Raw genomic sequence first — 57,671 nt, forward strand, 5'->3', positions numbered from 1 at the left:
GTTTGGAATCCTCAATTCACCATTTGGCTCAACATCTCCTTCATCAGTAATTAAAAATCTTAAAACCGCACCCGCACCAGGGCCCGTGCTAGAGACTGCCTGCGAATCGGCAACGTACAAATAACGTGCGCCATCTCGCGTGTCTATTGCTACACTAACTGGATTAGCCAGCTTAGTCCTTGTCCCCTCGATCGTGCGACTAACTGAAATATTCGCATCGGTAGTATGAGTAGAGAAGTTTTCATAAAACAAGATTTTGCTATTGCCGCCTTGTACTAACTGAGTAGCAACCATCAAATCCAACTTGGGTGAATATGCCATGGAAAGTAAATTTGTAACGCCTGTAAGAGATAGCGTAAAATCTGGCTCAATATCTAAGCGCAAAGAATCTGGCCTGTTAGCCAATTGATCTGGAAGATTCAGGTAGCCCAGCACCTCTGTCGTCGCGGTTTCGCTGAATGTAGATATATAGGTTCTATTCTGCAAATCTTCCGTTCTCAAGCTAATATCGTATACAAAAATGGCACGAATCAATTTGTCAGAAAATGGAACTCTATATGTTGGCAAACTAGCACGATCTTTTGTTCTAACTCGACCATAGACAAACAGATCAGACTGCGTTTGGCCAGCGTTTGCCAACACAGAACCGACTAATGATGGAGGAATAGTGGGTTCAGAGGCACGCGTATTAGGCATAAACAATAGATCTCTATTGGGATGATAAGCCATATTGTGAATGGCCGTTAGCAATTCGGATGTCGGCTGACCTTGTCTTGCTAGCGTTCCGCGGAGGGTGTCAATCCGATAAATCTGAATAGCATGATCTTCCGCTGAAGGCGTGTTTTGAGAGGATTGAAATAGTAGTTGAACTTCTGGACTATAAGTAATCGCAGAACCACCAAAAGCTCCAGTTCGAAATGCGTTATTGAATGAAGTGAAAAGGGCATCATCCGCAGGATCGACCAGATACACGTTTTCTAACTGCTGCAATGCTGTATTTGGCTGAAAGTTAGAAGTCGAGATATACAATCGACTAATCGGACGAGTTGGTCGAATTGGCTCATCATCATCACGCAAACACCCTACCGTACTGCCTAGCAGCATTCCAAAAATTAGCAAGCGAATCCAACTCATCTTTTGTACTTTACATTTAACTTATACAAAGTTAAAAATAAAGTTTTACGAAATAGAAATCATTACAATTCTTAACATTAGCGCCATGTTCCTATGATCTATTAAATTCTAACTAAACCATTGGAAATGAATACTACATTTATGTACATTTGCGAACTATGCAAAAAGACGACTCCAAAATAATACGCAACCAAGTTCCCCGCTCAGCTAAAAGAGAACATTCGACGCCATTGTACTTGACATCTAGCTTTATCTTCGATAGTGCAGAGCAAGGCCGTGCAATCTTTGCCGAGGAGGAAGAAGGAATGGTTTATTCTAGGTATTCAAACCCTAATACCGAAGAGTTTATCAGCAAGGTGTGTATTATGGAAGGTGCAGAAGCCGGATTATCCTTTTCTTCTGGTATGGCCGCGGTCTTTGCATCTTTTGCCGCCTTCATCAAGAGTGGCGATCACATCGTGTCAAGTAGAGCGATATTTGGATCTACACATCAGTTGTTTACCCAACTTTTTCCACGTTGGGGAGTTACCACAACTTATGTGGACGGCGTCGAGCAACAACAATGGGAAGAAGCAATTCAGGAAAATACTAAAATCATCTTTTTAGAATCTCCTTCTAACCCCGGTTTAGAATTAGTAGACTTAGAATGGCTAGGAAAATTTAAGGAGAAATATCCGCATATTTTGTTAATCATCGACAATTGCTTTGCGACTCCGTATTTGCAAAAGCCACTGCAATATGGATTTGATTTATCCATTCATTCGGCTACCAAGTACATGGATGGACAAGGTCGTGTATTGGGCGGGGTTACCGTAGGAAAGAAAGAACTCATCGATACAATGATGTTTTTCATTCGGCACACAGGCCCATCTATGTCGCCATTCAATGCGTGGGTCATTTCCAAAAGTTTGGACACATTAGGTTTACGCATGGATCGCCATTGTTCTAACGCTCTGGCACTAGCCGAAGCCTTGCAAAATCACGCAGAAATTGAAGATGTAAAATATCCTTTCTTACCTTCACACCCGCAGTACGAGCTGGCAAAAAAGCAAATGAAGGCGGGCGGTGGCATCGTTACATTTGTGGTGAAGGGTGGTTTTGAACGTGCAAAAAACTTTATCGATCATCTGGAAATGATACTGTGTACGTCCAACTTGGGCGATAATCGGTCAATTGTTACACATCCTGCGTCTACCACGCATTCTAAATTGTCTGAACAAGAAAGATTAAACCTTGGTATCAAACCAGGGTCAATCCGTCTATCAGTGGGTTTAGAAGATAAAGACGATATCATTGCTGACGTAGTCGATGCGCTAAACAAAACTCGCTAAATGCACGTGTGCAACCTAATGGTTTGGGTTTTTGCATTTTATTTTTGACATTTGTATCAAATGAGCAGAATTTTCTCCATATTCCTATTGTTTATCTACTCGCTTACCAGCACGGGAGCTACGGTATATATACACAGCTGTGGACAAAACGCTCAGATTTCTATTTTTGAAAAACAAACTAATTCTGCTGACTGTACTTTTTGTACAGGAGATCACCATTCTTGCTGCATCGAGGCGCAAGACATGATGACCGAGGATATTCTCGCGTGTACTCACGAGCATTCTTGTTGTACGGATGTACGAGTCGAATTGAGTAATGGCGAAGAACAAGCGTTGACAAGTTTATTTAAAGATTTTGAAACGTTATCTCCCGCGGAATTCATTATTCCGTGGATTATTGTATTTCACCATGCATTGTTTGATGCATCAGCATCGGCGAAGCCGGCCGTAGCCACATTCGCAGCAACTACCACATTCCCCAATACTTATCTAGTAAATTGTAATTTTCGTATTTGATATTTGATGTAGTTCCATGATTCTACCATCCTGAATAGATGGTATCAAGTTCCCTACATTTAAAATACATCTATGAAAAATATATTTTTTTGGTATATCGCTATTTTTTTTGCGGCTATACCATCCACACAAGCGCAAAATGCGATCAAAGAAACATTTGACGTCGCTGGCAATTGTGGCATGTGCAAACAACGCATCGAAAAAGCAGGTAAAGATGCTGGAGCATCCCACATCATTTGGAATCCACAAACCGGCAAAGCTGAAGTAACATTTGATAACAACAATAGCAGCCTTTCGAAGATAAAAGAAGCTATTGCAGCAGCAGGACACGACACCGACGAATTTAAAGCTCCCGATGCCGTATACGATGCATTACATACCTGTTGTTTGTACGAACGAATGGATGAGGACGCAGACACGACAAAGAACCCATCCTCATCAAATGTAGATAAAACAGAGCACCACGATCATGACCACGAAGTGCGTGGTGTGGTGGTCAACGAAAGTGAGAATGGCGATCTTAAACCTATTCAAGGCGCTACGGTGTACTGGGTCGAAAATCCCGAGAAAAAGGTCCAATCCGACAAAGACGGTATTTTTAAAATCATGCATGAGCATGATTACAAGCGTCTGGTCGTATCTCACACAGCCATGCAAGCAGACACACTAGAAGTGACCAATCTGCATGAGGTGTTGGTTGTACAGTCGAAAAACAATGTATTAAAGGAAATCGTTGTTTCGCGCCGCCAAAAGTCCAATTACATCTCTCGGATGAATGCCACTCGAGTAGAAACCCTAACGGCTCGAGAATTATTTAAAGCCGCTTGTTGTGATCTTAGCGAGAGTTTTGAAACCAATGCTTCGGTAGACGTGGTGAGCAGCGATGCTGTTACAGGCAGCAAGCAGATCCAGATGTTGGGCCTTAGCGGCATCTATACTCAATTGACAGTAGAAGGATTACCGGGGCCAAGGGGATTTGCCATTCCTTTGGGATTAAATAGTATTTCGGGAAGCTGGATTGAATCAATCAACATCAGCAAAGGGATTGGTTCAGTGGTCAATGGTTTTGAAAATATGGCCGGACAGATCAACGTCGAACTCAAAAAACCTCACAACACTGATCGTCTTTATTTCAATGCGTACGCAAATAATATGGGACGTACCGATGTAAATCTGAATGTTTCGCAACAACTCAGTGATAATTGGTCGGTAGGTTTCCTTTTGCACGACAACTTTATGTATAACCGCCACATGAATTTTAGCAACAACGGCTTTCGCGATATTCCGGTTGGTAATTTATTTAGTGGTGTCAATCGGTGGCACTACCAAAATGATCACGGCGTTATAGTACAGTTTGGCGTAAAATATTTGAATGATAACCGCATAGGCGGTGAGATCGATTTTGATAAAAGTACCGATCAATTCACCACCAACCGATACGGCCTAGGCTTTGTGAACAAACGGATTGAAGGTTTTGCCAAAGTAGGCTATGTATTCCCGACTAATTTGCACCGCAGTATCGGTTTGCAATTATCTGCAAGTAACTACGATCAGGAGAGCTTTTTTGGCCTTACGGGCTACAATAATAACCATTCATCGGGCTACGCCAACTTAATTTTCCAGGATGTAATCGGGAGCGAGGCGCACAAATACAAAGTCGGTGCATCTTTGCAGTACGATAAATACCGAGAAGATCTCTTTTATACCTCGCCAAGCATCAATTATCAAATGGGCAGGCAGGAACGCGTAACCGGTGTCTTTGGAGAATACACGTACAGCCCAGCCGAAAAGCTAGATGTGGTTTTGGGCTTACGCCAAGATCACAACAATTTGTATGGTTGGTTTACCACGCCGCGCGGTGTGATTCGCTATCAACCAACAAGCACGACAACGCTGCGCTTGAGCTCAGGTCGAGGACAGCGGACTGCTAATATTTTTGCTGAGAACTTGGGAATCTTTGCATCAAGTAGAACTATAGCTAATCTCGATGGCATCGCCTATGGAACAGCAGCGTATGGCCTTCGACCAGAAGTATCTTGGAATACAGGATTCAGTGCAGATCAAGATTTTCAATTATTTGGCCGCGAAGCGGGCATATCTGTAGAGCTCTTTCACAACAACTTTCAAAACCAAGTAGTCATCGATTGGGAAAATCCGCGTGAAGTCGGTTTTTACAACTTAGAAGGGAAATCTTTTTCTAACAGCTTGCAGACAGAACTTCGATTTATGCCGATCCAGCATATGGAAGCACGTTTTGCGTATCGGTATCTCGACGTACAAACTGATTATCAAACGGGCCGATTGCAGAAACCATTGATTGCTAAACACCGCGGCTTCATGAATTTGGGTTACAATACGCACGCCGGATGGTCTTTTGATTATACATTGAATGTCGTTGGGCATAAACGCATCCCGCCAACCACTGGAAATCCTGCACAATACCAATTACAAGATCGTTCTCAGGCATACGTAACCATGAATGCGCAAGTATCCAAAACGTTTGGCAAGAACAAGAACTTCGATGTGTACGTAGGTGGAGAGAATTTAAGCAACTTCTTTCAGCAAGATCCAATTCTCGCATTCGATCAACCATTTGGAAGTAATTTTGACACCAACATGTTGTGGGGGCCACTAACCGGACGCATGTTTTATACCGGAATTCGCTATCATATCAAATAACTGAGTGGAGATAAAGAGCAAAAAACCTGCACAACAAGGACTGTTGTGCAGGTTTTTTTTTATGGAAAAGCAAGAAACTACTTATCAGTCTTGCGCCAGAAATTGCTTCATTTCATGGTACAATCGAGCAGTCGGTAACCCCATTACATTCTCATACGCGCCATCGATCCGCTCAACCGCAATACGGCCAATCCACTCTTGAATACCATAAGAACCCGCTTTATCCATCGGGTTATAATTTGCGATGTAATAATCGATTTCATCCTGCTCCAAATCTACAAACCAAACAGTTGTACGCTCCACAAACCGATGTATGCGCCCGCGCAACGCAAGGATAACGCCAGTATAAACAGCATGCTGACGACCGGATAATCGTGAAAGCACAGCTTTCGCCTCGTCGGCATCTGCCGGCTTGCCCAGCATGGTGCCATGCTCATCCGCGACTAAGGTATCGGCTACGATGACCAAATGATCATGATAAGAATTAGCAGAAAACGCCGTAAGTTTGGCTTCCGCAATGCTACAAACGATGTCTTCTGGCGTCAGCGATGTATCGATATGCTCATCAACTTCTGGAATTTCGACCGTAAAATCCAAATCCAACCGGCGTAATAGTTCTTGTCGCCTGGGAGATTGAGATCCTAATATAATTCGGGTGTCTTTTAATTTTTCATTTAATATCATGCCATTAAATACTTTTTGTTGTGTTAGAAGTTGGCCACTTATTTTGTGTTTTTAATACTTTTTCCAGCACATCGCGTACAGCACCTCGGCCACCTGCAAATGGAGATTGATAACGGCTTATGGTTTTAATCTCTTCTGCCGCATCTCGCGGACAGGCCGGCAAACCGACGATGGACATCGCATCCAAATCGGGTATATCATCGCCCATATACAATAATGATTGCCGATCGATAGAAAATTGTTCGCAGAGCTGCAGCAAAAGTGCTTTCTTGTTAGCAACTCCCAGATAGATATGCTCAACACCGAGACCGCGAAGGCGCTTTTCTACACCATTAGAACGGCCGCCACTGATAATAAACACACGAATACCAGCTTGTACAACAGCTTGGATGGCAAATCCATCTCGCACGTGAAAAGTTCGGAGTTGATGCCCCTCTTCGGTCACTAGAACGGTTCCGTCAGTCAGCACACCATCTACATCCAAAGCGACTGCCTGAATGTGTTGAAAATCCCTCAAAATCATATGGGCTCAAAAATAACGATAAATTCTGTATGCCACGAAATAGCACGGGTCGTAAACAAAAAAGGCTTCCTTGATGGAAGCCTTATGATTATTCATGCTTTTTTATTTCTTGTTCGATTCGCCGGGCTTTGATATAGAAGTACGCATATCGGTATCGGCTTGTATGTTCTGCATTTTATAATAATCCATAATACCGAGATTACCACTGCGAAATGCTTCGGCCATGGCCATAGGTACTTGCGCTTCCGCCTCGATCACCTTTGCTCGGGCTTCTTGTGCTTTAGCGCGCATCTCTTGCTCATTGGCTACAGCCATAGCACGGCGCTCTTCCGCACGCGCATTGGCTACTTTCAAATCGGCTTCTGCCTGATCCGTTTGTAGTTTTGCTCCGACGTTTTCGCCAATATCGATATCAGCGATATCTATGGATAAGATCTCAAATGCTGTACCCGAATCTAACCCTTTGGATAGCACGGTCTTAGAAATATTATCAGGATTTTCTAGTACGTGTTTATGATCGATAGATGATCCAATGGTTGTGACGATGCCCTCTCCTACTCGGGCAAGGATTGTCTCTTCACCTGCACCACCAACAAGCTGATTAATATTTGCACGAACGGTTACTCGTGCTTTGGCAATAAGCTGAATACCATCTTTTGCAACTGCTGCTACAGGAGGCGTATTAATGACATTCGGATTTACAGACAATTGTACCGCATCAAAGACATCTCTACCTGCCAGATCTATCGCTGTTGCCAATTTGAAATCGAGCGGTATATTTGCCTTATCGGCCGAGATAAGTGCCTTTATAACCTTATTTACATTACCACCTGCCAAATAATGGGTTTCGATTTCATTCGTGGTGATTCTCAAACCAGCCTTTGTCGAGATAATCATGGCATTGGAAATGAGCGCTGGTGGCACTTTTCGTAGACGCATCAGCACTAAGTTGAGTAGACTAATTTTTACATTAGATAATTGCGCTGTAAACCACAGGTTAACTGGCAAAAGGTACAATAATAGAAATAGGGCAACAACAGCCCCTACAATAATTAAAATGACTTGTACTTCGGATCCCATAATCAGATGTTTGTATTTTACCTAAAGATATAAAAACTATCCGCAAGTACATTGTCGCGAAGCCAATAGTTGCATTTATATCCTATGATTCATTAAATTAATTTCATCATCCAAAGCTTTTTATTCATATTTGACGCATCATATAGTAATTTCTACCCAATAATTTATGAGAAGGCACCACATATTAAAGTTGCAATTTTTCGCCGGTGTCATTGTTGCATACGCCATTTTGATTTATGCGTTTGTCTATTACACTAACAAACAAAATGACTACGCGACAAATACACTGCAATATGGCGAAACCTTTAGGCAGAAAGCGGATATATTAAGCAATTTTGAAAATCAATTGCTTAACATTAATCGGGTAAAATCTGATTATATCACTCGGGGTTCTAACAACACCATACTCCAGCTTAATCACTACATTCAAAAAGCGACTGGCCATTTGATCGAATTTGAGGAATCTAATGACCTTTATAGTGCTGATTTGCCGGAACTCGCACAGTTAAGAAATCTCTTGCGACATGTCAGTCAAATGGATTCTATTCAAGTAGCACTGAAGGACAAAACATTGGACGAAAAAGCTATTGCGATGGCAGTTGAGGAGCAACATATTCATAACACATGTGATTTGGTAATTGCAGCCGTTTTTGAGATCAATAAGGCCAAAATTAAAGACGAAACGCTAAAGTTAAAAGACGCGCTTTATGTCGTACTGCCGCTTAATATTGTCGCTTTGCTAGCCATACTGTACGTATTGTATAGTACTTATATGATAAGTGAAAAGTTGCGTCTTTCGACTGTTCAGGAGAAACAAATCAAATCGGAGCTAACCATTGCCAACCAACGATTCGAAAGTACTAACTGGATATTGGATCGCACGAATAAAATTTATGATGAATTGATTGGTATAGATAAGTTGTCTGACATTGCGGAGATTTCGCTTCGAAAGATCATGCGATCATTAGACAACGTTTTTTACGCAGGTGCGATCTACATTAAGGAAGATCATAATCAAACTTTCGAACGAATTGCGATGCTGGGCTTTGAAGATGATCAAATAGCGACAAGTTTTAAGATCGGACAGGGAATGCTGGGCATGGCTGTACAGCAGCATAAGCAGAAAACCTATGAAGCCTCAGAGGCCCAACACATTAAACTATATTCGACATTTATCGACCGGATAAATCCACAAATTATTTTAGTGCCAATAATACACGATTCGGAGCCTATAGGCTTACTTGAATTGGCTATTAAAGAAGATACCGATAATTCAAAAAGGATTGCAGAATACCTCGGCCGTGCCGCTCGCATCATTGCGGCAGCGATCAAATCGGGTCAAAATCACGCAGTGGTACAAAAACTGTTGCTCACGACGCAAAAGCAGACCGAAGAACTAAGCGCGCAGCAAGAAGAACTGCGGATGACTAATGATGAACTGGTTTATCAGACCAACCTTTTGGAGTCATCAGAAGAAGAACTGCGCGTACAGCAAGAAGAGCTCTCACAAACTAATATCGAACTCAATGCCAAGGCCAAAGAGCTCGAGAATCGTAACCTCGATCTTAAGGAAGCGCAAAAAGTAGTTGAGCTAAAAATTGCAGAAGTAGAACAAGCTAGTCTATACAAATCAGAATTTATGGCGAATATGAGTCACGAACTTCGCACGCCCCTAAATAGCATTCTGATTTTAGCGAAACTCCTAGAAGAAAATAAAGGCCGAAATCTCACAGAAGATCAGCGTAAACATGCTGCCGTAATATATAGCGCAGGATCTGATCTTTTGGAGCTGATCAATCAATTACTTGACCTTGCTAAAATAGAATCTGGCAAGGTAGAAGTACTTTCAGATTTGGTCAATACCGAAACACTGCTACAAAATCTCGAAAACCTATTTAAGCAGACGGCTAAACAAAAAAACATCCAATTCAATACTCAATCGGTTGAATTTCCGAAAACTTTTATTTCGGACGAATATCGATTAGAGCAAGTTTTGAAGAATTTTCTATCCAACGCCTTCAAATTTACCAGTGCTAATGGCCGTATCACGCTTGAATTAAAACGGCATGAAGAGCAGCTTCTGTTTTCCGTCAAGGACACTGGCAAAGGAATACCTCCTGAAAAGCGGCAACTAATATTCGAGGCATTCAGGCAGGAAGATGGTTCAACGAGTAGAAAATATGGAGGAACAGGACTTGGATTATCAATAAGCTTAGAAATCGCAGCATTATTGGGCGGCAAGATTCACCTCGAAAGCGAGCTGGACAAAGGCAGTATATTCACACTATCTATTCCATTGCAAACGGAAGTTTCGGATATAATGGAGCCCAGAGAAAAAGTACATTCCGTCATGGAAGTGCTACCTAAACTCGTAACTACTGATGCTCCCGAAACCATAGAAAAAGTCGCAAGTGGCCGCACGATACTAATTATTGAAGATGATATCAATTTTGCATACATTCTAAAGGATTTTGCCGAGCAATATAACTTCAACGTATTGCTGGCGCACGATGGCCCTCAAGGATTGGAAATGGTAAAAACCCATCTTCCAAATGCCATCATACTCGACGTGATGTTGCCAATTACTGATGGGTGGAACGTATTGCGTACGCTCAAGTCCGACCCGATTACACAACATATCCCAGTACATATGATGTCGGCTGCAAATATTCAGCAAAAAGACACGCTTGAAAAAGGTGCTATCGGATTTCTATCAAAACCCGTGACAGAGCAAAACATCAAAAAAGCATTCTCCAATATTATTTTCAATATCGATCAAGATGTCAAAAAAGTACTCTTGGTTGAAGACCAGGAAGTGATGAGTGACTTCATCAAGAATGCATTTGCCGAACAAAATATCAATATCATACAGGCATTCACGAAGAAGTCGGCATTGGACAAATTGCAGACAGAGGAAAATATAGATTGTATTATATTAGACATTAACCTACCAGATAGTAGCGGTTTAGGTCTTCTAGAACAGATCAAGAAAGACGCTGCTTTCAAAAGTATTCCGGTCATAATAAATACTGCTGAAGAGCTAACGACTGAGCAAACCGATCGTATTGCTCAGTATACAAAGTCCATGATTCACAAAGACGGCAAATCGACAGATAGATTGATTGATGAAGTTAACTTGTTTCTAAATAAGATCAATAACCCCGATTATGAGCCGATCCATAACAGCAAAAAAGTCGCCAAAGTAGCCCATTCGGATGTTGGCAATCTTAATGGAAAACGTGTGCTAGTAGTAGATGACGATATGCGAAATGTCTTCGCCCTCACAACCGCACTCAAGGAGCACAATTTACAGATCGAAATTGCCAATAACGGTCGAGAAGCGCTAACAATCATTAAAAATCAAAAAGAACCGTTCAATATCGTACTGATGGACGTAATGATGCCCGAAATGGACGGATACAACGCCATACAACACATTAGAAGCGAACCAAAACATGCTCGACTACCGATCATAGCAGTAACTGCTAAAGCTATGCATGGCGATCATGAAAAATTGATACAACTTGGCGCAAACGATTACATCAGTAAGCCGATAGACATTGACAAATTAATCGCATTAATGCAAGTATGGCTAAGCTAGAAGGAGAGTCAGCTTATATCTCTTTTGAAGAATTAGAGGAAATTATAGGATTATTAAGACAATTATCTGGTTTTGATCTAAGTGGATATACCCGATCATCACTCAAAAGGAGAGTTCAGCGGGTAATGGGACTAGATCGAATGGACTTTGTAGACCTGAAAAGTGCGCTGATCAATATTCCGGGTTTTCAGACCTACCTCATGTACGAGATCACTGTGAATGTGACGGAAATGTTTAGAGATCCCGATTTTTTTGAAGAACTCAACACATCAGCCATCCCGTACTTGCGAACATTTCCTCGAGTAAAAGTATGGAGTGCCGGTTGCTCCAGCGGCGAAGAGGTGTATTCCTTGGCCATACTGTTGGCTCAAAACAAACTGTACGAACGCTCTTTCATCTACGGAACGGACGTAAATTCTAATATTATCGAAGTGGCGAAGAAGGGCATATATCCATTACAAAAAATTAAAATATACACCGAAAACTTTAACCGATACACAACAGAAGACTCTTTCTCTAAGTACTATACCGTAAAATACGATATGGCAATAATATCAAATTACTTGCGCACCAATACATTATTTTCTACGCACAATTTGGCAACCGACTCCGTATTTAATGAATTTCAGCTTATCACCTGCCGCAACGTCATGATTTATTTTGATCAGCAGCTCCAAAGCAGAGTGATAGAGCTACTTTATAACTCTCTTGCCACCTTTGGATTTCTCTGTCTGGGTGCCAAAGAGAACCTAACCAATCATCCGATAATAGATAAGTTCAGAATCGTAAACCGACAGCATAATATTTACCAGAAAATAAAATAAGTAGAAATATTGCCACACAAATAGCTGAAAAACAACTAAATACAACCTTACTAGCATCTTTGGAAAAATAAATAGCTATTTTTGTTAGGTCAACCATTGAGAAGCATGAAAAAGATCAATTTACTTATTTTAGATGATCGGGAAGAAAATATCATTAGTCTTCGTGCTTTATTGGAAGAATTAGATGACCTACATATTATAGCGCACACAGATCCAAACGAAGCGCTAAAGGTGTGTTGGCACGAAGATATTACCATTGCGATGGTCGACGTACAGATGCCCGAGATGAATGGCTTTGAGTTTGTATCATTGCTCAAATCACATCCAAAGACCAATCACATTATGACCATCATGGTGACGGCCATCTCGAAGGAGGAACGCTACCTGCTGGAAGGCTTGCGCAGCGGCGCAATAGATTACTTATACAAACCGCTCAATCCCGAAATTACACGTGCCAAAGTAAAATCATTTGTACATCAAATACGTTTACAGGAAGAGATCAAACAAAAAAATCTAGCGCTGGAAGTCTCTGGTAAAGAACTGCTATTGGCCAAAGAAGAAGCAGAGCACGCTAGGAAGTCAAAAGAGCTATTTTTAGCCAATATGAGCCATGAGATAAGAACACCAATCAATGGTATCATGAGTGTAATTCATGTGCTGAAAACATCGAAATTGAGCACCGAGCAATTGGAATGGGTAAATATCTTAGATAACGCCTCACAATCCCTACTCGTTATTATCAACGACATATTGGATCTATCTCGAATTGACTCAGGAAAATTTAAAATCGAAATGGAAGATTTTTCGCTTTCCAAGTTTATCGACAATATGGATCGTATGTTTAAGATCAAAGCGGATCATAAAGATCTGCGCTTCCTCATCGAGAAAGAAGGGAATTTGCCAGATAATGTTGTTTTCGATGCTCTGCGTTTACAGCAAATAATTACAAACTTCATATCCAACAGCCTCAAATTTACAGAGAAAGGCACTATCACTTTGCACATCAAGCTGGTCGAAAGCGATCAACAAGGATACCGTATTCGTTTTACAGTTACTGATACGGGTATAGGTATACGTACCGATCATCTTCCTAAAATTTTCCAACCTTTTGAGCAAGGTGATGGCGCGATCACGAAGCGGTACGGTGGCACCGGTTTAGGTTTGGCTATCGTAAAACAACTTGCCGAACTGTTGGATGGTACTGTAGGATCAGAAAGTAACGTTGGACAAGGATCCAGTTTTTACTTCGAAGCCTGGCTAAAGAAAAGTAAAACTAATCAACCTCAAAAGCCGAATGAACCGTACATTAACTTTCCGAAGCTAGAGGGGGTCCATATTTTAGTAGCAGAAGATAATGATTTGAACGCATTCATGTTGGCACATATGCTAAAAACATGGAATTGCCAAGTTGACATTGTCAAAAATGGACAGCAGGCGTTAGACGCTGTGTTACAAAAAAACTATGACCTCGTATTGATGGATACTCACATGCCAGTCATGAGTGGTTTTGATGCTATTAAAGCTATTAAAGAATTAGAAGATACCGACAAAAAAAACATACCCATCATCACGATTTCGGCATCAGTACTCGCGCACGAGCAGGCGGCAGCATATGAAGTCGGCGCCCGTTATGTGATCGTCAAACCTTTTGACCCTGTTGATCTCTATAGCCGAATCACGAGCTTAGTGTTGGAAAACAAGACAGAGAATTTACCGTAGAAAATTGGTAATCGACTTCTTTCTAATGAATAATACGTAAATTCGTACAGTAATACATACAAAAACAGACTATGAAAAAACTATTTATTGCCCCTATTGCAGCGTTGGCATTTGGTCTAGCATCATGCGGAGGCAACACCGATTCAGAGAAAAAAGAAAATACGCCTTCTGAAGAAGCTGCTCCGGTTTCGCCAGCAGCGACAGTGCCTGGTATCGAGAATGTAGAGCTATCCAACAACTGGACCGTTGAAGGCAATGACCAAATGAAATTTGATATAAATTTAATTCGTGTCAAAGCGGGTGAGCCAGTCGACATTACGTTCAAAAATACGGGCGAGTTGCCAATCGAGTCTATGGGACATAATCTTGTAATTTTGAAACCTTCGGTAGATATCCCTACGTTTGGTGGTGAAGCTGCAGGTGCGCCAGACAATGATTACATTCCAAAATCGTCGCTTAGTTCTATTATAGCGCATACAAAATTGCTAGGTCCTGGTCAAGAAGACAAGATTACTTTTACTTTAGAGGCCGGCGTATATCCGTATATCTGTAGTTTCCCTGGTCACTTCGGAATCATGCAAGGTAAAATCGTGGCTGAGTAATTCTCCTGTCAGCCCAGTATAAAACGACAATCTATGTAGATTGTCGTTTTTTTTTAACAATACAACAAATTTACAGGTATCCGACTCTATCATTCTTAATTTAATCGTATTTTTGAGCAGAGAAAAAACACGACTATATGCAGTATGACGTAATTGTAATCGGAAGTGGGCCTGGCGGCTATGTTGCCGCTATCCGATGCGCTCAACTTGGCCTAAAAACTGCTGTTATTGAAAAATACAGCACATTCGGTGGAACTTGCTTAAATGTAGGCTGTATTCCTTCCAAAGCACTATTGGACACATCAGAGCATTATCATAATGCCGCACACAATTTTGCGAACCATGGCATTAGTCTGGATAGCTTAAAGATCGACGTTAAGAAAATGATCGATCGCAAAAATGATGTCATTGCTCAAAACACGGCAGGAATTACATTCTTATTCAAGAAAAATAAAATTGATAGTTTCGAAGGCATAGGATCTTTTGTCGACAAAAACACGATCAAGATTGAAAAAGATGGCGCAGATGCACAAGAGATAAAAGGAAAAAATATCATTATCGCTACTGGCTCTAAACCAACCGCATTGCCTTTCTTACCTATCGACAAAAAACGCATCATTACTTCTACTGAAGCCTTACAATTGCAAGAAATTCCAAAAAGCCTGATCGTGATCGGCGGTGGTGTTATCGGATTGGAATTGGGATCGGTATATGCGCGTTTGGGATCTAAAGTTTCGGTTGTAGAATATGCTAAATCTATCATCCCTACGATGGATGCTTCATTGGGCAAAGAGCTACAACGTGTACTGAAAAAACAATTGGGTTTTGAGTTCTTCTTGGGACACAAAGTAACTGGCGCTACTACTAAAGGAAAAGAAGTAACAGTTACTGCAGAAGATGCTAAAGGTAATGAAGTGTCGTTCCAAGGCGATTATTGCATCGTAGCGGTAGGACGTACGGCTTATACAGAAGGATTAGGTTTGGATAATATCGGTATCAAAACCGAAGATCGTGGAAACAAGATTTCCGTTGACGAGCATTTGCAAACTTCTGTAGAGGGTGTTTATGCGATCGGCGATGTGATCAAAGGCGCTATGCTAGCACACAAAGCAGAAGACGAAGGAATTTTCGTTGCAGAACGTATTGCCGGTCAAAAACCGCATATTGATTACAATGCTATTCCAGGAGTTGTATATACTTGGCCAGAAGTCGCTGCTGTCGGACAGACCGAAGAGCAACTTAAAGAAGCCGGTAAAAAATATAAAACAGGAAGTTTTTCATTCAAAGCATCAGGCCGTGCCAAAGCATCTGGCGACACCGATGGCTTTGTGAAAGTACTAGCCGATGCCGAGACCGACGAGGTTTTAGGTGTACATATGATTGGTCCGCGTGCAGCAGATATGATTGCTGAAGCAGTAATGGCACTAGAATACCGTGCTTCTGCAGAAGATATTGGTCGTATTTGCCATGCTCACCCAACCTATACAGAAGCATTTAAAGAAGCAGCATTGGCTGCTACAGATAATCGAGCGATTCACGCTTAGTTTCAACATAACTAGAAAGGGAAACGCGACGTGTTTCCCTTTCTTATTTAGTACCACGTCGCATACCCACATTGGTGTACTTACGATGCACTATAAAGCAAATTACCTATGAATTTTTATACACGTAAATGGATCAAACCAGAAGATCTAAATCCCAATGGAAGCCTATTTGGCGGCACACTGCTGCGTTGGATTGACGAAGAAGCGGTAATCTACGCGATCGTACAATTGGAAAATCCTAATATCGTGACGAAGTACATATCAGAAATTAACTTTGTAAGTTCGGCACGTACTGGTGATATTATTGAAATGGGTATTGAGGCCATCGATTTTGGCAGAACATCATTGACCATGCGTTGTGAGGTAAGGAATAAGATTACACGTAAGACGATTCTATCGATTGACAAGCTGGTATTTGTTAATCTTGATGAAAATGGCACACCTAGCCCACATGGCAAGACCGAGATCCATTACAACTATTTGGGAATAGAACCGGATAAGCGGGACTAGTTTTTAGCGCTATTAATTTTCTATAAACGGAAAGCAAAATCGATTTCAATCGGATCTGCCTTCAGCGGTTGTGGAGTGGTCGGATCTCAGCAGAATAACTGAGAATCTCCCAGAAATAAAAAAAGGCCTTTCAGAATTCTGAAAGGCCTTTTTTATGATTCAAGTTGCTTATTATCCGCCCAAAACTTCAGATACTAAATCTGCAGCTTCTTTCAAAGCGATCGCTGAATATACTTTCAAACCAGATCCATCGATTAATTTCTTTGCTTCTTCGGCATTCGTACCTTGCAAACGAACGATAATTGGCACAGGTATATTTCCAATTTCTTGGTAAGCATCAATCACGCCTTGAGCAACACGGTCACAACGAACGATACCGCCAAAGATATTGATTAAGATTGCTTTTACATTTGGATCCTGAAGGATTATGTTGAAGCCAGCTTTCACTGTTTCTGCATTGGCTGTACCACCTACATCTAAGAAGTTAGCTGGTTCACCACCTGCTAATTTAATGATGTCCATTGTAGCCATCGCTAAACCAGCACCATTTACCATACAACCTACGTTACCATCTAATTTCACGTAGTTTAGGTTGGATTTGCCTGCTTCTACTTCGGTAGGATCTTCTTCTGAAAGATCGCGCAAAGCAGCATAATCTGGGTGACGGTATAAGGCGTTTTCATCCAAATTCACCTTAGCATCAACTGCCAAAATTTTATCGTCAGACGTTTTCAACACTGGATTGATCTCGAACATCGATGAGTCCGTAGAATCGTAAGCTTTGTACAATGCCGACACAAACTTTACCATCTCTTTCAAAGCGCCACCAGAAAGTCCTAGATTGAAAGCAATTTTACGCGCTTGAAAACCTTGAAGACCTACTTTAGGATCAACTTCTTCTTTGAAAATCAGGTGTGGTGTTTTTTCCGCTACTTCTTCAATATCCATTCCGCCTTCGGTAGAGTACATGATCATGTTACGACCTGATGCACGATCCAAAAGCACGGACATATAGAACTCTTTAGTTTCACTTTCTCCAGGGTAGTATACGTCTTGTGCTACAAGCACTTTGTTTACTTTTTTACCTTCTGGACCTGTTTGCGGAGTTACCAACTGCATTCCGATGATATCAGTTGCGCGTTGTACAACCTCATCATGGTTTTTAGCCAACTTCACACCACCACCTTTTCCGCGGCCACCGGCATGAATTTGGGCTTTAACTACCACCCAGTCCGAATTATACTCTTCTTTCAATCTCTTTGCAGCTTCTAAGGCTTGCTCAGGGGTTTCGGCTACAATACCTTCTTGTATACGTACTCCGAAACTTTTAAGTATTTCTTTTCCTTGATATTCGTGAATATTCATTGATTCAATATTTCCAGTAAAAGTAGTTTTTTTATTTGTAAGGGGCAAGTTATTGTTGTGTAAACGACAATTTTGACGACTAAATCACAGAAACATATTTTGGCGATTTTGTGTAACTTCGCAGGATGATACTACAGGCCAAAGACATTTTTAAAACGTATGGCGAACTTCCTATATTGAAAGGTGTAAGCCTTGAAATACAGAAAGGTGAAGTCGTATCAATAGTGGGCGCCTCTGGTGCTGGCAAAAGCACGCTGTTGCACATCATTGGTACGCTTGACAGACCTGACAAAGGTCGTTTAATGCTTAATGGGCAGGAACTTGCTCAACTCAGTGAGAAGAAATTAAGTGACTTTCGCAACCGCAACATTGGGTTTGTATTTCAGTTTCACCACCTCCTACCCGAATTTACGGCTTTAGAAAATGTATCTATTCCAGGATATATTGCGGGGGCGCCTCAAAAAGCAGTCGAGCGGCGCGCTATGGAATTGCTTGAGCGCCTTGGGGTAGCCGACCGCGCTACGCACAAACCGGGCGCGCTATCTGGTGGTGAGCAACAACGCATATCGGTAGCAAGAGCATTAATTAATAATCCGGCCATCATCTTAGCTGATGAGCCGTCTGGCAATCTCGACTCTGAGAATGCGGCATCTCTGCACCGACTTTTCTTTGATCTTCGCGATAGTATGCAACAAACTTTTATCATCGTTACGCACAACGAAGAGCTTGCCAACATATCTGATCGCACCATCCATATGCGCGACGGACTGATCTACGAATAAAAACACAGTATGGCTACTATTTTACTTACCTTCGGCACCAGACCAATAGCTCAACGCATTGCGAAAATACTGAGCCCGCACCATCAAGTTATAATGGCTACGCACGAGCCCATTCCATCCGTCTTATCTAGTACTTATAAAGCCATACCAAATCCAGCTAATCCGGTCTTTGCGCACGAGATGCTCAAGCTTTGTTTGGATAATGGGATTGATCTGATTTTACCTTTAGGCGCTCATGAAATAAACGTGTTGAGCGGCGCTGCTGTTTTATTGGAAGAGTACGGCATCTATATGGTTTGCCCATCGATTGATGCCCAGTCGGAAATCGCAAAACAGATCCCCTCCACTACTCCTCTGCAAATTGTGTATAATAACCAGTCGTTAGGCGAGCAAACAGAAGCGTCCGCTACGTTGGGAAATGGAGTATATGTTTCGGTAGATAACAACTGGCTTCCAGTCATTCTCTAAATCAACACTTATGAAGATCGTTATTCCTAAAAAAGATAAGCAACTTTATTTATTTGAGGTCGACGACATATTGTACGCCAAACGCGACTATTTACTACAGATTTACTATCTATTTGGTCAGTTTGTAGAATTTACAGAATCTAAACCTATTGCGGCTGCAATTACTGAGTTCATGAAAGAACGATTTGAAGCTCGTAATATCGATGGATTGCTGCAAGCAACTCAAATAGAATTTGGCTTATCTCAAGATTATTCAGAAAATTTCAAACGACTGGAAGCGAATGCCCATCTGCCGTTAAAGCTGCTGCTTTTTGAAGAAATACAAGATAGCTTTAAAGCACTTACTGACGCAGGGAAACACTTGGCTATCCTTACGGCAGGAAATCCTGTGTTACAATTGAACAAGCTGAAGCACATGGATTGGTCCGGCTGGGATCAGAAGATAAAAATTTATTTTACCGACGAATTGGTTTTTAGGAATCTAGACCCTTTTTCTTATATTGCAGATGAGTATGGTATAGATCCGAATGATATTGAATACATCCGATAGCATGAATCTAACCTGATAAACTACACCTACCTTAACACGTATTGTCATGAAAAATGCGTTATACTTATTTGTGGTATCTGCTTATTCAAGACTAAATTTCAAATCATATCAATTTGAATCGTATGAAAATGATACGATTAAGCCTGTCCGACGTCAATTCTACCAACAACTGGTAAAAAACAGTCGTTCTATTTATTTTTTTGTGCGATCGCACTTGTTTTCTCCTCTTCATGTAAAAAGCAGATTGCCCCAATTGAACCCCAAGTAAATCCTGATTCCAACCGCAAGGTAGAACAACTGATTGCGGACAGTGTATATTTTTATTATAAAGAACAATCCTATTGGTCCGATAACTTAATAACGTACAACCCGATACATCAATTTACGGACAACAACCTACAATTGGGAACTGATTTATTAGCCAATGCCAGACGGGCGCTCAACTTTTTAACTAGTCAAACACCTGTGCACGCTGGATATAACCGCGCTATTGACCGCTTCTCCTTCATAGCAGAATCTTCGTTTAGCAATAGCAGCTTGCGAGCAGATCGTACAGATGGCTATGGCATCCACGAAACTCTTGTCGGCATTAACAATGAACCGGTTGCTTATATTTATGTCAATTTAGTAGAAGGCGGCTCTCCTGCCGCCCGCGCAGGAATAAAACGAGGTGACAAAATTGTCAGCATTAACGGCGATCGAAATATGGGCGTACCGATATCTGAGGATGGAACTATTCTGGATAGAAGCGTATTACGTATAGTCGAACGGGCATTAGAAAGTCAAGCTTTCTCACTAGAAATAGAGCGTGATAAGATCACCTACAGCTATGATTTGCAATCAGAGAATTATGAAATCGAGCCAATATTGAAAGATACTATATTGACAGTGCAGGGGCAAAAGATTGGCTATTTTGCGCTATCTTCTTTTGAGCAAGTCAGAACTACTTCCGGTATCAATACGCCATTCAAAGCGAAGCTAGACGCTATATTTTCGCATTTTAATGCAGAAAAAATACAAGATATTATTATAGATTTTAGATACAATACAGGCGGCTATGTAGATGCGGCAGAATATGTAGCTAACCACCTAATCAATAACGAAGGTGATCGCCAATTGATGTACAGATCCGACACCAATCCGAATTTGCGTCGCGGAAAGTATGCTGGGAGATTTGCAGATGTTAGTTTCGTCAAGCGCACAGTGCTTAACCCACGCAAACTTTACGTTTTGATTGGTCAAAATACCGCTTCTGCAAGCGAACTTGTAATCAGCGCGCTCATGGCTTACTATAATCCAAACGGTAATGCTGATGTGTCTACTCGTAGGTTGGAAATAATCGGCACTCCGTTTGCAGTAAAAAAAGGATTCTCCACACCAAGTACATATGGCAAACCGATGGGATTTTTCCCGCAAAACATTATGAACCGAGTCGATCTGTGGGCAGCATCTTTTAAAATTATCAACGCGCTTGATTACACCGATTATTGGGACGGTATACCGGCTACGTATGCCACTCCGGTAATAGATAACGTTTTATATGATTTTGGCGATCCTCGAGAATCCATGACTAACACCGCACTATTTCACATTGCAAACAATAGATATCCTACCGAATCTGTCAATACACAACCACGTAGAATTAGCAATCCAACAACGATTGACCAACAAGATGTAAAACTTATAATACCTCTAAATGATCCCAAACCACGTGAGATGATTAAAATTAGGTAAGGCACAAAACTAAAACCCACCGAATGGCCACTAATAAACCGACCACTATAAAGGAAATAGCGCGAAAACTGAAGATTTCGACCTCGACGGTATCTCGAGCTTTGAACGATCATCCGAGTATTGGGTTGGTGACCACGATGCGGGTGAAGCAGATGGCCGAAGAACTAAACTATGAGCCAAATCATACGGCAATCTTCTTTAAACAACGAAAAACCTTCACGATAGGTGTTATTTTACCATTCTTATCAGAACCTTTTTTTGCGGACGCAATCGGTTCAATAGAACAGTATGCTAGCGAGCAAGACTACACCGTAATTTTGGGACAATCTCTAGATGATGAGCACAGAGAACAAAAGATTATTAAAAACTTCAAAAGACACCGAGTAGATGGTATACTAATCTCTTTGAGTAAAAATACGACCGATTTGTCATTTATCGAATCACTGCGCCAAGCAAAGATTCCCATAGTATTCTTTGATCGGGTGCCAGATCGTACCGATGTATCCAAGGTATTTAGTGACCTCTCTACCGGCATGAATGAAGCCATTAAAGCTTTTGCAAACCGTGGTCATCAAAATATCGCTTTGATTAATGGACCATCCGCCATGATAGCTTCTGAAGAAAGATTACAGAGTTTCCAAGCAGCTATGGAAAAACAAGGCTTAATGGTTAACCAAAACTACTTGGTAAGTACCGACCTGACAGCTTTAAGTAATGAGCAAGCCATAGAAATGCTTTGCAGCTTGCCAGAAAGGCCTTCGGCAATCGTGTCTTTCAATGATTTTGTAACATTGGATGTGATCCGCTACTTAAAAAACAAGAATCTAATCTTAAATCAAGACTTTTTTGTAATCAGTTTTGCTAATTTCCCCGGATGGGGCTACATCGATAACCCGCCCATGGGAAGTATCGAACAATATCCGGGCACACAAGGCTTAAAAGCAGCCCAACTTTTATTTGAGGCAATACAGCTCGAAGGAGAACATTCCAATCAAACCGTAGTACTTCCCTCCAAGCTAATAATCAGATGAGAAATTGGATTCACGCTTAGCGCAGACTGCGTAAGAATGCAACCAACTTTTCTACTGCTATCGCGCGGTGACTAATTTTATTCTTCTGTTCGGCCGGCATCTCTGCAAATGTCTGTTCGTAACCCTTGGGAATGAAAATGGGGTCATATCCAAAACCTGCAGTACCACGTCCATCACTAATAATATCGCCTTCAACAGCGCCATCAAAAAAGTGCTGCTGACCAGCAATCGAAAGCGAGATCACCGTACGAAAGCGCGCCGTACGATTAGTATTCGCACCTAGCTTTTGTAGTACCAAAGCAATATTTTGCTCCATATCGCGCGAACCGCTATAATGTGCTGAATACACGCCAGGCTCACCTTGCAGCGCATCGATCTCTAATCCCGAATCGTCAGCAAAGCAATCCATTTGGAAATGTTCAACAATGTAATCACTTTTTTGCTTCGCATTATGTTCGAAAGTAGCCCCTGTTTCAGGAATGTCTGCGGTGCAGCCAATATCTGCTAATGACAGCAAAGCAAATTCGTCGCCCAGCATCGCTTTTACTTCTTCGAGTTTATGCGCATTATTCGTCGCAAATACCATTTTAGTCATTCGTCATAAAATTTTTAAATTCTCCCCAGAATGCTTTCTTCTTTTCTACGTTGGCAAACATTTCTTCAAAGCTGAAGGTGTTGAACACCGTTGCTACTTTTCCTTTCATATAAGCGTTGTGTGGAATATTAGGTAGCACCAGAGAAGCTGGCTCTACACCGAGTAACGTGATACGAGTAGGTTGGAAGAATTGCATAATACGCTTAAAATCGTTTGGATTATGCGAATTGGCTAGATTAACCACAGCGACATCCTCAATGCGAAGGCCTACTGCGGCAAGTATTTTCTCGAATGCATCCAATGCACCTGGAGAGAAATAATCAAAATCAGGATAACGCAAGATGAAGAGAATACGTTTCTCTATCGATCCTTGATAAATAAACTCCTCCGGAATGCTAGCCGAGACGACTTCATTCTGCGGAGGAGTTATAAATACCTGTGCTTCTGCCTGCTGAAAACCAGTAGACGACTGTGCCTCTACAACAAAATCTGTAGAGAACAGTGTTTCATTCATCAGCGCATTCAGCGCGATCGGGTGATCGGTCAGCAGGTTAGACATTGATGTATTTTTATTGTCCTAAGATCCAAGCAAAGATTAGTGGTGCTACAATCGTAGCATCCGACTCTACAATGAATTTTGGTGTGTTGATATCGAGTTTACCCCAAGTAATTTTTTCGTTTGGAACAGCTCCAGAATACGATCCGTATGACGTGGTAGAATCCGAAATCTGGCAGAAATAAGACCAAAAAGGCACATCATGCCACTCCAAATCTTGATACATCATTGGCACTACACAAATCGGAAAATCACCAGCAATACCGCCGCCAATCTGGAAGAAACCAACACCTTTGCCACCAGAATTCTCGCGATACCATTCAGTCAAGTAAACCATGTATTCGATACCTGATTTGACGGTGGAAGCTTGTAATTCACCTTTTATCACGTATGATGCAAAGATATTACCTGTGGTAGAATCTTCCCATCCTGGTACTACGATTGGAATATTTTTTTCTGCAGCGGCCAAGATCCATGAGTTCTTCGGATCAATTTCATAGTACTGCTCTAAATCGCCAGAGCGCACTACTTGATACAAGAATTCGTGGGGGAAATAACGCTCGCCATTGGCTTCAGCCTTTTTCCAAGCAGCTTCTAAGTGCGATTGCAAACGACGGAATGCCTCTTCCTCAGGAATACACGTATCTGTAACACGGTTATAATGATTCTCCAGCAAATCCCATTCATCTTGCGGAGTAAGATCGCGGTAGTTGGACACACGCTTATAGTGCGAGTGTGCTACCAAGTTCATTACATCCTCTTCTAGGTTAGCGCCAGTACACGAAATGATAGCTACTTTGTCTTGGCGAATCATCTCTGCAAGAGAAATTCCCAACTCTGCCGTACTCATTGCACCTGCTAGTGAAACCAACATCTTTCCTCCCTCGGCTAAATGCGTTTCATAGCCTTTTGCCGCATCTACAAGGGCTGCAGCATTAAAGTGAAGGTAGTTTCTCTCGATAAATTGAGAAATAGGACCTCTGTTTTTCGTCATGATCTATTAAAAATTAAGATGGTAAATCCTTTCAAGCAAAGGTAGCCTTTTTTGACGAAAAGCTAATTGCTACTTAAAATCTCTCGCGTGCCATTCTTTGGCTCCATTATGGCTCGTATTGTGAGGTGTTCTTTACGTATTGATGCTATTTCGATATTCTCAACAAATCAGATTAAAAATACAAATAATGCCATATAAACAGTTCTAGATTAAGTTTATTTCAACATAATAAGCTTAAAAATGAAAAATGATTAAAATAATAATGATTTTATTGTTATATTAGCAGTCTAAATAATAGAGGAAGTATGATGTACGATAGTTTGCAGGCATCCGGATTGTATAATCCGGAGTTTGAGCATGATGCCTGTGGTGTAGGATTTGTTGCACATATAAAAGGATTAAAATCACATAATCAAGTGGCCGACGCACTAACCATGTTAGAAAACATGGAACATCGGGGTGCTTGTGGTTGCGATCCAGAGAGTGGCGATGGTGCTGGGATTATGATTCAATTGCCGCACGAATTTTTGTGGGAAGAATGTATCAATTTAGGTATACAATTGCAGGAACCGGGTTACTACGGCGCGGGAATGGTGTTCTTACCAAAAGAACGAGATCTAAATACGCTATGTAGATCCCTGATCGAGGAGGCGACCAAAGACCGTGGAATGGACTTCTTAGGTTTTCGTGATGTACCAGTTAATCGCGAAGGAATTGGCCCGACCGCATTAAGCGCAGAGCCAGAGATTGTACAGTTTTTCGTTTCTCGACCTGATGGCATAAAAAACACGGAAGACTTTGAAAGAAAACTATATGTTCTTCGTCGTTTGATTGTACAAAAAGTAAAAGAACACCAAGCATATCCGCTGCCATTGTACTTTGCATCGTTGTCGTGCAAAACCATCATTTACAAAGGACAATTAACGACCTATCAAGTAGGTACGTATTACAAAGATTTACAAGATTCGCGCGTCACTTCGGCCTTCGGGTTGGTGCATTCCCGTTTCTCGACGAATACATTTCCGTCATGGGCATTGGCACAGCCATTCCGCATGATGGCGCATAATGGTGAAATAAATACGCTGACAGGAAATCTTAACTGGTTTTATGCCGGTGCAAGGGCTTTATCTTCTCCGTATTTCACTAAAGAAGAGATGGACATTCTACTTCCTGTAGTAGATAAAGGTCAATCGGATTCTGCTTGTCTAGATAATGTGGTCGAATTGCTGCTTCATTCTGGCCGTAGTCTGCCACATGTGATGTTGATGCTCGTACCCGAAGCTTGGGATGGTAATACACAAATGGATCCATTAAAACGCGCATTCTATGAATATCACGCGACCTTGATGGAGCCTTGGGATGGTCCTGCTGCGCTGTGTTTTACCGACGGGAAGATTATCGGTGCTACATTAGATCGAAATGGATTACGCCCCCTACGCTATGCTGTCACTTCCGATGACCGCGTTGTCGCTTCTTCCGAAGCAGGCGCTCTACCAATTCCAGAAGAATTGATTATCGAGAAAGGAAGACAACAGCCCGGAAAGATCTTTGTGGTCGATATGGAAGCCGGACGCGTACGCTCCGACGAAGAAGTAAAAGGAGAATTAGTACGCCAGCAACCTTACGGTGAGTGGTTAGATAACTATAAAATCAAATTGAAGGAACTAGCGGAACCACGCGTTACCTTCACCTATCTATCAAAAGAATCGGTATTTAAATACCAACAATCTTTCGGATACACACGCGAAGATTTGGAGACGATCATCGCACCGATGGCGTTGACTGGTTACGAGCCGATAGGCTCTATGGGTACCGATGTACCTCTGGCTGTACTATCAGATCAACCGCAGCATTTGTCGAGCTATTTCAAGCAATTCTTTGCGCAAGTAACGAACCCGCCGATCGATCCAATTCGGGAGCGATTAGTAATGAGTTTGGCGACATTTATCGGCAACGCAGGAAACATTTTGATCGAAGACAAAAAATTCTGTCACTGTGTCGTATTAGAGCACCCGATCATCACGTCGAGCGAATTAGAAAAACTGCGTTCTATTGATACGGGCGTATTCCAAGCCAAAACCTTGCAAACGTATTTCAAGGCCGACGGACAACCTGGCTCTTTGGAAGCAGGTATCGAACGCTTGTGTCGCTACGCAGATGATGCGGTAAAAGATGGTTTTGAAGTCATCATTTTATCCGATCGCGCGATCGATTCGCAGCACGCGGCTATTCCATCTATCTTGGCCGTTTCTGCCGTACACCATCACCTGATCAAAACAGGTAATCGTGGCGCCGTTGGCTTGGTAGTCGAAGCCGGCGATGCGTGGGAAGTACATCATTTTGCTTGTTTGTTAGCGTTCGGAGCTACGGCGATCAATCCGTACATGGCCTTGGCCAGCATCCGTACGATGAAAGAAGAAAAACAACTAGACACGGATCTTTCGTGGGATGAGCTACGGAAAAACTACGTTAAGGCAGTATGCGCCGGCCTGTTGAAGATCTTTTCTAAAATGGGCATCTCAACGCTACAATCCTATCACGGTGCGCAGATCTTTGAGATCTTAGGAATCGACAAAGAAGTGGTAGATACCTATTTCTGCGGATCGGTATCACGCATTGGTGGATTGACATTAGACGATATTGCGCGCGAAGCGCTGGCCAAACATGCCAAGAGCTTTGAAACAGGTCGCGTACCTAAAGAAATCTTGCCAGAAGGCGGAATCTACCAATGGAAACGCCGTGGCGAAGGCCACTTGTGGAATCCGCAAACCGTTCACTTATTGCAGCAAGCTTGCCGTAATAACGACTACCAATCGTACAAAAAATATGCTTCACTGATCAATAATCAGCAAGAGCGGATGTTTACATTGCGTGGCTTGTTAGACTTCGCTAAGCACCGTACGCCAGTGCCTCTCGAGGAAGTAGAACCTGCGAGTGAAATCTTGAAACGTTTTGCAACTGGAGCGATGTCTTTCGGCTCCATATCGCACGAAGCACACAGCACCTTAGCAATCGCGATGAACCGTATTGGGGGCAAATCGAACACTGGTGAAGGTGGAGAAGATGAAGTACGCTACACACCTTTGGAAAATGGTGATTCGATGCGCTCCGCGATCAAACAAGTGGCTTCGGCTCGTTTTGGAGTTACATCCAACTACTTGACGCAGGCGGATGAAATTCAGATCAAAATGGCGCAAGGAGCTAAACCGGGAGAAGGTGGACAGCTTCCAGGCCACAAAGTAGATGATTGGATTGCAAAAACGCGTCACTCCACGCCTGGCGTGGGATTGATCTCGCCTCCGCCGCACCACGATATCTACTCGATCGAAGATTTAGCGCAGCTTATATTTGACTTGAAAAATGCCAACCGTGCCGCTAGAATCAACGTGAAATTGGTTTCTAAAGCAGGTGTAGGAACTATTGCAGCTGGTGTGGCAAAAGCACACGCCGATGTGATCTTGATCGCCGGATACGATGGTGGTACGGGTGCTTCACCGCTCAGCTCGGTGAAACATGCTGGTCTGCCATGGGAATTGGGCTTGGCCGAAGCACACCAAACGCTCGTACAAAATAGACTACGCAGTCGAATCGTTTTACAAGCTGACGGACAGATGAAAACAGGTCGTGATCTAGTAATCGCTACACTATTAGGTGCGGAAGAATGGGGAGTGGCGACGGCAGCATTGATCGCAGGCGGCTGTATCATGATGCGTAAATGTCATTTGAATACCTGTCCAGTCGGTGTGGCTACACAAGATCCAGAATTACGTAAATTATTCTCTGGTAAACCAGAAGATGTGGTTCATCTATTCCACTTCTTAGCAGAAGAGATGCGCGAAACCATGGCCGAATTGGGCTTCCGCAGCATCAATGAAATGGTCGGTAAAGCACAATTCTTGAAAAAACGGGAAGATATTCCACACTGGAAAGCGCAAAAGGTAGATTTCACAGGCATCCTACACGTCGCCAGAAACTTCTCGGAAGATTCGCTGTACAACACCGAAGAGCAGGATCATGGCATGAGTATGATTTTGGATTGGGCACTGCTGAAACAAGCGGAGCGCGCTCTTGAATCAAAAGATCCGGTATTTGGCACCTTCAAAGTCAAAAACACCGATCGTACGATTGGCACCTTGCTATCCAATGAGATCTCGAAAATCTATGGGTCGAAAGGCTTGCCAGAAGATACCATCAACTTCAAATTCGAAGGTTCGGCCGGTCAATCATTCGGTGCATTTGCCACGAAAGGATTGTCATTTGAGTTAGAAGGTGAAGCCAATGATTATGTCGGAAAAGGTTTATCTGGCGCGCAATTGGCCATTTATCCAGCCAAAGAAAGCACGTTAGTACCTGAAAACAATATCATTATTGGCAACGTTGCCTTGTATGGCGCCACGAGCGGACATTTGTATATCAACGGATTAGCAGGCGAGCGTTTTGCCGTGCGAAATTCTGGTGCTACGGCTGTCGTAGAAGGTATTGGTGATCACGGTTGTGAATACATGACCGGTGGTAGAGCGCTAATCTTAGGTGCGACAGGACGAAACTTTGCCGCAGGTATGAGTGGTGGTATCGCGTGGATTTACGATATCAACGAAACATTCCGCGACAATTGTAATCAAGAAATGGTGGATCTAGATCCGTTGGATACCGAAGACGAAAATGAGATCATCACCTTATTAAAGAAACATATACATCTTACCAATAGTGCAAGAGCAGCTTATATCTTGCAACATTGGGCAAATGAGAAGTACAAATTCATCAAAGTATTCCCTCGGGAATACAAGAATGTGTTAAATAAAAAATTAGTGGTCGCTTAGCGAAGGAAAGTTATGGGAAAACCAACAGGATTTTTAGAATATGATAGAGTTGCACCGCAAAAGGATGCAGCGGACAGTCGGGTTAAAAACTATGATGAGTTTGTGCAACCGTATTCCGAGACACAACTAAACGAGCAAGCGGCACGATGCATGAATTGTGGCATCCCCTTCTGTCATTCGGGTTGTCCACTTGGAAATGTGATTCCGGAGTTTAACGATGCTGTCTACGATGGCAAATGGGAAGAAGCTTACCAAATATTGGTATCAACCAACAACTTCCCAGAGTTTACTGGCAGAATATGCCCTGCGCCTTGTGAGGCTGCTTGTGTATTAGGGATCAACAAACCACCAGTATCCATCGAGGAGATTGAAAAACACATCATCGAGATTGCTTTCAAAAAAGGTTATGTAAAACCAAACAAAAGCTTCTTAAAAACCGGCAAGAAAGTAGCCGTGGTAGGTGGTGGGCCAGCAGGATTGGCTGCTGCTGCTCAGCTCAACAAAGCGGGACATGATGTGGTAGTATATGAGCGCGACGATAAAGTCGGCGGCTTATTGCGCTACGGTATTCCGGATTTTAAATTGGACAAATCGGTCATCGATCGTCGCGTAGAAATTATGCAGCAATCGGGTATCGAATTCCGAACGAATGCAGAAGTAGGCAAAAATGTACCAACTTCGGAATTGGATGCGTACGATGCGGTCGTATTATCGGGCGGATCGACCATCCCTCGTAACCTCAATATCAAAGGCAGAGAATTGAAAGGCGTACATTATGCCATGGAATTCCTAAAACAGCAAAATAAGCGCGTGGGGAATTCTCCGATTGATGTGGAGGAAATTACTGCAACAGGCAAAAATGTATTAGTGATCGGTGGTGGTGATACCGGATCGGATTGCGTCGGTACATCGAACCGCCATGGTGCAAAAAGCGTTACGCAGTTTGAGCTGATGCCACAACCACCAAAAGACAGAACTGCCGCAATGCCTTGGCCTACTTATCCGATGTTGTTGAAAACAACCACATCGCACGAAGAAGGTTGTGAGCGCCACTGGAGCGTAAGCACCAAAGAATTCCTGGGTGACGAACAAGGCAACCTACGCGCAGCTTTAGTGGTAGATTTGGCTTGGGAAACGGATGCCAATGGCAGACCAACAAAATTCACAGAAGTAGAAGGCTCTGAACGCGAAATTCCTTGTGAATTGGTCACCCTAGCGATGGGATTCTTGCACCCACAGCATGATGGTTTGTTGGACGAAGCTGGCATTAGCTATGATGAGCGCGGCAATGTCAATGCTAAAGAAGGCGAATACCAAACCTCAAAAACTAAATATTTTGCCGCTGGCGATATGCGCCGCGGACAATCACTAGTAGTTTGGGCCATTTCGGAAGGCCGCGAATGTGCGCGTAAAGTAGATGAATACCTAATGGGATATTCGGAATTGGAATCTAAAGATGCGATTTATTCCTACGCCTAATACCACTACTGTGCAGCGCTGTTAGCGCCGGCATAACGAAGATGATTTTGCGAAAGCCTGTCCTATATTTGGACGGGCTTTCTTTATATTCGTACGTTCATCATTTACCCAAACATTACAATCATGAAAGAGATCATTTTGTCGCAAGTATATCAACATCCATTGATCTCAACAGAAGATCTTCGACGCATCATCGATGCGCATGAACCACGATCTTTCAGCAAAGGTGAACACCTCTACAAGCGTGGCAAAGTGCTCAACGAATATCTGGTATTGGAGAGTGGACTGATCCGTTCGTTCACGCACAATTATCAGGGAGACGAAATCACCACCGATTTCTTTGGGCAATATGAGGTCGTTATTGAAGTACTTTCATTATTCCAGCGCACCGCTCTTCAGGAAGATTTGCAAGCCTTGACCGACGGATGCGGATGGACAATATCGTATGACGTCTTTCAAGAGTTGTTTCATGCAATTCCGGGGCTCAGCGAATGGGGCAGACTATGGATGACCAATAAGCTCTTTCAATTCAAACAAAAATCAATCGATATCATTACACAATCTGCCAAAGAGCGCTATCTGGATATCGTGACCAACAAACCACAAATCATCCGTCATGCTCCCTTAAAACAAATTGCGAGCTATTTGGGCATTACCGACACATCACTTAGTCGCATTCGAAAAGATATTAGCTAGGACAGCATTTCTTGCCATAGGGTAAGAGTGCTCAGCGGTTTATCGCATAGATTTGTTGATACTACGACGGCGTACTATGTCGTATTTACTTTATAAACATTTTTGATATGATCGCAAATCCTTATCTCAACTTTGAAGGCAAAACGGAAGAAGCATTCCGCTTTTACCAATCCGTCTTTGGCGGCGAGCTCCACATTCAGTACATGCATCAAATCCCTGACTTTGATGTACTCGACGAAGAAAAAAACTATGTCATGCATGCTTCCATTCCGCTCGGAGACCGACAATTTCTCATGGCATCAGATTGCCTTAAGAGTGCTGGACATGTGTTGCATCAAGGCAACAATCATTACATATCACTTGTACCAGACAGCCGCGAAGAAGCCGACCGTCTATTTAACGGGCTGTCTGTAAATGGGACGGTAGAGATGCCGATGGAAGACATGTTTTGGGGCGATTATTTTGGGTCATTTACAGATCAATTCGGTGTGCGGTGGATGATCAATTTTCCAATTACGTAAAATTTACTCCACGAGATATGAAAAAACTAACCTATAACATCGACATCAAAGCACCTGCAAACTTGGTGGTCGACCAGATGATTGGCAAAGAAACTTACTCACAATGGACTTCGCTATTTAGTCCAACTTCGGACTTTGAAGGCGGCTGGAACAAAGGCGACAAGATCAGGTTTACCGCGATGGATGAGCGCGGTACCAGACAAGGCATATTAGCCGAGATCGTGGAGCATATACCACATCAATTTATTTCCATGCATCATTATGGTTATTTGTACGGCGACCAAGAAATCACCGAAGGTCCAGAATTAGCAGTGCTAGAGAATTCGTTTGAAAATTATTACTTCGACCAAAAGGACGGCATCACTAACTTACGCATAGAGGTAAGCGATGATGGCGAGCACACAAAACACATGAACGAAATATGGCCAAAAGCGCTAGAAAAATTAAAGGCTATGTGTGAAAACAAAGCGTAATACAGATAGACACCAACGTTGTTGTACTCATTTTAGCATATACGCAAGTTTAGGCATGATATTCGATTAATGTATGCTACAAAGTTTATGTATTCTTGCTATGGAAAAAAAAGGGTGGACAGATGTCGATACTTACATTACTTCTTTCCCGAAGGATGTGCAACAAAGGCTACAGGCTATACGCGCCATCATACGTCGTGTAGCTCCTGAGGCACAAGAGCAGATTTCCTACGATATGCCCGCATATAAATTGCATGGCAAGCCGCTTGTATACTTTGCTGCATTCAAAAACCACATTGGTTTTTATGCTACACCAACCGGCCATAAAGCTTTTGAGGAAAAACTTTCTCCGTACAAATCTGGTAAGGGCTCGGTACAATTTCCTTTAAAAACTCCACTGCCAGAGGATCTCATTGAACGGATGGTTGTTTTTAGAAAAGAGGAAGAAGATGCTAAACACAAAAAATGATGAATATAACAGCGATTACTATTTCTACAACCATTGATACCACGCTCGAAGCAGCATGGAAGTTTTATAATGAACCAGAACATATTGTCCAATGGAATTTTGCGTCCGAGGACTGGATTTGCCCTAGTGCTTCGGTAGATTTGCAACCCGGTGGCGAGTACAAAGTGCGTATGGAATCCAAAGATGGCAACATGGGATTTGATCTTGAAGCGATTTATTCGGACGTATCAGCTCCCGAACAGGTAAGCTACGTGATGACCGACGGTCGAAAGGTGAACACACATTTCTCGGAGAGCGAGGCCGGCGTCATCGTCACGACGATCTTTGATCCCGAGAATACGCATGATCACGAAACACAGCGCGCAGGCTGGCAGGCCATCTTAGATAATTTTAAGAAATATGCAGAATTACAAATGGAAACTCCACCCGATTTCGAATAGTGGGTAATGTACCTAGTACGAAGAATGGCGTGACTGTTGAAGCTTTCTATTTTAATAGTAACAAAGAAACCAAAAATTAAATGGGGCTGATTTGACAAAAAAATCAGCCCTACTCGTTAAACAAGCCATCGTTTAAGGCAAAAAAACGGTCTTTTTTTAGTAATTTTATCCGCAACCATCACAATTTAGGTCGGATACATGCTATTAACGGTAATTCTAGGATTATTCAGTGCAATACTGATGTTGCCATTAGGCAACAAAATTAAGACAAGATGGAGCGGCTTACTGGCGCTCGTACCTGCCATCATATTCTTGTATTATCTATACTATGTACCTGCTGTATCCACAGGAACTATCTATACCCAGATCCTGCCTTGGGTTCCTTCCATGGATATCAATTTTGCTTTTCGCTTAGATGGTTTATCTCTGCTCTTTGCCTTATTGATCTCTGGTATTGGTACTGCCATTTTTGTCTACGCTATCAAATACTTAAAGGGCCACCCGTATTTCGATCGGTTTTTTGGCTATTTGTGCCTATTCATGGCTGCGATGCTTGGTGTAGTGCTGTCCGACAATATTTTTTCCCTATTTATATTCTGGGAATTAACGAGCATAAGCTCCTTCTTTTTGATCGGCTTTAATAATGATAGTGACGAATCTCGCACAAGCGCTTTGCGTGCCCTAACCGTAACCGGAATGGGTGGATTTTTTCTATTGGCTGGTTTAGCATTGTTGGGAAATATCGCAGGCACCTACTACATCTCAGAATTGGTATTAGCACGAGATTTGATTATTGGACATCGCTTGTATCCAGTTATTTTGGCGCTCATCTTCTTAGGGGCTTTTACCAAATCAGCACAATTTCCTTTCCACTTCTGGCTACCTGGCGCCATGAAAGCGCCGACACCAGTATCTGCATATCTGCATTCGGCCACGATGGTGAAGGCTGGCATTTATCTTTTGGCTCGATTCAACCCCGTGCTGGGGCATACCGAATTGTGGAGCTACACGTTGATGATTGTCGGTGGATTTACCATGATCTATGCCGCACTTCACGCGCTTTTCCGATTGGATTTAAAAGGAATTTTGGCTTATTCGACCATTTCTGCATTAGGCGTACTTACGTTTTTGATCGGATTGGGAACTAAGGAAGCTATTATCGCTGTGGTCGTATTTATCCTAGTACATGCTCTTTACAAAGCGACACTATTCATGGTAACTGGTATCATCGACCACGAAACTGGCACACGCGACATCAGTAAACTAGCCGGATTACGAAAGATGATGCCTTGGGTAGCAGTCGCAGGCGGGCTTGCCGCTTTGTCGAGCGCTGGCTTGCCCATTACCTTTGGCTTTATCGGTAAAGATTTAATTTATGCTGCTACATTAGAAAGTGGAGATACGCTAGCTATTATCCTCACTAGTTTGGCAGTGGGCACTAACATTGCTTTGGTTGCTGCCGGATTCATGGCTGGTATCAAACCATTTTCTGGCAAGCTGCCAGAAACGTTACAAGATACGCCCCGACCCTACGCAGCACTTTGGATTCCGCCGCTCATTCTGGGCGTACTCGGGTTGATAGCAGGCATTTTCCCAGGTGTTACGGGCAACTATTTTTCTTTACAAGCGGCCGACTCCATTTTCGGTGGCAATACCGATCTTCATCTAGCAATATGGCATGGTGTGAATACCGTCTTAATTCTAAGTTTGGCCACATTAGGGACAGGTATACTCGTTTATCTGGCCAACAAGCCAAGTGCTGGAAAGCTACAGGCGCTCGAACGTTTAAATGTGATTTCACCGCAGTATATATTTGACCTACTTGGCCGAGGACTGCTTAAGTTATCGCAAAACTATACTAACGTGGTACATAATGGCTACCTACGATCTTACCATCTAAAAATCATCTTGTTTGCCGAAGCTCTGCTGGTGTATAAACTGTGGTTAAGCGGCCCGATTCATCTTGATTGGGAGAACCTGACTGCGTTGTCCATTTATGAAGTTGCGGTTGTACTGATTTTAATTGGTGCAATGGGTATTGTTTTATCGACACCTTACCTACTTACGGCAGTGCTGGCCATGACGGTAGTGGGCTATTGTATCTGTTTGATGTTCGTCTTTTATAGCGCGCCAGATTTGGCGATGACTCAGTTTACTATTGATACGCTCACGACCGTACTATTCGTATTGGTGCTATACAAATTGCCGCCTTTCTTGAAGCTAGAAAGCAGCACTCGTCGCTACCGCGATATCGCCGTAGCACTGGGGTTCGGCACCATCCTATCGCTTATTGCTCTCAAAGTAATCAACGAACCGATCGAAAAAAGCATCAGCCAATTTTACGGCGAAAATGCCTATTTGCTCGCAAAGGGTAAGAATGTCGTCAATGTAATACTCGTTGATTTTAGAGGAATAGACACCTTGTTCGAAACGGTAGTGCTGAGTATTGCGGCCATCGGTGTTTACAGCTTGCTAAAATTGCGTTTAAAATCTTCTGAAAAAGAATAATTAGATATGAGAAGTACGATCTTACAAACCGCTACGCGGTATTTGCTCCCTATACTACTCCTATTTTCGGTGTTTTTGCTCTTGCGTGGGCACTACTTTCCGGGAGGAGGTTTTGTGGGTGGTTTAGTTGCTTCTATTGCTTTCGTGCTGCATAGCTTTGCCAACGGTGCCGAGGCATCGATGAAAATTATGCGTCGTAAGCCACTATCGCTAATACCTATGGGATTAGGGTTGGCCGTATTGAGTGTGATCATACCGACTTTTTTCGGTTATCCTCCAATGACAGGGTTGTGGTTAGAAGAAAAGTTTCCAGTTATTGGCTCAATCGGGACGGCGTTATTTTTCGACATTGGCGTTTACCTCGTCGTGATTGGCGTGGTACTAACAATATTATTTACTATATCTCTCAACCAAGATTAAGCGTATGGAATTATTACTTATACTGGTACTTGGTCTGATGTATGCTGCGGGTGTGTATCTCATCCTTCGGCGTAGTATGATCAAATTGCTCTTAGGAATTATGATGATGGGGAATGGCACTAATATCTTAATCTTCGTAATGGGATCGATTACCCGAGGAGCGCCACCTGTCATAAACAGCAACCACAATATTTTTCAAGATATTTATGCTGATCCGATCCCACAAGCCTTGATTTTGACGGCGATTGTAATCAGCTTCGCTTTATCCGCATTTGCTATCGTACTGCTCAAACGGGCGTATGCATTGTTACAAAAAGATGATCTAGACGATCTTAATACTCCCGAAGAAGAAGATATATGATAGACAACCATATTTTAGCCGCCATTTTTGTTCATCTAATTACTGCTATACTGCAGCTGATTGCGTGGCGCAAAACCATCACGCAACGCTATCTATCGGTGGGCGGTACTTTTTTGGCTTTGATCGTGGCTATTCGGCTATTTGAGAAAGTGTATGCGGAGGGCACTTTAACATTGAATGCCTCTAATTGGGAGGCGCCGTTCGGAATTGTATTTGTGGCCGATTTACTAGCGGTCACGCTGGTATTATTAACATCGCTCGCCGGCTTTGCGGTGTCCATCTTCTCCACTACCGGCCTTAGTCGGCAACGCATGATGTACGGGTATTTTCCGATTTTTCACTTCCTACTAATGGGTTTGATCGGCGCTTTTCTTACCGGAGACATTTTTAACCTTTACGTTTGGTTTGAGGTCATCATTATATCATCGTTTGTACTCATGACCTTAGGTGGGCGAAAAGCGCAGCTAGAAGGAGCCATCAAATATATGGCTCTAAATATACTGGCTTCGATGTTTTTCTTAACTGGTATTGGGATCTTGTACGGGATCACTGGATCATTGAATATGGCCGATTTGGCCTTGAAGATCCAAACCGTCAAAAATCAAAATCTTATCGGCATTACCTCTATATTCTTTATTTTGGGATTTGGTATTAAGTCCGCCGTATTTCCGTTGTATTACTGGCTGCCTTCGTCTTATCATACGCCGCCATCTGCTGTAGCAGCAACTTTCGGAGGTTTGCTTACTAAAGTCGGCATCTATGCGATGCTTCGAGTATTTAGCTTGATCTTCATTCCGGATGAGTTTACCAAGCAGCTGTTGCTCGTCATTGCAGTACTCACTATCCTGACTGGATCTTTGGGCGCATTGGTCAAAACCAATGTGCGACGCCTATTTTCGTACCTCATAGTATGCCACATCGGATTTATGATGGGCGGCCTAGCGATGTTTACCAAAATTGCACTGATGGGGACCATTTTCTACCTTATTCACGATATTATGGTCAAAACAAACATGTTTTTGATTGCAGGCGTGATTCGACAATTACGTGGATCGATGGATATGTCGAAGCTTGGCGGTATATATGGAGAATACCCCAAAATATCGCTGTTAATCGCTATCGTACTATTTTCACTTGTTGGTATCCCACCTTTGTCGGGTTTCTGGCCCAAAATTTTTCTTTTCCAAGAAGCATTTGGTCAAGGTCAATACGTATTTGTGGGTGCGTTGATTATCGGTAGCTTAGTCACATTGTATGTCATTGCACATATGTGGTCGGAAGTATTTTGGAAGAATGCACCGGAACAGTCCCTATTAGAGAACAAGTTTGCACCTATGCCGTTGTTTAAGAAGATTTTATTGATTTTGCCCGTTGCTATTTTAGCTGGCGCTTCTTTATACATTGGATTATATGCTGAAGGAATTGTGCAAGTTGCAGACCGAATATCTAACGATTTAATAGACACCACGCCTTATATCGAAGCGGTATTAGGACCAAAAAGATAATTTGATATGATTAAGTATTTCTTAATGAATCTATTGCTATCCTTCATCTGGGTGGCACTGACTGGTTCACTTTCTTACTCTAATTTCATCTTTGGTCTGCTATTAGGCTTTTTCGTACTATGGATCATGAGTCGCAATGAGTATGATCAACGCTATTTCTACCGTGTACCTAAGATCATTAGCTTTTTATTGTATTTCATTTGGGAGATGATTAAAGCAAATTTACAGGTAGCGTACGATGTGATGACGCCGAAATACTTCTTCCGACCTGGAGTAGTACGTTTTCCGTTGAGCGCCAAAACAGACTTGGAAATCAATGTACTATCGACGTTCATATCCTTGACGCCGGGCACCTTGATTTTAGATGTGAGCGAAGATAAGAAAGCCCTGTACATACATGTAATGTATTTGAATGATCCCGAAATTTTTATTAACAGTTTGAAAATGGGCGTAGAACGCAGATTGATGGAGGTATTACGATGACATTAGGCACCTACTTTGATTATGTTATTTTACCGATTCTTACCTTATCGGTACTGCTGGTATTTATCCGCATTGCCAAAGGTCCATCGGTTGTAGATCGCGTAGTTGCGCTCGACGTCATGATCACTATCGGTATCGGTATCATAACTATTTATAGTATCCGGCAGAATGAAGAAGTATTACTCGATGTAGCTATCATCTTGGCGCTGATCGCCTTTTTGGGCACTATCGCATTCTCGTATTATATTGAAAAACAAAAAGATGATTAATATTATATTAGGAATTTTGAGCACTATAGGTGCTTTATCCATCTTATTTGCTTCCATTGGACTGATTCGTATGCCTGATTTTTATTTGCGGCTATCCGTCACGGTAAAAGCTTCGACTTTAGGGGTTGGTCTTTTTTTAATATGTGCGGCGATCATGTTTCCAGATGACATCTCGGTCACGACGAAAGCAATTGCTATTATATTCTTCTTAATCATCACGGCACCCGTAGCGGCACATATGATCGCACGAACAGCTTACATCACCGGAACGCCGCTATGGAAAGAAACGGTGATAGACGAATTGCACGGTATGTACAATCAAGAAACACACGAACTGAAAAGCGATCCCGAAGATGCACAAGAGGATAACGACGAACAGACGGATAGTGCAAACGGGCAGATAGCCGATAATGAAGAAGCAACTCAATAAAGCGGTAACTACACAACGTTAAAAAGGGTTAAAGCATCAAAGGCCACTCTAAAAAAGACCTAACTTTGACCCCCATATTTACTGCAATTAATTCCATACCTTTGTATCTCAGTAGGAATGAATAAATCAACTAGAAGATGAAGAAATACACGATTTTTTTTATTGTTTTTGTACTTTCACTAGTGCAATTCGTACAAGCGCAAGATAAATTAATCGATAGAGTCGTAGCTACCGTGGGGTCCAATATCATCTTACAATCGGATGTTGATATGCAATACACGCAATATTTAGCAAATGGTGGACCTGCAAATCCAAACTTTAAATGCCAGGCTTTGCAACAGCTCATCATGACCAAATTGTTGGCACAGCAAGCGGTGATCGACTCTGTTGAGGTATCTGAAGCAGAAGTTGATGATCGCATCAACCAGAATATGCGTCATATGATTAGGCAAGCCGGTAATCAGGAGCGTTTAGAAGGGTTTCTGAAACGGTCGGTATTGCAGTACAAAGAAGAAATACGCCCTACAATGGCAGAGCAAATGCGGGCAGAGCGTTTACAAGGAAATATTGTTCAGAAGATTAACGTCACTCCACAAGAAGTAAGCCGTTATTTTGATGGATTGAATAAGGACAGTCTCCCTTACTTCAACACAGAAATTGAAACTGGCGAAATCGTCATTGAACCGGTATTGACTAAGTCTGAAAAAGAACAATATAAAAACAAAGCCGAAGGTTATCGCCAGCAAATATTAGCTGGGTCAGATTTTGGAACTATTGCTCGGTTTTACTCCGAATGTCCATCTGCTCCGAACGGTGGTGATTTGGGTTTCTCTACTCGTGAAGGTTACGTGAAAGAGTTTTCTGCTGTTGCTTTCAAATTAAAGCCTGGCGAGATCTCGGAAGTATTCGAAACTCCCTTTGGTTTTCACTTTTTACAAGTATTGGAAAGACGTGGGGAAGAGGTGAATGTGCGCCACTTGTTAATCACCATGAAACCGACACAAGCCAGCTTGGAGCGTGCAAAATCTAAGATCGATAGCGTATACAATCTTGTTGCTACGGGTAAAATGAGTTTTCATACCGCAGCATCCTTGTACTCTGATGCCAAAGAAACTAAATTCAATGGCGGTATGGTATTCGATCAAAACTCCTACACACGCAGTACGATGATTTCTGTAGATGGACTGGAGCGTGATCTATTTGCAGCCATTGACACCTTGAAACCTGGACAATACTCTAAACCTTACCTGTTTTCACATGTAACAGATGCACATCGTGACGGAATCCAAGCCTACAAATTCAATTATTTGAAAACACGCGTGGCACCGCACCAAGCCAATATGGAGCAAGATTTCGCAAAAATCCAAGAAGCGGCTCAGCAAGACAAAGTCAACCGGTATTTGAGCGAGTGGTTCGAAAAGCGTACAGCATCCACGTACATTCATGTCAACGAAGATTTTTCGACTTGTGATGATCTTGAACTGTGGTTAAGAAAACCTAAAGAAGAGGAAAAAGTAGCTCAAGCGAATTGACGCTTACCGAGCAACTCCAATATTAATAATAAATACGAAGGGTCTTCAACTGATGTTGAAGACCCCTTCGTATTTATTGCAATCGGCACCGAGATTAGATCGACTCCAAGGCGGCTTTGTAGTTTGGCTCTTCGGTTACCTCCGCTACTTGCTCGGTGTATTTCACTTTTCCATCAGAACCAATCACTACTACAGCGCGGCTTAACAAACCTTCTAATGGACCGTCCGAAAATTTCACTCCGTATGCTTCTGAGAACTTTTCATCCTTGTATTCTGACAAGGTGTGTACCTGCTCAAGGCCTTCTGCTGCACAAAAACGACCCTGTGCGAAAGGTAAATCGCGTGAAATACACAATACCACCGTATTGTCTAAACCCGAAAGCTCCTGATTAAATCTTCTCACAGAAGCAGCACATGTGCCAGTATCTACACTAGGGAAGATATTTAGCACGATGTTTTTCCCACCGAAATCTGCCAAGGACTTTTGTGACAAATCACTACCTGTAAGCGAAAAATTAGGAGCGCTATCCCCCACGTTAGGTAATGTCCCCTGCGTGTGTACTTCGTTGCCTTTAAATGTTATTGTAGCCATGAATTTTAATTTTATAATGACGACAAGATAGGAAATTATCAAGAGCTAAGCTAAACAATATCACACTATACTGGTTATGTATTTAAATTTTATAGAAATAAATTATAGCTTTATCGGATTAAAATATTATGTTAGCATACTAATTATAAACATCATTGCCCACCATCAGTAGGCAACACTAACCACATATAACTAAGAGCATATGAAAAGATTATTACTCGGCCTTTTATTGGCAACTCCTGTGTTCGCGATGGCACAAGGGACGCAGGTAAATACGCAAAATCAAAAGATTGTCGGTATGGCGGGCGCTGGTAGCGCACTGTTTATCGATGAGGCTTCGATGGTCTATAGCCCCGGAGCTTTGGCCAAGATGGAACATAATGCAGTACAAGTAGGCGCTACTGGTATCATGTTTCGTTCAGCCTTTCAAGAGGCGGGTTCTTCCAATGGGTACAATACCAGATTTCAGATCAGTCCTCCATTTGCCGCTTATGCTACATTTGGACCAAAAGGTGCTTTTTGGAAAGCGGGTTTGGCTGTTTACACACCTTTTGGCGGAGCGGTTGATTGGGGTAATGATTGGCCTGGCCGTTATGAGTTAAATGATCTTTCGCTAAGAGCTATTTATATCCAACCAACAGTTAGCTTTAAGTTAACAGAACAATTTTCAATCGGCGGTGGTTTTATTTACAATGTTGGCTCAGTAGACTTAAGTAGATCTATACCTGCCTTCCACCCTGATGGAAGACCGTCAACCGCACAGCTTTCAGGCACAGGTACTGGTACGGGCTATAATTTAGGAGTTCACTACCACTTGGAAGATCAATTTGCTCTTTCCATCAGTTATCGTTCAAAAGTGATCACCAGATTGGACAACGGCTCGGCACAATTCGACGTACCACAAACCTTAGCACCAAACTTTCCTAATACCGCGTTTGCAGCCGAGTTACCTCTTCCTTCTTCATTAAACTTGGGTATTACGTTTCCTGTAGGAGAAAGAGTGAATATGGCGATCGATGGGTCGATTCTAAATTACAGCATTTATCAGCAATTAGCCTTTGAATACGAAACAGATCTGATTCCAAATACGGTTTCTGAAAAGAACTACGAGAATGCCTACTCGGGAAGAGTTGGTATAAACTATCAAGCAAGTAATCGCTTAGCACTTCGCACAGGTGTTGGTTACATTCGTACGCCAGTACGCGCAGGTTATGTATATCCCGAAACACCAGACAATGATAGATTCGTTGCTGCTTTAGGTTTGACGTACGACATTACTCCAAAATGGGAGTTGAATGCATCCTACGCTTTTCAACACACTCTCCCGAGAACGACTACAAATGTATCGACCGGGTTAAGAGGGCGGTATGAAACCTACATCCATGCTCCAGGCGTTTCACTTAGCTATAAATGGTAAACCTTACGATTATGAAAAAGATCTTTAACAACTATATTTTTGCATTTGCGGCACTGTTCTTTGTTGCTTCCTGTGCTCCAAGTTTCGACGAACCAGAAGTGCGGACATCTACGGCAGATTTCTCTAAGTACATTTCTATCGGTAATTCATTGACTGCTGGCTTTGCGGATGGCGGCTTATATCTAGAAGGCCAGCGCGTCGCATTCCCTAACTTGATCGCGGCGCAGATGCAGCAAGTCGGTGGCGGTACCTTTACCTCACCGTTCTTTAACGAAAATCAGGCAAATGGATCCGGTTATCTTCGTCTTACCGCATTAACAAATGGTAATCCTACACTCGAGTCGGTAACCACCAACTTGGCTATTAGAGGTCAGAATCCGGTAACTGGCGGGCCGTTATATACGAAATACGAAGGAGCGGAATACCATAATTATGGCGTACCAGGTATGCGGCTAGATTTAGCCTTTGTACCGGAATTTGGTGCAGCAAATCCGTATTTTGAACGTTTGTTGGAAGATAGTGCTGTACGAAACACAAGCTATCTTAGTTTCACTACAGGCAGACAGCATACTTTTTTCTCTTTTTGGTTAGGCAATAATGATGTATTAGGCTATGCCATGAATGGCGCTGTTGCCAATCCTGCTGACGCAACGACTACATTGACCAACATTCAAACTTTTACTGGAGCTTATAACAACTACATCGCTGCATTGACCACCGGAGACCGTAAAGGAGTCGTGGCCACTATTCCGGATGTTACGAGCATTCCATTTTTTAATACAGTTACCTACGCGCAGCTTGTAGCTGGTGTACGCTCTGCAACGGGTAATAATGACCTAGATATTTACATTCAAACTAAAACAGGCATTAGAGCTGCTACTCCAGAGGACCTATTCTTTTTAACATTGCCTAGAGAAAGGATTGGTGTAGACAATGGATTTGGTGTTGATCCACGCAACCCAATACCAGACAATATGGTACTAGATCGTGATGAAATACCACAAGTGAGCGCTATTGTGATACAATACAATTCGGTTATCAGACAAGCCGCAGAAGCTAATGACTTAGCGCTAGTGGATATGTATAGTTTCTTTAATCAGGTGAAATCAGGCTTAGTATTGAGCAGCATACCTTTCAATGCGCAATTCATTCGTGGCAATGCCTTTTCTTTAGATGGGATACATCTTACTCCAATCGGTAATGCGGTTGTGGCAAACGTATTTATAGAAGCTATTAACAAAAAGTATAATGCTTCCATACCACGAGTAGATATCACTCAATACGCTGGCGTAAGGATGCCTAATTAAAGTAGATACATTTCACATAATCTCTTTTATCTGGAATAGAATTTAAAGCGTTGGTTCTCTGAACCAACGCTTTTTTTGCTAACAAGCTATTATGTATATTTGTAATACGATGAAAGTAACATTACAACGCGAAAACGATGCCATGCACTTCGCAGGCAGTAGTAGCACGTCTGACGTGAAAATACATATTGATGGCTCTCCAGAAATCGGAGGCAAAGGTTTGGGCGTACGACCAATGGAGTTAGTACTATTTGCACTTGGCTCATGTAGTGTGTTTGATCTATCTGTCATTTTGAAAAAGCAACGCCAACAGATCGATGACATCCAAGTGGAAGTACAAGGCAAGCGCAGGGAAGAAGTACCGACCATTTTCACCAACATTCATATTGCATTTTCACTTAAAGGCACTATCGATACGGACAAAGCAGCAAAAGCGGCTGAATTAGCCGTCAAGAAATATTGTTCGGTACACGACATGTTAGCCGCAGGCGGTGTTGATATTACGTATAGCATTAAGATCAACTAGGCCACCTCAGATAATTTTCAAACAAGCGACTATGCTATTCAGCACAAAAGCGCGACGGATCTTGTTACCTGTCGCGCTTTTGTATTTGGACTGTTGTCGACTATCTTTAGTTGACAGCCGCTCAATTTATATCGTCTATCTTGTCTTCTCAGGAATGACTGCCCAAATCACATTTGCGGCGTCATCTGCTACAAGCATATAATCTTTGGTAAATGCAACACCGACTGGTCGGCCATGCACTTCTTTCTTATCTTTATTCGCCACAAAACCGGTTAGAAAATCCTGTGTTTTCCCATTTGGTTTGCCATTCACGAAGGGAATGAAGGCAACTTTGTAACCCACAAATTCTGAACGATTCCACGATCCATGCTGTCCGATGAAAGCACCTTGTTCAAAGCCCGGCGCTTTGTTAAATACAAACCCGAGCGAAGCAGTATGTGCGCCCACGGCATAATCTGGTTTTAATGATTTGGGCAAATTCTCTGGGATACGACCTTCCCATCGTGGATCTACCTTCATGCCCCAGTAATAATAAGGCCAGCCATAAAATTTCTCAGCTTGTACCGACGTGATATAGTCTGGTACTAACTCATCTCCAAGTTCATCTCGCTCATTCACCGCAGTCCACAACATATTAGTTTGTGGCTCAATATCCATACCGACCGCATTACGCAATCCAGATCCAAATATGCGCTCACCCGAACCATCGGGATTTACTTCCAAGATGACCGCACGGCGCACTTCATGCTCCATACCATTTTCGCCAACATTACTCCCTGATCCTACTGAAATGAATATTTTACTTTCATCTTTATTCGCTATAATGTTTCTTGTCCAGTGGTTATTATACCCACCAGCAGGCAACGTTAAGAGCTTCGTACCAGATTTCGATTTCAATGTACCTTTTTGTCGGTCATAAGGATAGCGCATTAGCGCATCCGTATTAGCAACATAGAAATAGTCTCCCAAGATCAACATACCGTAAGGTTGTGCCAGATTGTTCAAAAACACGTTCTTTTCATCTGCGATGCCATCTCCGTTTGTATCTTTGAATACTAACACCTCATCTGGACTCGCACTGCGAAAGATATTTCGCGCATTAACATACTCGTCATCCTTACCTTCCTCGTCAGTACGCGATTGCGCGACAAATATATCCCCGTTTGGGCCCACATAAATATTTCTCGGACTATTCAGATTTTCGGCAAATTTGACGACTTTATAGCCTTTAGGTGCTTTCGGCATGGCGCCATCCTTCCAGCCCACAATAGTTGCGAACTTATTGGTAGGCTTAGTTGCCATAGGCTCTTGTATGGCGATAGAATCTCCATATTCACGATCGACTTTTGTGGAGTCGTTAATGCTATGTTTTTTTTGTTCTTGATTGCTCGAATTACAGCTGAATAGGCTGATGCTAAATAATAATCCGTAAAAAACAGGTTTTTTAATAAGATAAGTCATAATCTAAATTGCGTGTAACTAACTTACAAGTTACAACAACAATGTGTCGAAATAGTTTAAAAAGCCTATTCTTCTTCGATGAGTACATCCGTAGAAGGGGCATTCCCATCACTACTTGTTTGCTCTTGTCCTTCTTTTTCATCAGATTTTTCCGGAACGGTACTATCCCGTTTGCGAAGCATCATATCTTCTACCGATGTAGGCCGATCTTGTGGTCGCCAAATGAACCCTGGCAAAATTTCATTCTCCTGATTAACCAGTTTGAGAGGGTAAACCTGTTGGTTGGGTTTGTAACTACTATACAGGAGTATTTTACGATCTTCAAAAACAATCTTGATTCGTGCACCGCGATCATGAAACATGTCTCGAATAATACCCGTGGGCTCATCTACGTTGAATACCAGATTCTCAGCATTGCCATCTACAAACAATCGTTCGATATAATTTTGATCAAAGAAAACCGTAATCTTGCGTCCCTTCAATTGGTTGAATTTTATGGAATCTAGCACCGCATTAACCATAAAGGCATTATCTTTCAATAGGGCATTATCGAGCTTTCGATTCACCATCTGCATGTAAATAGTATCAGCCGATATCTGCGAACCATCCGACCAAATCATGGGTTTCCCCATGAAGCGAAACATCGAATCCTGCATGCCATAGTAGACCGAATCGGCCACCGCTTGCAAATCGGATTTGAACATACGTACATGGTGATATGCTTTTACAATACGAGTTCTTGCTGTATCAGCGAGCGCTTTTACGGAATCTTGTGCCGATAAAGAATCTGGCTTCATCACCGTTTCCATCGCGGCATCAATGCGTTTGCCGGCCTCATTCTCTAAAGGAATTACCACTTGGTCACGTAGCGTACTATCCGCCTTCAGAGTATTGGCAATGGTCAGCGAATCTGCTCTCTTGCCCATATCTGGCGGTCTGCCGATTGCGCGTTGCAACTCTTTTTTCTGGATCGAATCTACTGCCGCAATCGTGCTATTTACCACATCGGTACTGTCGGCATTAGATATCGTTGGTGGGATAGAAAGCTCATTCAGCTCGTCGCTTTCGCCTGCTTCTATCAAATCATCATCATCGCCATAATCAACATCTTCCTCCAAGAGCAACTGACCACCATCGCGACTCAATCCCAGATTGAGCGCCACATATTCGGCTCGGGGAATGGTTCTTGAAAATATCGTATCCGCAGTCATGTAAACCGTATCTACTTTACTTTTTGGTGTAGAAGCGATATGTACAGTATCTAAAAGCACCCGATCATCTGATAGAGAATCGGTCAATAATGCTAGCTCTTGCTTAGCTATCTCCTCTTTTTGCTGTTGTTCCTCTTCCAAAGCACGGTCGCGTAACCTACGCTCACGCCGCGACAACTTTTCTTCTTCAACCTCACCATTCGCTATACTGTCAACAGGCGCTTTGGACGCGGTATCGTTCTCTACGACCATCTTCACCAGCGGATTATCGGCCATCGTAATAGACTCTTCTCCACCGCGATATTTTCCGTATCCGCCATTAGCATAGAACTTCTCCAATGTATCTACGAATACCACATTCCGGAAAGCTTCTCCATCGCCAACCGATCGATCATAATATAGGCTATCACCTTTCAAAAATTTGGATCCTTCGGTATAAAGGTTGTTGAGGTTGAACTTGGCAATGCCTGTACCGGTATTATACACACCTCGTTCGGTATAGAGGTTCTCCCCTGCTCTTCCTTTTATATTAGTAGGTCCGAAAAAATAATTGTTGCGTGTAATCGAATTATAGCGCATCGTATCCGTGTATATCACAACATCGGGCGAACGTACGACAACTTTTTCTCTAAAATATGAATCTTTACTGCGCTCAAAATAATAGGCATTACGAGAAGTAATTGTATCTGTACCGCTTACGATGCGACCTCCGCCGGTATACGTACCTCTTTGATCGCGGAAACTGTAAGTCAGATAATTGGTGGTCAAGACGGATTTGCCGTCTACAACACGTACATTGCTCGTGAGCACCGCATGCTGCGTCGCTGCCTCGTAATGCAAGCGGTCGCCATAAATAACGGTACCTGATGGTTGCGTAATTACGACGTTGCCATACGCTTCGAAAAACTCTCTACCAATCTCATCACGCCAGAAATCTCCACTATCAGCCATTAACGTATTGTTTTTATGCTCGTAAACAGGATTGTAATGGCGCATGACGCGCTGTTCAATAATCACACCACGAGTGGAAGAAACCAAACGCATGGCATCTGCTGCGCCTTGCTGCGCTTGCAAAGCCGCCAAAGACAGCAGATAGATGAAAAGGGTAAACAATGGTTTCACAAGCGCAAAAATAGACATTTAATCTCCAAAAAAATGTTAAAAACATGTGCGTGCCTCTCGTAATAAATCGCTTTCTAGACTGTAAGATCAAAAACAATCTGATTAATTCGGTGAAAGTTCGTCTTATGCTCATTAACTTTGGCTATGGAGATCTTGGACAGACTTGCACAATATATGGTTGGCGAGCAATTATGCGATCAGCAAGATCGTATTTTGCTCGGCGTAAGCGGCGGCAAAGATTCTATGCTCATGGCTTATCTACTGTGGAAACTGGATTATCAGATCGCCATTGCACATTGCAATTTTAAACTACGTGGTGAAGAATCGGATCTAGATGAAGCACTTGTTCGTCAATTCGCTACGAAGCACGATATTCCATTTTTTCATACACAGTTTGACACGCAGCTACACGCCGAACAACAGCAGCTTTCTATACAAATGAGCGCTCGTGAACTTCGCTATCAATGGTTCGAGCAGCTTTGCGAAACGCATAATTACCAAGCAGTAGCGGTAGCGCATCATCAACAAGATCATATTGAGACGGTTTTTATCAATCTTACTCGAGGCACGGGTTTGCGTGGCATGCGCGGTATTGCAGCGAAGCGCGATCGCATTATCCGACCAATCTTGTGGATGTCCCAACATGAAATCACGGAAACCGTCAAGCAATTGGATATTCCCTATCGGGATGATCAAAGTAATTTTTCAAACAAATACGTACGCAACAAGATACGCCTTGATATCCTGCCGCAGTTTCGTACGCTGAACCCACATTTTGATACAGTGATGTTGGACAATATCGAGCGATTGGCAGAGAGTTACGACCTGTTACAGCGATTGACGGACGACGTACGTAAGAAACTTTTCGTTGCGGAAGCAGAACGCATCAGTATAGATAAAAGTTCAATCGAAGTTTATATGCACGACCTCCCGTTGCTATTTGAACTATTTAGGCCCTTCCATTTTGAAAAGAATATAGTGGCAGACCTGGCCAATTCCGAACTCCAACACATCGGAGCTCAGTTTGAATCGGAAAGTCATGTCATCTTGGTGGATCGATCCAAGCTGTTTTTATATCGCAGAAGTCAATTGCCGCTAAATCAGCAATATCTGAATCTAGAAGAGCCAAGATTAATCATTGCCGAAAGAACATTATCACTTCAGATTGGTACAGACACCGCACTACATGCTTCTAAAAACAAAGCACAAGTCGATTTTGAGAAGTTAGTATTCCCGCTCACAGTACGTAGCTGGATATCGGGCGACCGTTTTAGACCGCTGGGGATGCAGAGCAGTAAAAAATTAAGCGATTTTTTTATTCAAAAAAAAGTGCCATTGCTAGAGAAAAACCAAGTGCCAATTTTGGTAAATGGTAATGGAGAAATCATCTGGATTATCGGTTACCAATTAGATAATAGGTACCGAATGAGCGAAAATACAAAGAAAGTAGCTACATTCGTATATCGTTAAAAAAAGGGTATGGGAGAGCAGTTTGCATTCGAAGAAAAGCAATATTTAGGTCGAGATATGACTTGGGTGAGTGTGCGTCTTATTCTCGCACTTTTCTGTTTTATGGCGTACTATCTCAATATCGATCATATTGTATCTAGTCAATTATTTTTTATCACAGGCGTAGGTATTCTTTTTGTTTCGATTCTCATGCTATACATGATTAGCTACCGCACCTTGGTACAAGATCATAAACTAACGTTGAGCGGCTTATGGACTACCAGTTTGGTAAAGATCGACCTACGGTCAATAGCCAAGGTTGAGGTCAAGCCCTACAATAAATTTATCGTCAACAATCCGGTGTACAATCTGCATAAAAATGGAAAAATCCGTTTCTACTCGGGCGGCAAAAATGCAGTGTGGCTCACCGACCTTGATGGACTGATCTATGTTATCGGATCGCAACGACCCAATGAATTGGCGACAGCAATCCTCGCTGCCAAAAGCTAAAATTTTGTTAAGTGATCCTCATCTGACATTTTCGTCGGGCATTCTAAGCGAGTTTTATTAAATTTGGGAAAAGCGATTTACCATGGAATTTTTAAAAGTCGTAGTTATACTAGTTGCCTGTTATTATGCATTCAAGTTGAGTGTGCGGCTCTTGCTGCCTTTCGCCATGAAAAAGATGGCCGAGAAGATCATGAAAAAAGCACAACAAGGCAACTTTAATGGTCAAAGTGGACCTTTTCAATATCAAGGATTTGGCCAACAGCAAAACGGCAGACAAGATAGAGCTGATGGCAAGGTCAAAGTAGCCTATGTACCTCCCAAAGAAGATCCACGCAGCGGCCAAGCCACTGCCGGAGAATTTGTAGATTTTGAAGAAGTCAAATAAATAGCCGTACTTCGCACTTTATGTGGCTAAAGCAGCTCTCTCTTTTACAATTCAAGAATTACGCAGAATCGACGTTGGAGTTTTCTCCAGCCACCAATGCTTTTACAGGATTTAATGGCGCTGGCAAAACCAATTTGCTAGATGCGATCCATTACCTGTCGCTTTGCAAATCCTACTTCAATCCAATCGATTCTCAACACATCAAGAAAGGCGAGGATTGGTTTATGGTGCAAGGCCTATTCGAGAAAACCACTGAAGTGGCCGATAGCATCTCGTGCAGCCTCAAGAAAAACCAAAAAAAACAGTTCAGAAAAAACAAAAAAGACTACCCCAGATTGGCTGATCATATCGGCCAATATCCGCTGGTGATGATCACACCCAATGACGTGGGCATTATCTTAGAAGGTAGTGAAGAGCGGCGTAAATTTATCGACAATGTTATTTCGCAGACCGACAATCGCTACCTCGATACGCTGATCCAATACAACCGCATCATACAACAGCGCAATCAATTGCTCAAAATGGCCGCGGCCAGCAGACAGCTTGATTTAAGTTTGTTAGATGTGCTCGACAGTCAGTTAATTGAAGTTGGCGATCAGATTTTCGCTAAGCGAAAAGCGTTTATGCAAGAGTTTGCCCCTTTTTTCAAGCAACATTACAATTACATTTCGGGCGAAGCCGAAATGGTGGAACTCAGCTATGAGTCGCCGCTGCTGCATAATACATTTGCCCAGCTTTTGGCAACAAATCAAGATAAAGATCGTATTCTTGAGCGTACGAGCCAAGGCATTCACAAAGACGATCTTCTTTTCAGCATCCATGAGGCATGCCACTCAAGAAATTTGGATCGCAAGGACAGCAAAAATCCTTTCTCATTGCACTAAAATTAGCTCAGTATTCTTTTTTGAAAGAGAAAAAAGGATATGCACCATTACTACTGCTGGATGATATCTTTGATAAGCTCGATGATATACGCACCAGAAAAATCATGCAGATGGTGTCGGACGACGCTTTTGGGCAAATTTTCATCACGGATACCGATGCCAAACGAATAAGTCAGATTTTTCAAGAAATCGGCAAGCCTATTCGTATCTTTGAAGTCAAAGAAGGTGCGGCAAATGAGAAAATATAGAGGAGAAGATATCCGGCGAAGTGACGATATCTCTATCAAACAAGCAGTAGAAAAAATGCTGGAAGTCTACCGACTTCGGCAGAAGTTTGATGAAACCTCTATTGTAAATGCTTGGCCTGATATCATCGGCAAAGCGATCGCCAATAGAACCAACAAAATTTATATTCGCGACAAAAAGTTGTTTGTATCTGTTGAATCTGCTGTTATTAAAAACGAATTGGCGATGATGCGACGGCAGATATTAGGCCGCATCAATGAACATGTGGGCTATGTGATGGTGGAGGAATTTGTGATCCTATAATCCGACATTTTACTTTTATCTCCTTGAATCTTAAATTTTACATCTCCGCTCTTATCGGTTTTATCATCTGGGGGCTTTTTAGCCTGGTACTAAAGCCACTACATGGCTATGCTGCACTCGAAATTTTGCTGTTTAGAGTGCTATTTTCCACACTAAGCATTTGGTTGGTCAATGTCTTATTCCGCCGCAAGCAAATCAAAGCCTCCGTACGGCAAATAAAAGATTTTAGCAGCAGCGAGAAACGAAAAATCTTTGCCAACTATGTTGTAAGCGCACTTATGCTCTCCCTAAATTGGTTTGTATTTATTTTCGTGATGAATACCATAAGCGTCAACGCCACGAGTTTAGCTTACCTGATCTGTCCGATCTTGACCACCGCACTGGCAGCCGTATTCTTGGGCGAGCGCCTAAAAGTTGGGCAGTGGATGGCAGTTGGTATCAGCGCATTTAGTTGCATATTATTATCCATGGGGCACTTTATCGATCTGTTTTACAGTTTAATGATTGCTTTAACTTATGCGATCTATCTGATCTTGCAAAAGAGTAATACACAGGTTGACAAGCTTTTCTCTTTAGCGATCCATATTACACTCAGCACAATCATTTTATTACCCTTATTTGGCGTGGTTGGATTGGGAGGCAATAAATCGGCAATATTCTATGAATTGGTTTTGCTGATTGCCGTGGTTTTTACCATTATACCGCTTTTTTTGAATGCGTATGCATTAAAAGGATTGAACTCTTCATTGGTTGGCATTCTATTATACATCAATCCATTATTAAGCTTTACACTAGCTGTCACCTACTTTGGCGAACCGATCACCGGCTTGCAGATGGTTGCCTACGGCATGATTGTATTTGCTGTAGCGTGGTTTAATTTCTTGTACTTCCGCAATTCCAGAAAAGTTATTCCATCGGCAGAGGAAGCACCTATCATACCACAGTAACTTAGCTTTACTATAGATACGCCGACAAGTCGCCTTTACCTTCGCGAATAACTTCGAACTCGCCCTGCGTCAGATCCACAACTGTAGACGCTACGTTATCGCCATAACCGCCGTCGATAACCATATCGACTTTCTCACCATATTTCTCGTAAATCAACTCCGGATCGGTAGAGTATTCAATGATATCATCATCATCGTGAATGGAGGTTGTCACAATCGGATTGCCAAGTTCTTTGACGATTTCGCGCACAATACTGTTATCAGGCACTCGTATTCCGACCGTCTTTTTTTTCGAACTCAATAATTTGGGCACTTGGCCACTCGCATTAAAAATAAATGTAAATGGCCCTGGAAGTGCTTTTTTCAACAATCGAAATACCGATGTATCAAAAGGTTTCGTGTATTGCGAAATATCGGTAAGATCGTAGCAGATGAAGGAAAGGTTTGCTTTCTGCGTTTGCAAACCGCGAATTTGGCATACCCGTTCAATGGCTTTTTGATTAGTGATATCACAACCAATACCATACACCGTATCGGTAGGATAAATAATAACTCCACCACTTTTGAGTATATCTACCGCCTGCTGTATGGCTTTCGGATTTGGATTCTCTTCGTAAATTCTAACTAACATACTATAGCAACAATTGGTCGCGTAATAAGTTTATAATTTTAGGGAATGGGCACACCTGATGTATGCAAAAACGCGATTATTGCACTGCTATCAGACGGTGCAAACCACTGCGTATTGCCATGCTTTTTGAACCAAGTAATCTGTCGTTTGGCATAGCGGCGGGAGTTTTGCTGAATCTTTTCTACAGCCGCATACAAAGTACTATTTCTATCTAGATAATCGAATATCTCCGTGTATCCAACCGTACGCAATGCTGGATGATTTTTATAGGAGAGCAATGATTTTACTTCCTCGACCAACCCTTGTTCCAGCATTCTGTTCACCCGTTCGTTGATACGCTGATAGAGCGTTTCTCTCTCCTCATTCAATCCGATCGTGATCACATCAAAGCTGCGGTCTGCTTGTTTTTGTTGTTGGTACTGCGCAATAGATTTACCGGTAGATTCATATACTTCCAGTGCGCGTACTACACGCTGTGGATTCTGGAAATCCATTTGCGCATAATGCTCTGGATCGATCGCTTTCAAGCGCTGTTGTAAAGATGCTAGGCCATCTTTTTGTAGCGCATCGTTCAGTTCCTGCCGAATGTGCGCAGGCGCCTGCGGAAGATCATCCAATCCTTCGGTGAGCGCGCGTACAAACAAACCTGATCCGCCGACCAAGACCACCACATCGTGTTGCTGAAAAAGAGTATCGAGCAATGCAAGCGCATCTCGTTCGAAATCTCCAGCTGAATAAATGGTATCTACAGAATGTGAATTGATAAAATGGTGTGGCGCAGCCCCTAGCTCCTCCTCATCCGGCTTTGCGGTACCGATCGACATTTCCTTGTAAAATTGTCTGGAGTCTGCTGATACGATCTCTGTACGAAAATAGCGAGCGAGTGCAATAGCCATCGTAGTTTTACCCACTGCGGTAGGGCCAACGACGGACACAAGTGTTTTCTTTTTTCTGCTCACAATATTGAAGGCATTTCGTAGCCCTTAATAATCATCGCTATATCCAGAGGAGCTTTTTTCGCTATTCTCACTGCCTTCCGACTTTTCATCCTCGTCATCAAATGCATCGAAATCGTCTTCTTCATCTACACCGTAAACTTCCGCATCTTCGTGAATAAAATCTTCATCTTCTTCCTCCAAATCGTCATTTACTGGAAAATCTGCTGCCGCGACATTTTTAGGTGCTTGACCAATTGACTTGAATACCGCTGGATACGATTTGCCCTCTTCTTCTTTTAAAATCTTCACCAATTCGACATGAAAATCGTATGGCCTATCGAAGTTGTAGACGTAATAAAACTTTTGATGTGGATCATCAATAAATTTGCTGAGCTTGATATCTGCCATAAGCAGCACCTCATTCTTTGTCTTACGTTCGTTAGGAAGATGGGCTATTTCTGTCCCTTTCTTCCATTGGTCGTTGCTGACGTAGAATGATGAGGAGCGCCCCACTTCATAGCTAGTGGTACTGTGAATAACTTCATGTAATTCGAGGAAAGTACTTTTGGATTGCATATCGATTTCCCGATAGATGTCTTCGTAATCTTCAAAAGTGACTTTAAATCTATAAATTGCCATGGTGTACTACTCTTTATTTTTTTAACTAAATTACTCTTCTTTGTTTTGTAACTGAATGGGCAAGCCTAATGCCTGACCTTGCGCTTTCATATAATTGATCGCCTCCTCGCGCGAATTGGCAATTTCGCCTTCTAAGATTGCTTCGCGAATCGCATTTTTAATCTTGCCCACCATCCTGCCTGGCTCCACACCAAAGGTTTGCATGATATCTTCTCCTGTGACAGGTGGTTGCCAATTACGAATATGATCGCGTTCTTCTACGTCTTTCAGCTTCTGTTTGACAAGCTCAAAATTATCACGATATCGTTTTTTCTTATATTCATTTTTGGTCGTGACATCTGCATAACAGAGCATCATGAGGGCATCAATATCATCTCCTGCTTCAAACAGCAATCTTCGTACCGCAGAATCGGTTACGATATCTTTCACAAGCACAATTGGCCTTAAATGAAGCTGAACGAGCTTTTGCACAAATTTCATTTTCTCATTCTGTGGCAACTTCAGCTCGGCAAACAATTTGGGAACCATCCGCGCACCACGGTCTTCATGCCCATGAAATGTCCAACCGATCTTTGGATCAAAACGTTTGGTCGGTGGTTTAGCAATATCATGCATAATCGCGGCCCAGCGCAGCCAAAGATCATCCGACAATTCGGCTACATTGTCGAGCACTTCTAGAGTATGATAAAAATTATCTTTATGCCCCTTTCCATCAATGTATTCTACGCCATGCAATTGGCACATTACTGGAAATATTTCGTGCAATAATCCGGTATCAAACAAATATTTGAAACCGATAGACGGCTTCGGCGCTAGTACGATTTTATTCAATTCATCGATAATCCGCTCTTTGCTGATAATACGAATACGAGCTACATTACGTACAATCGCCTCCTTTGATTCGGAATCTATGGCAAAACCCAGCTGTGTTGCAAAGCGAATGGCACGCATCATCCGAAGCGGATCATCCGAGAAGGTAATATCAGGATCGAGCGGCGTGCGTATCACTTTAAATTCGATATCAGCTAATCCATTAAATGGATCGACCAACTCACCATAATTCTTTTTATTCAACGAAAATGCCATGGCATTGATCGTAAAATCTCGACGATTTTGATCGTCTTCTAAAGTGCCATTCTCTACAATAGGTTTGCGGGAATCGCCGCGGTACGATTCTTTACGCGCGCCTACAAACTCGACTTGCAAATCTTCGTGCATCAGCATCGCTGTACCAAAAGATTTGAAAATCGTCACCTTCGTTCCTAGGGCAAGACCAACTTTAGTCGCGAAATCTATACCGCTACCCAAGACCACGATATCAACATCATTTTTAAAAGCTCTACCCATGATACGATCGCGCACGTAGCCGCCAATCACGTAGCAGGAGAGCTTTTCCTGATCAGCCAATTCTCCAATGATGTGAAATAAAGGGTGTTGTAAATTATCGTCCATAGTTGCAAGGCGCAAAAATACGATTTTTTCTCCAAGTGCAATCACACTTAGAGAAGATCGAAAATGTCGTATAATCTATTAATCGCGGTCTCTAGAAAGCCTTCTAAATGTCAACGGGTTAGCAGAAAGCTCCTTTTGCTCACGACGGCGTTCTACAATGTGTACTGCGGAAAAAAGAGCTTCTCTAAATGATTCAGCAGAAGCCACATTTTGCCCCGCGATATCGTATCCTGTACCGTGATCGGGCGACGTGCGCACAAATGACAATCCTGCAGTAAAATTAACGCCAGCACGAGATGCGATATGCTTGAACGGAATCAATCCCTGATCGTGGTACATCGCTAATACTGCGTCGAATTTTGTATAGGTATCATTTGCAAAAAAACCGTCCGCAGGATACGGTCCAAAGCAAAGTATGCCTTC

General features: G+C 42.4%; 53 protein-coding genes and 1 pseudogene (2 of these 54 only partly in view). 38 read left to right on the forward strand and 16 right to left on the reverse strand.

The annotated features are described in order from the left end of the window. On the reverse strand, nucleotides 1–1,134 hold the 5' portion of the coding sequence (locus tag A0125_RS12965; protein WP_066756945.1) for a hypothetical protein. The gene continues 93 nt to the left of window position 1, outside the view; only the first 1,134 of its 1,227 coding nucleotides appear in the window; its start codon is at nucleotides 1,132–1,134; its stop codon lies off the left edge, out of view. 158 nt (nucleotides 1,135–1,292) lie between these two features. Here A0125_RS12965 and A0125_RS12970 point away from each other — a divergent pair, with 158 nt between their 5' ends. The 3 genes from A0125_RS12970 (at nucleotide 1,293) to A0125_RS12980 (ending at nucleotide 5,660) form a co-directional block, all read left to right on the forward strand. After that, nucleotides 1,293–2,465 (forward strand): trans-sulfuration enzyme family protein, encoded by a 1,173-nt coding sequence (locus A0125_RS12970; RefSeq protein ID WP_066756948.1) that lies wholly within the window; start codon nucleotides 1,293–1,295, stop codon nucleotides 2,463–2,465. A 60-nt stretch (nucleotides 2,466–2,525) separates the two neighbouring features. Next, nucleotides 2,526–2,981 carry a hypothetical protein gene (locus A0125_RS12975; RefSeq protein WP_066756951.1) on the forward strand — a complete coding sequence of 152 codons (456 nt, stop codon included), beginning with the start codon at nucleotides 2,526–2,528 and terminating at the stop codon, nucleotides 2,979–2,981. Nucleotides 2,982–3,053: 72 nt separating this feature from the next. Further along, nucleotides 3,054–5,660, forward strand: coding sequence for a TonB-dependent receptor domain-containing protein (locus A0125_RS12980; protein WP_066756953.1), 2,607 nt, complete (start codon nucleotides 3,054–3,056; stop codon nucleotides 5,658–5,660). 84 nt (nucleotides 5,661–5,744) lie between these two features. Here A0125_RS12980 and A0125_RS12985 read toward each other — a convergent pair whose 3' ends face one another. The 3 genes from A0125_RS12985 to floA all read right to left on the reverse strand — a co-directional run bounded on the left by A0125_RS12985 (nucleotide 5,745) and on the right by floA (nucleotide 7,947). Continuing rightward, entirely contained in the window at nucleotides 5,745–6,344 is a 600-nt protein-coding gene (locus tag A0125_RS12985; protein WP_066756955.1) for a Maf family protein, read from the reverse strand. A gap of 4 nt (nucleotides 6,345–6,348) precedes the next feature. Beyond that, a complete protein-coding gene (locus A0125_RS12990) occupies nucleotides 6,349–6,867 on the reverse strand; it encodes a KdsC family phosphatase (protein WP_066756957.1) in 519 nt (172 codons plus the stop codon). Nucleotides 6,868–6,969: 102 nt separating this feature from the next. Next, on the reverse strand, nucleotides 6,970–7,947 hold the full coding sequence (gene floA / locus A0125_RS12995) for a flotillin-like protein FloA (protein WP_066756960.1): 978 nt from the start codon (nucleotides 7,945–7,947) through the stop codon (nucleotides 6,970–6,972). Nucleotides 7,948–8,113: 166 nt separating this feature from the next. Here floA and A0125_RS13000 point away from each other — a divergent pair, with 166 nt between their 5' ends. From A0125_RS13000 to A0125_RS13025, 6 genes are all read left to right on the forward strand, one after another. After that, nucleotides 8,114–11,548 (forward strand): response regulator, encoded by a 3,435-nt coding sequence (locus A0125_RS13000; protein ID WP_066756963.1) that lies wholly within the window; start codon nucleotides 8,114–8,116, stop codon nucleotides 11,546–11,548. Next, complete coding sequence (locus tag A0125_RS13005; RefSeq protein ID WP_066756965.1) at nucleotides 11,536–12,372, forward strand: CheR family methyltransferase; 837 nt, start codon at nucleotides 11,536–11,538, stop codon at nucleotides 12,370–12,372. Before A0125_RS13000 ends, A0125_RS13005 begins: the two co-directional genes overlap by 13 nt. 105 nt (nucleotides 12,373–12,477) lie before the next feature. Then, nucleotides 12,478–14,091, forward strand: a complete 1,614-nt coding sequence (locus A0125_RS13010; RefSeq protein WP_066756967.1) for a response regulator — start codon at nucleotides 12,478–12,480, stop codon at nucleotides 14,089–14,091. 71 nt (nucleotides 14,092–14,162) lie between these two features. Further along, nucleotides 14,163–14,693: a plastocyanin/azurin family copper-binding protein gene (locus A0125_RS13015; RefSeq protein ID WP_066756969.1), complete on the forward strand. Its 531-nt coding sequence runs from the start codon at nucleotides 14,163–14,165 to the stop codon at nucleotides 14,691–14,693. Between the two features lie 137 nt (nucleotides 14,694–14,830). After that, complete coding sequence (lpdA, locus tag A0125_RS13020) at nucleotides 14,831–16,237, forward strand: dihydrolipoyl dehydrogenase (RefSeq protein WP_066756971.1); 1,407 nt, start codon at nucleotides 14,831–14,833, stop codon at nucleotides 16,235–16,237. Between the two features lie 108 nt (nucleotides 16,238–16,345). Beyond that, entirely contained in the window at nucleotides 16,346–16,747 is a 402-nt protein-coding gene (locus A0125_RS13025; protein ID WP_066756973.1) for an acyl-CoA thioesterase, read from the forward strand. Between the two features lie 171 nt (nucleotides 16,748–16,918). On the opposite strand, the gene sucC is transcribed toward A0125_RS13025, so the two are convergent. After that, on the reverse strand, nucleotides 16,919–18,112 hold the full coding sequence (gene sucC, locus A0125_RS13030; RefSeq protein WP_066756976.1) for an ADP-forming succinate--CoA ligase subunit beta: 1,194 nt from the start codon (nucleotides 18,110–18,112) through the stop codon (nucleotides 16,919–16,921). Between the two features lie 125 nt (nucleotides 18,113–18,237). Here sucC and A0125_RS13035 point away from each other — a divergent pair, with 125 nt between their 5' ends. The 5 genes from A0125_RS13035 to A0125_RS13055 all read left to right on the forward strand — a co-directional run bounded on the left by A0125_RS13035 (nucleotide 18,238) and on the right by A0125_RS13055 (nucleotide 22,677). After that, nucleotides 18,238–18,894, forward strand: a complete 657-nt coding sequence (locus tag A0125_RS13035; RefSeq protein ID WP_066756979.1) for an ABC transporter ATP-binding protein — start codon at nucleotides 18,238–18,240, stop codon at nucleotides 18,892–18,894. A 9-nt stretch (nucleotides 18,895–18,903) separates the two neighbouring features. Further along, nucleotides 18,904–19,362, forward strand: a complete 459-nt coding sequence (locus tag A0125_RS13040; RefSeq protein WP_156472545.1) for a metallophosphoesterase family protein — start codon at nucleotides 18,904–18,906, stop codon at nucleotides 19,360–19,362. 10 nt (nucleotides 19,363–19,372) lie between these two features. Then, nucleotides 19,373–19,912: an HAD family hydrolase gene (locus A0125_RS13045; protein ID WP_066756986.1), complete on the forward strand. Its 540-nt coding sequence runs from the start codon at nucleotides 19,373–19,375 to the stop codon at nucleotides 19,910–19,912. Between the two features lie 402 nt (nucleotides 19,913–20,314). After that, nucleotides 20,315–21,646 carry a S41 family peptidase gene (locus A0125_RS13050; RefSeq protein ID WP_066756988.1) on the forward strand — a complete coding sequence of 444 codons (1,332 nt, stop codon included), beginning with the start codon at nucleotides 20,315–20,317 and terminating at the stop codon, nucleotides 21,644–21,646. Between the two features lie 23 nt (nucleotides 21,647–21,669). Continuing rightward, entirely contained in the window at nucleotides 21,670–22,677 is a 1,008-nt protein-coding gene (locus A0125_RS13055; RefSeq protein ID WP_066756991.1) for a LacI family DNA-binding transcriptional regulator, read from the forward strand. 16 nt (nucleotides 22,678–22,693) lie between these two features. Here the strand turns inward: A0125_RS13055 and A0125_RS13060 are convergent, their stop codons facing one another. The 3 genes from A0125_RS13060 to A0125_RS13070 are packed head-to-tail and all read right to left on the reverse strand — an operon-like array spanning nucleotide 22,694 to nucleotide 24,822. Beyond that, entirely contained in the window at nucleotides 22,694–23,272 is a 579-nt protein-coding gene (locus A0125_RS13060; RefSeq protein ID WP_066756994.1) for a non-canonical purine NTP diphosphatase, read from the reverse strand. After that, on the reverse strand, nucleotides 23,265–23,831 hold the full coding sequence (locus A0125_RS13065) for a hypothetical protein (RefSeq protein WP_066756997.1): 567 nt from the start codon (nucleotides 23,829–23,831) through the stop codon (nucleotides 23,265–23,267). The genes A0125_RS13060 and A0125_RS13065 overlap by 8 nt, the downstream gene beginning before the upstream one ends. A gap of 10 nt (nucleotides 23,832–23,841) precedes the next feature. Further along, on the reverse strand, nucleotides 23,842–24,822 hold the full coding sequence (locus A0125_RS13070; RefSeq protein WP_066757000.1) for a deoxyhypusine synthase family protein: 981 nt from the start codon (nucleotides 24,820–24,822) through the stop codon (nucleotides 23,842–23,844). A 305-nt stretch (nucleotides 24,823–25,127) separates the two neighbouring features. On the opposite strand from A0125_RS13070, the gene gltB reads away from it, so the two are divergent. The 15 genes from gltB to A0125_RS13145 all read left to right on the forward strand — a co-directional run bounded on the left by gltB (nucleotide 25,128) and on the right by A0125_RS13145 (nucleotide 41,228). Continuing rightward, entirely contained in the window at nucleotides 25,128–29,642 is a 4,515-nt protein-coding gene (gene gltB / locus A0125_RS13075; RefSeq protein ID WP_066757003.1) for a glutamate synthase large subunit, read from the forward strand. 12 nt (nucleotides 29,643–29,654) lie between these two features. Further along, nucleotides 29,655–31,121 carry a glutamate synthase subunit beta gene (locus A0125_RS13080; RefSeq protein WP_066757006.1) on the forward strand — a complete coding sequence of 489 codons (1,467 nt, stop codon included), beginning with the start codon at nucleotides 29,655–29,657 and terminating at the stop codon, nucleotides 31,119–31,121. A gap of 123 nt (nucleotides 31,122–31,244) precedes the next feature. Next, a complete protein-coding gene (locus A0125_RS13085) occupies nucleotides 31,245–31,817 on the forward strand; it encodes a Crp/Fnr family transcriptional regulator (protein WP_066757009.1) in 573 nt (190 codons plus the stop codon). A 107-nt stretch (nucleotides 31,818–31,924) separates the two neighbouring features. After that, nucleotides 31,925–32,338 carry a VOC family protein gene (locus A0125_RS13090; RefSeq protein WP_066757012.1) on the forward strand — a complete coding sequence of 138 codons (414 nt, stop codon included), beginning with the start codon at nucleotides 31,925–31,927 and terminating at the stop codon, nucleotides 32,336–32,338. Between the two features lie 17 nt (nucleotides 32,339–32,355). Beyond that, the gene (locus tag A0125_RS13095; RefSeq protein WP_156472546.1) at nucleotides 32,356–32,811 is read left to right on the forward strand and encodes an SRPBCC domain-containing protein; all 456 of its coding nucleotides are present in this window, start codon (nucleotides 32,356–32,358) and stop codon (nucleotides 32,809–32,811) included. A 100-nt stretch (nucleotides 32,812–32,911) separates the two neighbouring features. After that, on the forward strand, nucleotides 32,912–33,280 hold the full coding sequence (locus tag A0125_RS13100; protein ID WP_066757019.1) for an iron chaperone: 369 nt from the start codon (nucleotides 32,912–32,914) through the stop codon (nucleotides 33,278–33,280). Next, nucleotides 33,277–33,720: an SRPBCC domain-containing protein gene (locus tag A0125_RS13105; protein WP_197464880.1), complete on the forward strand. Its 444-nt coding sequence runs from the start codon at nucleotides 33,277–33,279 to the stop codon at nucleotides 33,718–33,720. Before A0125_RS13100 ends, A0125_RS13105 begins: the two co-directional genes overlap by 4 nt. 198 nt (nucleotides 33,721–33,918) lie before the next feature. Next, nucleotides 33,919–36,228 carry a putative monovalent cation/H+ antiporter subunit A gene (locus tag A0125_RS13110; protein WP_066757025.1) on the forward strand — a complete coding sequence of 770 codons (2,310 nt, stop codon included), beginning with the start codon at nucleotides 33,919–33,921 and terminating at the stop codon, nucleotides 36,226–36,228. A 6-nt stretch (nucleotides 36,229–36,234) separates the two neighbouring features. Then, nucleotides 36,235–36,648 (forward strand): Na+/H+ antiporter subunit B, encoded by a 414-nt coding sequence (locus tag A0125_RS13115; RefSeq protein WP_066757028.1) that lies wholly within the window; start codon nucleotides 36,235–36,237, stop codon nucleotides 36,646–36,648. 4 nt (nucleotides 36,649–36,652) lie between these two features. Beyond that, complete coding sequence (locus tag A0125_RS13120) at nucleotides 36,653–37,009, forward strand: Na+/H+ antiporter subunit C (protein ID WP_066757030.1); 357 nt, start codon at nucleotides 36,653–36,655, stop codon at nucleotides 37,007–37,009. After that, on the forward strand, nucleotides 37,006–38,514 hold the full coding sequence (locus A0125_RS13125) for a proton-conducting transporter transmembrane domain-containing protein (protein ID WP_066757034.1): 1,509 nt from the start codon (nucleotides 37,006–37,008) through the stop codon (nucleotides 38,512–38,514). The genes A0125_RS13120 and A0125_RS13125 overlap by 4 nt, the downstream gene beginning before the upstream one ends. Nucleotides 38,515–38,520: 6 nt before the next feature. Next, entirely contained in the window at nucleotides 38,521–38,997 is a 477-nt protein-coding gene (locus tag A0125_RS13130; protein ID WP_066757037.1) for a Na+/H+ antiporter subunit E, read from the forward strand. Beyond that, a complete protein-coding gene (locus A0125_RS13135; protein WP_066757040.1) occupies nucleotides 38,994–39,266 on the forward strand; it encodes a monovalent cation/H+ antiporter complex subunit F in 273 nt (90 codons plus the stop codon). Before A0125_RS13130 ends, A0125_RS13135 begins: the two co-directional genes overlap by 4 nt. Further along, a complete protein-coding gene (gene mnhG / locus A0125_RS13140; protein ID WP_066757043.1) occupies nucleotides 39,259–39,696 on the forward strand; it encodes a monovalent cation/H(+) antiporter subunit G in 438 nt (145 codons plus the stop codon). The genes A0125_RS13135 and mnhG overlap by 8 nt, the downstream gene beginning before the upstream one ends. Nucleotides 39,697–39,833: 137 nt before the next feature. Further along, nucleotides 39,834–41,228 (forward strand): peptidylprolyl isomerase, encoded by a 1,395-nt coding sequence (locus tag A0125_RS13145; RefSeq protein ID WP_066757046.1) that lies wholly within the window; start codon nucleotides 39,834–39,836, stop codon nucleotides 41,226–41,228. Between the two features lie 94 nt (nucleotides 41,229–41,322). On the opposite strand, the gene tpx is transcribed toward A0125_RS13145, so the two are convergent. Next, entirely contained in the window at nucleotides 41,323–41,820 is a 498-nt protein-coding gene (gene tpx / locus A0125_RS13150; protein ID WP_066757048.1) for a thiol peroxidase, read from the reverse strand. Between the two features lie 202 nt (nucleotides 41,821–42,022). On the opposite strand from tpx, the gene A0125_RS13155 reads away from it, so the two are divergent. The 3 genes from A0125_RS13155 to A0125_RS13165 all read left to right on the forward strand — a co-directional run bounded on the left by A0125_RS13155 (nucleotide 42,023) and on the right by A0125_RS13165 (nucleotide 45,070). Beyond that, nucleotides 42,023–43,237: an OmpP1/FadL family transporter gene (locus A0125_RS13155; RefSeq protein ID WP_066757050.1), complete on the forward strand. Its 1,215-nt coding sequence runs from the start codon at nucleotides 42,023–42,025 to the stop codon at nucleotides 43,235–43,237. Between the two features lie 11 nt (nucleotides 43,238–43,248). After that, a complete protein-coding gene (locus A0125_RS13160; RefSeq protein ID WP_066757276.1) occupies nucleotides 43,249–44,544 on the forward strand; it encodes an SGNH/GDSL hydrolase family protein in 1,296 nt (431 codons plus the stop codon). A 109-nt stretch (nucleotides 44,545–44,653) separates the two neighbouring features. Continuing rightward, on the forward strand, nucleotides 44,654–45,070 hold the full coding sequence (locus A0125_RS13165) for an OsmC family protein (protein WP_066757059.1): 417 nt from the start codon (nucleotides 44,654–44,656) through the stop codon (nucleotides 45,068–45,070). Between the two features lie 135 nt (nucleotides 45,071–45,205). Here the strand turns inward: A0125_RS13165 and A0125_RS13170 are convergent, their stop codons facing one another. Continuing rightward, entirely contained in the window at nucleotides 45,206–46,531 is a 1,326-nt protein-coding gene (locus A0125_RS13170; RefSeq protein WP_066757062.1) for a PQQ-dependent sugar dehydrogenase, read from the reverse strand. A gap of 65 nt (nucleotides 46,532–46,596) precedes the next feature. Next, the gene (locus A0125_RS13175) at nucleotides 46,597–48,864 is read right to left on the reverse strand and encodes an OstA-like protein (protein WP_197464881.1); all 2,268 of its coding nucleotides are present in this window, start codon (nucleotides 48,862–48,864) and stop codon (nucleotides 46,597–46,599) included. Between the two features lie 144 nt (nucleotides 48,865–49,008). Here A0125_RS13175 and tilS point away from each other — a divergent pair, with 144 nt between their 5' ends. The 6 genes and pseudogenes from tilS to A0125_RS13205 all read left to right on the forward strand — a co-directional run bounded on the left by tilS (nucleotide 49,009) and on the right by A0125_RS13205 (nucleotide 53,588). Continuing rightward, nucleotides 49,009–50,334 (forward strand): tRNA lysidine(34) synthetase TilS, encoded by a 1,326-nt coding sequence (tilS, locus tag A0125_RS13180; RefSeq protein ID WP_066757069.1) that lies wholly within the window; start codon nucleotides 49,009–49,011, stop codon nucleotides 50,332–50,334. Between the two features lie 9 nt (nucleotides 50,335–50,343). Then, the gene (locus tag A0125_RS13185) at nucleotides 50,344–50,823 is read left to right on the forward strand and encodes a hypothetical protein (RefSeq protein ID WP_066757072.1); all 480 of its coding nucleotides are present in this window, start codon (nucleotides 50,344–50,346) and stop codon (nucleotides 50,821–50,823) included. An 82-nt stretch (nucleotides 50,824–50,905) separates the two neighbouring features. After that, entirely contained in the window at nucleotides 50,906–51,208 is a 303-nt protein-coding gene (locus tag A0125_RS13190) for a DUF4834 family protein (RefSeq protein WP_066757075.1), read from the forward strand. Between the two features lie 20 nt (nucleotides 51,209–51,228). Then, nucleotides 51,229–52,340: pseudogene (gene recF / locus A0125_RS13195) on the forward strand (DNA replication/repair protein RecF). After that, the gene (locus A0125_RS13200) at nucleotides 52,327–52,641 is read left to right on the forward strand and encodes a DUF721 domain-containing protein (RefSeq protein WP_066757079.1); all 315 of its coding nucleotides are present in this window, start codon (nucleotides 52,327–52,329) and stop codon (nucleotides 52,639–52,641) included. Before recF ends, A0125_RS13200 begins: the two are co-directional and overlap by 14 nt. A gap of 23 nt (nucleotides 52,642–52,664) precedes the next feature. Continuing rightward, a complete protein-coding gene (locus A0125_RS13205) occupies nucleotides 52,665–53,588 on the forward strand; it encodes an EamA family transporter (protein WP_066757082.1) in 924 nt (307 codons plus the stop codon). A 10-nt stretch (nucleotides 53,589–53,598) separates the two neighbouring features. Here the strand turns inward: A0125_RS13205 and A0125_RS13210 are convergent, their stop codons facing one another. The 5 genes from A0125_RS13210 to pdxA all read right to left on the reverse strand — a co-directional run. Further along, nucleotides 53,599–54,219, reverse strand: coding sequence for an L-threonylcarbamoyladenylate synthase (locus A0125_RS13210; protein ID WP_066757085.1), 621 nt, complete (start codon nucleotides 54,217–54,219; stop codon nucleotides 53,599–53,601). 38 nt (nucleotides 54,220–54,257) lie between these two features. Continuing rightward, nucleotides 54,258–55,178, reverse strand: a complete 921-nt coding sequence (gene miaA / locus A0125_RS13215) for a tRNA (adenosine(37)-N6)-dimethylallyltransferase MiaA (protein ID WP_066757088.1) — start codon at nucleotides 55,176–55,178, stop codon at nucleotides 54,258–54,260. 24 nt (nucleotides 55,179–55,202) lie between these two features. After that, the gene (locus tag A0125_RS13220; protein ID WP_066757092.1) at nucleotides 55,203–55,796 is read right to left on the reverse strand and encodes an IS1096 element passenger TnpR family protein; all 594 of its coding nucleotides are present in this window, start codon (nucleotides 55,794–55,796) and stop codon (nucleotides 55,203–55,205) included. A 30-nt stretch (nucleotides 55,797–55,826) separates the two neighbouring features. Then, nucleotides 55,827–57,248: a CCA tRNA nucleotidyltransferase gene (locus A0125_RS13225; RefSeq protein ID WP_066757279.1), complete on the reverse strand. Its 1,422-nt coding sequence runs from the start codon at nucleotides 57,246–57,248 to the stop codon at nucleotides 55,827–55,829. A 78-nt stretch (nucleotides 57,249–57,326) separates the two neighbouring features. Beyond that, nucleotides 57,327–57,671 carry the final stretch of a 4-hydroxythreonine-4-phosphate dehydrogenase PdxA gene (pdxA, locus tag A0125_RS13230; RefSeq protein WP_066757095.1) on the reverse strand. The gene runs 711 nt beyond the window's last position, so 345 of the gene's 1,056 nt are visible here — the last part of the coding sequence; its start codon lies off the right edge, out of view — the gene reads right to left on this strand; the stop codon is at nucleotides 57,327–57,329.

Source organism: Sphingobacterium populi (assembly GCF_001586775.1).
In the GTDB taxonomy this organism is placed as follows: domain Bacteria; phylum Bacteroidota; class Bacteroidia; order Sphingobacteriales; family Sphingobacteriaceae; genus Sphingobacterium; species Sphingobacterium populi.

Bases quoted from the DNA above. Each gene is read 5' to 3' on its own strand.
- A0125_RS12970 (WP_066756948.1), top strand. From the start codon at position 1,293: ATGCAAAAAGACGACTCCAAAATAATACGCAACCAAGTTCCCCGCTCA.
- A0125_RS12975 (WP_066756951.1), top strand. From the start codon at position 2,526: ATGAGCAGAATTTTCTCCATATTCCTATTGTTTATCTACTCGCTTACC.
- A0125_RS12980 (WP_066756953.1), top strand. From the start codon at position 3,054: ATGAAAAATATATTTTTTTGGTATATCGCTATTTTTTTTGCGGCTATA.
- A0125_RS12985 (WP_066756955.1), bottom strand. From the start codon at position 6,344: ATGATATTAAATGAAAAATTAAAAGACACCCGAATTATATTAGGATCT.
- A0125_RS12990 (WP_066756957.1), bottom strand. From the start codon at position 6,867: ATGATTTTGAGGGATTTTCAACACATTCAGGCAGTCGCTTTGGATGTA.
- floA (WP_066756960.1), bottom strand. From the start codon at position 7,947: ATGGGATCCGAAGTACAAGTCATTTTAATTATTGTAGGGGCTGTTGTT.
- A0125_RS13000 (WP_066756963.1), top strand. From the start codon at position 8,114: ATGAGAAGGCACCACATATTAAAGTTGCAATTTTTCGCCGGTGTCATT.
- A0125_RS13005 (WP_066756965.1), top strand. From the start codon at position 11,536: ATGGCTAAGCTAGAAGGAGAGTCAGCTTATATCTCTTTTGAAGAATTA.
- A0125_RS13010 (WP_066756967.1), top strand. From the start codon at position 12,478: ATGAAAAAGATCAATTTACTTATTTTAGATGATCGGGAAGAAAATATC.
- A0125_RS13015 (WP_066756969.1), top strand. From the start codon at position 14,163: ATGAAAAAACTATTTATTGCCCCTATTGCAGCGTTGGCATTTGGTCTA.
- lpdA (WP_066756971.1), top strand. From the start codon at position 14,831: ATGCAGTATGACGTAATTGTAATCGGAAGTGGGCCTGGCGGCTATGTT.
- A0125_RS13025 (WP_066756973.1), top strand. From the start codon at position 16,346: ATGAATTTTTATACACGTAAATGGATCAAACCAGAAGATCTAAATCCC.
- sucC (WP_066756976.1), bottom strand. From the start codon at position 18,112: ATGAATATTCACGAATATCAAGGAAAAGAAATACTTAAAAGTTTCGGA.
- A0125_RS13035 (WP_066756979.1), top strand. From the start codon at position 18,238: ATGATACTACAGGCCAAAGACATTTTTAAAACGTATGGCGAACTTCCT.
- A0125_RS13040 (WP_156472545.1), top strand. From the start codon at position 18,904: ATGGCTACTATTTTACTTACCTTCGGCACCAGACCAATAGCTCAACGC.
- A0125_RS13045 (WP_066756986.1), top strand. From the start codon at position 19,373: ATGAAGATCGTTATTCCTAAAAAAGATAAGCAACTTTATTTATTTGAG.
- A0125_RS13055 (WP_066756991.1), top strand. From the start codon at position 21,670: ATGGCCACTAATAAACCGACCACTATAAAGGAAATAGCGCGAAAACTG.
- A0125_RS13060 (WP_066756994.1), bottom strand. From the start codon at position 23,272: ATGACTAAAATGGTATTTGCGACGAATAATGCGCATAAACTCGAAGAA.
- A0125_RS13065 (WP_066756997.1), bottom strand. From the start codon at position 23,831: ATGTCTAACCTGCTGACCGATCACCCGATCGCGCTGAATGCGCTGATG.
- A0125_RS13070 (WP_066757000.1), bottom strand. From the start codon at position 24,822: ATGACGAAAAACAGAGGTCCTATTTCTCAATTTATCGAGAGAAACTAC.
- gltB (WP_066757003.1), top strand. From the start codon at position 25,128: ATGATGTACGATAGTTTGCAGGCATCCGGATTGTATAATCCGGAGTTT.
- A0125_RS13080 (WP_066757006.1), top strand. From the start codon at position 29,655: ATGGGAAAACCAACAGGATTTTTAGAATATGATAGAGTTGCACCGCAA.
- A0125_RS13085 (WP_066757009.1), top strand. From the start codon at position 31,245: ATGAAAGAGATCATTTTGTCGCAAGTATATCAACATCCATTGATCTCA.
- A0125_RS13090 (WP_066757012.1), top strand. From the start codon at position 31,925: ATGATCGCAAATCCTTATCTCAACTTTGAAGGCAAAACGGAAGAAGCA.
- A0125_RS13095 (WP_156472546.1), top strand. From the start codon at position 32,356: ATGAAAAAACTAACCTATAACATCGACATCAAAGCACCTGCAAACTTG.
- A0125_RS13100 (WP_066757019.1), top strand. From the start codon at position 32,912: ATGGAAAAAAAAGGGTGGACAGATGTCGATACTTACATTACTTCTTTC.
- A0125_RS13105 (WP_197464880.1), top strand. From the start codon at position 33,277: ATGATGAATATAACAGCGATTACTATTTCTACAACCATTGATACCACG.
- A0125_RS13110 (WP_066757025.1), top strand. From the start codon at position 33,919: ATGCTATTAACGGTAATTCTAGGATTATTCAGTGCAATACTGATGTTG.
- A0125_RS13115 (WP_066757028.1), top strand. From the start codon at position 36,235: ATGAGAAGTACGATCTTACAAACCGCTACGCGGTATTTGCTCCCTATA.
- A0125_RS13120 (WP_066757030.1), top strand. From the start codon at position 36,653: ATGGAATTATTACTTATACTGGTACTTGGTCTGATGTATGCTGCGGGT.
- A0125_RS13125 (WP_066757034.1), top strand. From the start codon at position 37,006: ATGATAGACAACCATATTTTAGCCGCCATTTTTGTTCATCTAATTACT.
- A0125_RS13130 (WP_066757037.1), top strand. From the start codon at position 38,521: ATGATTAAGTATTTCTTAATGAATCTATTGCTATCCTTCATCTGGGTG.
- A0125_RS13135 (WP_066757040.1), top strand. From the start codon at position 38,994: ATGACATTAGGCACCTACTTTGATTATGTTATTTTACCGATTCTTACC.
- mnhG (WP_066757043.1), top strand. From the start codon at position 39,259: ATGATTAATATTATATTAGGAATTTTGAGCACTATAGGTGCTTTATCC.
- A0125_RS13145 (WP_066757046.1), top strand. From the start codon at position 39,834: ATGAAGAAATACACGATTTTTTTTATTGTTTTTGTACTTTCACTAGTG.
- tpx (WP_066757048.1), bottom strand. From the start codon at position 41,820: ATGGCTACAATAACATTTAAAGGCAACGAAGTACACACGCAGGGGACA.
- A0125_RS13155 (WP_066757050.1), top strand. From the start codon at position 42,023: ATGAAAAGATTATTACTCGGCCTTTTATTGGCAACTCCTGTGTTCGCG.
- A0125_RS13160 (WP_066757276.1), top strand. From the start codon at position 43,249: ATGAAAAAGATCTTTAACAACTATATTTTTGCATTTGCGGCACTGTTC.
- A0125_RS13165 (WP_066757059.1), top strand. From the start codon at position 44,654: ATGAAAGTAACATTACAACGCGAAAACGATGCCATGCACTTCGCAGGC.
- A0125_RS13170 (WP_066757062.1), bottom strand. From the start codon at position 46,531: ATGACTTATCTTATTAAAAAACCTGTTTTTTACGGATTATTATTTAGC.
- tilS (WP_066757069.1), top strand. From the start codon at position 49,009: ATGGAGATCTTGGACAGACTTGCACAATATATGGTTGGCGAGCAATTA.
- A0125_RS13185 (WP_066757072.1), top strand. From the start codon at position 50,344: ATGGGAGAGCAGTTTGCATTCGAAGAAAAGCAATATTTAGGTCGAGAT.
- A0125_RS13190 (WP_066757075.1), top strand. From the start codon at position 50,906: ATGGAATTTTTAAAAGTCGTAGTTATACTAGTTGCCTGTTATTATGCA.
- A0125_RS13200 (WP_066757079.1), top strand. From the start codon at position 52,327: ATGAGAAAATATAGAGGAGAAGATATCCGGCGAAGTGACGATATCTCT.
- A0125_RS13210 (WP_066757085.1), bottom strand. From the start codon at position 54,219: ATGTTAGTTAGAATTTACGAAGAGAATCCAAATCCGAAAGCCATACAG.
- A0125_RS13220 (WP_066757092.1), bottom strand. From the start codon at position 55,796: ATGGCAATTTATAGATTTAAAGTCACTTTTGAAGATTACGAAGACATC.
- A0125_RS13225 (WP_066757279.1), bottom strand. From the start codon at position 57,248: ATGGACGATAATTTACAACACCCTTTATTTCACATCATTGGAGAATTG.